The sequence below is a fragment of the Streptomyces sp. DSM 41931 genome, assembly GCF_050271085.1.
Taxonomy (GTDB): domain Bacteria; phylum Actinomycetota; class Actinomycetes; order Streptomycetales; family Streptomycetaceae; genus Streptomyces; species Streptomyces albogriseolus.
The window spans coordinates 6,642,508-6,700,178 of record NZ_CP189902.1; the positions used below are offsets into that span (position 1 = coordinate 6,642,508).

Consider the following 57,671-nt stretch of genomic DNA (forward strand, 5'->3'; position numbering starts at 1 on the left):
CTACAACCTGCTCTACCGCGAGGAGGAGCGGGAGATGCTGCCGCTCTGCGCCGACCAGGGTGTCGGCGTGCTGCCGTGGAGCCCGCTCGCCCGCGGCCGGCTCACCCGCGACTGGAACGTCACGACGGAGCGCAGCGCCGCCGACCGGTTCGGCAGCACCCTCTACCAGGAGGGGGACCGCGCGATCGTCGAGGCGGTCGCCCGTGTCGCCGGGGCACGCGGCGTCCCCCGCGCCCAGGTCGCCCTCGCCTGGCTTCTCCACCAGGACACGGTCACCGCGCCCGTCGTCGGCGCGGCGAAACCGTCCCACATCGAGGACGCGGTGGCCGCCGTCGACCTCACCCTGACGGACAAGGAACTCGACGAACTCGGCGAGCCGTACGCCCCGCACCCGATCGCGGGTCACTGACGCGCCGTACCGCGGCCGGGGCCGCCCACCTCCGTGGAGCGGCCCCCGCCGGGGTCACTCCATGTCCGCCAGCGCCAGTTCCGCCCAGATCGTCTTGCCCTCCGTCGTGTGGCGGGTGCCCCAGCGCTGGGTGAGCTGCGCGACCAGCAGCAGGCCGCGGCCGCCCTCGTCCCAGGTCTTGGCGCGGCGCAGGTGCGGAGCCGTGTGGCTGGTGTCGGAGACCTCGCAGATCAGGGTCGCCGCGTCGTGGATCAGCCGCAGCCGGATCGGCGGGGCGCCGTAGCGGATGGCGTTGGTGACCAGCTCGCTCACCACCAGTTCCGCCGTGAACGACGCGCCGATGAGCTCCCACGCGGCGAGCTGGTCGAGAACCTGCTTGCGGATGGGGGCCACCAGCGCCGGATCGGCCGGGATGTCCCAGGTGGCGACCTGGGAGGACGGCAGACCGCGCAGGCGTGCCATCAGCAGCGCCACGTCGTCGGTCGCGCCGCCCGGCGCCAGCACGCTGTTCAGCACCCGGTCGCATGTCTCGTCCAGCGGACCCGACGCACCGGACAGCGCCTCGAGCAGCAGGGCCTCGCCCCGGTCGGCGTCCTGCCCCCGCGAGGTGACCAGCCCGTCGGTGTAGAACGCCAGCACGCTGTCGTCGGACAGCTCGAACTCCGCCGACTCGAACGGCAGCCCGCCGAGCCCCAGCGGCGGCCCCGACGGCAGCTCGAGGTGGAGCGCGGGCCCGCCCGGCGGGATCACCACGGGCGGCGGATGCCCCGCCCGGGACAGCGTGCAGCGCCGCGACACCGGGTCGTACACCGCGTACAGACAGGTCGCGCCGACCTCCCCGGGCCCGGAGTCGCCGCCCGCCTCCTCGGACAGGTGCAGCACCAGGTCGTCGAGGTGGGTGAGCAGCTCGTCGGGGGCGAGGTCGATGTCGGCGAGGGTGCGCACGGCCGTGCGCAGCCGGCCCATCGTCGCCGACGCCTGGATGCCGTGCCCCACGACGTCCCCGACGACCATGGCGACCCGCATCCCGGACAGCGGGATCACGTCGAACCAGTCGCCGCCCACCCCGGAGCGCGCGGCCGGCAGATAGCGGGTGGCGGCCTCCAGGGCGGCCGTCCGCGGCAGGGTCCGGGGCAGCAGACTCCGCTGGAGGGTGAGCGTGGTCTCCCGCTCCCGCGAGTAGCGGCGGGCGTTGTCGATGCAGACGGCGGCGCGCGCGGTGACCTCCTCGGCCAGCAGCACGTCGTCGTGGGTGAACGCCTCCGGCTGGCTGAAGCGGGTGAAGGCGGCCACCCCGAGGGTCGTGCCGCGCGCCTGGAGCGGCACGGACAGCATCGAGTGCACGCCGAACCTCTCGATCCGCCGGGCCTGCGTCTCGTCCGCGGACAGCCAGGAGTCGAGGTCGCCGGCCGGCACGGAGGCGACGATGCTGTGCCCGGCGACCAGCGAGTCCGCCTGCGGCGAGTCCGCCGGATACTCGACGACCTCGCCCACCTGGGTGACGGCCTCCGGCGTGTCGTCGGTCAGCGCCCGCTGGGCGACCCGGCGCAGCGACACCGGCGGGGACAGCCGGCCGGGCGTCTCGTCCTCGCCCTCCTCCGGCTCGAGCAGCTCCACACAGACGAAGTCGGCGAGCGCGGGCACGCAGACGTCCGCCAGCTCCTGCGCCGTCCGGGTGACGTCCAGGGTGGTGCCGATGCGCGAGCTGGCCTCGTTGACCAGCTGGAGCCGCTCCCGGGCCCGGAACTGCTCGGTGAAGTCGTGGGCGGTCACGCACACGCCCCGCACCCGCCCCGACCGGTCGGTGAGCGGCGCCAGCCGGGCCAGCCAGGCGTGCGCGTGGTTCTCGGCCCTGGCCTTCATATGGGTCTGCATGTCGTGCGGCCGCCCGGTGCGCAGCACGTGCCGCAGCTGCCGCTCCAGCTCGCTGTGCTGCGGGCGGCCCCCGATGTCGGTGGGGCGCAGCCCGCGCAGATGGTCGGCCGGCAGGCCGAGGAGCCGGGCCATCGCGTCGTTGACCCCGCGCAGCCGCAGCCCCTGGTCGAAGACCATCGTGGCGCACGGCGACTGGAAGACGGCCTTCCTGACCAGCGGATCGTCGGGAAGGTCGTGGTCGGTGGCCTCCAGCGGGGTGACCGCGAGCCACTCGCCGGGGCCGTCGCCGCCGGGCTGCCGGTGGTGGGCGAGCACCCAGACGCTCACCGTGCCGCCGTCGCGGTGGCGCAGCACCAGCGTGCCGCTCCAGCGGTCGGCGGGCAGCGGGAACGGCCCCGTGCTGTCGGCCAGCAGCTCGGAGGCGGGGCGGCCGACGACCTCCTCGGCCCGGTGTCCCAGCAGCAGGCGCGCTCCCTCGCTCCACCGCGCGAGCGTGCCGTCGGCGGCGATGACGGCCCGGGCCGTCACCGCATCGTCGAACGGGTCGTCCGGCCTCATCGTCGCCACTCCATCGCGCACACTCACCGTGAACCGGTGTATCGCCAGAGTCCCAGCCTAGTGGGTCCGCGCGCGACATGAACGGGAACCGGTGCCGCCGCCTCCGCGGCATCCCGGAGGGCTCTCGTCGTGTCACGACCGTTGACGGGGTGTCACTTCTGCCACAACCATGGGCGGCGCACGGAGTTGGGAGCGCTCCCATTCGCGCCCCCGTCCCCCGTACCTCCGCAGAGGAGCCCAGACGTGAAACGACGCAGAACCGCGCTGCTGACCCTCACCGGTCTGCTGGCGACCGCGCTCACCGCGATGCCCGCCGCCCCGGCCGGGGCGGACGAGGTCGAGCAGGTGCGCAACGGCACCTTCGACAACGGCACCGACCCCTGGTGGGCCTCCGAGGGCGTCACCGCGGGCGCCTCCGACGGCCGCCTGTGCGCCGACGTGCCCGGCGGCACCGCCAACCGCTGGGACGCGGCCGTGGGCCACAACGACATCACCCTGGTGGAGGGGGAGACGTACCGCTTCTCCTTCAGCGCGACCGGCTCGCCCGCCGGTCATGTGGTCCGGGCGATCGTCGGCCTCCAGGTGGCGCCGTACGACACCTACTACGAGGTGTCGCCGCAGCTCAGCGTCTCCGGCGACACGTACTCGTACACCTTCACGGCGCCGGCGGACACGGAACAGGCCCAGGTCGGCTTCCAGCTCGGCGGCAGCCCCGACCCCTGGCGGTTCTGCGTGGACGACGTGTCGCTGCTCGGCGGCGTCGCCCCCGAGCCGTACGAGCCGGACACCGGGCCGCGCGTCCGGGTGAACCAGGTCGGCTATCTGCCGGCCGGGCCGAAGAACGCCACACTCGTCACCGACGCCACCCGGAAGCTGGCCTGGCAGCTCAAGGACGGCACCGGCCGGGTGGTCCGCACCGGCTGGACCGTGCCGCGCGGCGTCGACGCCTCCTCCGGGCAGAACGTGCACTCCGTCGACTTCGGCTCCTACCGGGGCCACGGCGCCGGCTTCACCCTGACGGCGGACGGCGAGACCAGCCACCCCTTCGACATCGACGCGAAGATCTACGAGCGGCTGCGGCTGGACGCGGCGAAGTACTACTACACCCAGCGCAGCGGCGTGGCGATCCGCGAGGACCTGCGCCCCGGCTACGGCCGCCCGGCCGGTCACGTGGACGTCGCCCCGAACAAGGGCGACGGGGCGGTGCCCTGCCGGCCCGGGGAGTGCGACTACACCCTGGACGTCACCGGCGGCTGGTACGACGCCGGCGACCACGGCAAGTACGTCGTCAACGGCGGCATCAGCACCTGGGAGGTGCTCAGCACCTACGAGCGCGCCAGGCACGCCCGCACGGGCCGGGCGCACAAGCTCGGCGACGGGACGCTGAACATCCCCGAGAGCGGCAACAAGGTCCCCGACCTCCTCGACGAGGCACGCTGGGAGCTGGAGTTCCTGCTGAAGATGCAGGTGCCCGACGGCGAGCCGCTGGCCGGCATGGCCCACCACAAGATCCACGACGAGCAGTGGACCGGGCTGCCCCTGCTGCCCGACGACGACCCGCAGCAGCGCGAGCTGCACCCGCCGACGACCGCCGCCACCCTGAACCTCGCGGCCACGGCGGCCCAGGCGGCCCGGCTGTACCGCGCCTACGACAAGCAGTTCGCCGACCGCGCCCTGGCCGCGGCGCGCAAGGCCTGGGCCGCCGCACTGGCCCACCCGGACCGGCTCGCCGACCCGGACGACGGCGTCGGCGGCGGCGCCTACCCGGACGACACCGTGTCCGACGAGTTCTACTGGGCGGCCGCCGAGCTCTACCTCACCACCGGCGAGCGGGAGTTCAGGGACCATGTGCTGAACTCCCCGGTGCACACCGCGGACATCTTCGGCCCGAACGGCTTCGACTGGGCGCGCACCGCCGCGGCCGGCCGGCTCGACCTCGCCACCGTGCCGAACAGGCTGCCCGGACTCGACAAGGTCCGCCGCTCCGTCGTCGAGGGCGCCGACCGCTACCTGGCCACCCTCAAGGCGCACCCGTACGGGATGCCGTACGCGCCGGAGGGCAACCTCTACGACTGGGGCTCCAGCCACCAGGTGCTCAACAACGCCGTCGTCCTCGCCACCGCCTACGACCTCACCGGCGCGGCGAAGTACCGGGACGGCGCGCTGCAGAGCATGGACTACATCCTCGGCCGCAACGCGCTCAACATCTCCTACGTCACCGGCTACGGCGAGGTCCACGCCAAGAACCAGCACAGCCGGTGGTACGCCCGCCAGCTCGACCCGAACCTGCCCAACCCGCCCGCCGGCACCCTGTCCGGCGGACCCAACTCCAGCATCCAGGACCCGTTCGCCCAGTCGAAACTGCAGGGCTGCACCGGACAGTTCTGCTTCATCGACGACATCCAGTCCTGGTCGACCAACGAGCACACCATCAACTGGAACGCCGCCCTGACCCGCATGGCCTCCTTCGTGGCCGACCAGGGCTGACCTGTCCCTCCTCGCGCGGGCCGGTGACCACCGCGGTCACCGGCCCGCCCCCGTATCGTCCGGTACCCCATAACATACGCTCTGACCTGCGGCTATTTACTGTTCAGTACCCGAGCGGTACCGTAATCCCATGCCAGCTCTCAACGTGGAGTTCAGCGACCGCGAGCTCGAGGACCTGCGGCAGATCGCCAAGGAACGCGGTACGTCCATGAAGGCGCTCGTCCGGGAGGCGGCAGCGGCCGACATCGCCCGTCACCGCGCCCTCCAGGAGGGCGCCGAGGCCTTCCGCCGCTTCTTCGCCACGCACGCCGACGAGTTCGCCGCCGCGTTCCCCGACGACGAACCGCCCGTCAAGGGCGCGGGACGGGCCGCCTGACCGATGCCGCCCGCGCTGCACATCGACGTGCCCTGGCTGCTCCAGCGGCACGAAGAGGTCCTCCCCGACCAGCCCACCGTCAACGACTTCTCCGCCCTGGTGGCGGCCGTGGCCCGGCACCGCGTCGACCCGCCCCGGCTCGGTGTCGACTCCGACGCCGCCTGGCGGGCCGCCGCCCTGCTGCACACCCTCGCCGTGCTCCGCCCGCTGCCCTCGGCCAACGCCCGCTTCGCCTGCGCCACGGCCGTCGCCTACATGTACGTCAGCGGGGCCGGCATCGACCCGCCCTACGGCGCCCTGGTCGATCTCGCGCGCGACCTGATCTCCGGTGCGACCGACGTGTACGGCGCCGCCGACCGGCTGCGGTCCTGGCAGATCTGACACACCCGCGCGTCCTCGGAAAGGCACAGCCGGGGGAGTGGTGTGCGCGCCTTCGCATCACACCTTGGTCACGCCTTCCCGTCGCCTCTTTTCACGGAAGCGCGCACCATCCCGAAAAGGCGCCGTGAATGCCGGAACGCGGTTCGCGGAGCGCCTTCTCCTTTTGACTTTCTGTCAACGGGGGGATGTTGCCCGACCGCCTTGTTGGCCGCGCACGGGTTGTGCGAGAGTGAGCCACCCGTGAGGGGGGAAAGGCCGGGGACGCTCGCGCGTTGATGAACCGGGTCGGAAGCGCCGCCGGACAATTCCCGCCCCCCGCGCCACACCCGGAAGGCACGCACGATCTCGCGTCCCTTTTCGGTGTCGGAAACGCTCGAATGTCACATGCGCTGTGGGAAGGAACCAATCTCAGTGCACACCCCCCACCCCCCTCGTCCTCCCTATCCCCCGCCGGGCGGTGATCCCGGGGAATCCGACGAGGCGCTCGCCGCGCGGCTGCGGGGACGGCCGGAGGCCGAGGCCGCCCGCTCCGTCGCCCTGCTGACGGCGCGTCACTGGCATGCGATGCACGACTACGCGACCGTGTGCCTCGCCTCCGGCGGGCGGACCGCCGCCATGGTCACCGGGGCCGCCCTGCACCGTGTGCTCGACCGGGTCGCCCTCGGCGAGTCCGCCGTCGCCCTCCGTCCCGTCCTGCTCGTGGGGGTGCGGGACACGGTCCGCGAGTGGGCCGCCGACGACCATGTGGCCGAGGTGCTGCCCGGGCTGCTGAAACCGGCGGGCGGACGGGGCATGCGCGCGGCGACGACCATGACGCCGGAGAACCGCGCCCTCGCCCAGCGGGCGTTCCGGTCCCTGCCCGCTCTCGCGCGCTGTCTGCTCTGGCATGTCGAGGTCGAGGCCGAGCCGGTGTCCGTGCCCGCCGGACTGCTCGGCACGGACGCCGACCTCGCGTCGGGCGCGCTCGACCAGGCGCGCGACAAGTTCCGTCAGGGTCTCGTCCGCGCCCATCAGGAACTGGCGCCCACACAGGAGTGCCGCTTCTACAACCGGCTGCTGGACGTGCCCATCCGCCGGGGCGGCGAGCTGCTGCCCGACGTGCGGCAGCACATGGCCGAGTGCCGCTACTGCCGCAACGCGGCCGAGCAGCTCGGCCACTTCGAGTCCGGACTGGGCACGCTCCTCGCGGAGGCCGTGCTGGGGTGGGGAGCCCGGCGTTACCTCGACTCGCGACCGGGCCGCGCCGTGTCAGGACCGCGCTCCGGCCGCACCGGACGCCGCCGTCGCCGCGGCGACGGGGACGGGCACGCGGGCGGCCGGCACCGGCTGCTGTCCCGGTTCCCGGTGCCCGACCGGCTCGCCATGGCGCTGCCCGACCCGGTGCGCTCCACCCGCACCCTGCTCACCGGCCTGGGCGCGGTGTCCGCGGGCGTGCTGGTCAGCGTGCTCATCGCCGGCTCCTCCACCCCGGACGGCGGCGCCGCCGACCCGACGGGCGCCACCGGCGCGGGCGGCCGGGCCGCCGTGCCGTCCGCCTCCCCGCCCGGCGCGGCGGGCCTGCCCTCGGCGCCGAGCCGCACCCGGCTGCGCAACATCGCCTCCGGCCTCTGCCTGGACACCCGCGACGAGCCCCGGGACGGCTCCGGCGCCCGGCTGGCGAAGTGCTCCACGGCGTGGACCCAGCAGTGGACGTACGAGGACGACGGGCTGCTGCGCAGCGTGGCAGACCCGGGGCTGTGCCTGGACTCCCACAAGGACGCCGGCGTGGTCGTCCTCGGCGCCTGCGCCGACTCCGGCGACCGGACCGCCGACGACGTGCGGTACGACCTCACGGTGCAGGGCGAGCTGGTGCCGCGCTGGGACGTGCGGATGGCGCTCGCCCCGTCGACCCCTGACGCGAACGCCGACATCGTCGTCAAGGTGCGCGACCGTACCGTGGAGCAGCGCTGGGCCGCCGAACCGGTCCGCTCCGCCGACGCGTCCAGCGAGTCCCTCTCCGTCACCGGCCCGACGGCCCCCTCCGCCCGCTACGCCGGCCTGGCGGAACCGGTGAGCTGAGCCGCGCGCCTCCGGGGCGGCCCCGCGGCCGCCCCGGACGGGGAGTCAGACCGCTGCCTCCGTGAGGTCGCCGGGACCCACCGTGCCCGGCCCCGAGTGGCCCGACAGGGCGAGGGTGAGGTCGAGTTCGGCGAGCAGACAGCGGATCACGTGCTCCACGCCCGCCTGTCCGTCCAGGCCCAGCCCGTACACGTACGGACGGCCCACCAGCACCGCGCGGGCGCCCAGCGCGAGCGCCTTGAAGACGTCGTCGCCGGTGCGCACCCCGCTGTCGAACAGCACAGTGAGCCGGTCGCCGACGGCCCGCACCACACCGGGCAGCGCGTCCGCCGCGGCGACCGCGCCCGCCACCTGCCGGCCGCCGTGGTTGGACACCACCACGCCGTCCATGCCCGCGTCGGCCGCCAGCCGGGCGTCGTCGGGGTGCAGCACGCCCTTGAGGACGATCGGGCCGTCCCAGTTCTCCCGCAGGAACGCCAGATCCGGCCAGGTCTTCGCGGGGTCGGCGAACATGCCCACGAAGTGCATCACCGCCGCGTTCGGGTCCTCGTGCACGGGCTTCGCGAGCCCCGCCCGGAACGCCGGGTCGGAGAAGTAGTTGGCGGTGCCCACGCCGCGCAGGAACGGCAGGTACGCCTGGTCGAGGTCGCGCGGGCGCCAGGACAGCAGCGGCGTGTCCAGGGTGACGACCAGCGCCGTGTACCCGGCCGCCTTCGCCCGGTCCAGGAAGGACCGCGCCACCTCCACGTCCTTGGGCCAGTACAGCTGGAACCAGCGCTCCGCGTCCCCCATCGCCTCGGCGACCTGCTCCATCGGCGTGCTGGACGCGGACGACAGCACGAACGGCACGCCCTGCGCGGCCGCGGCGCGCGCGGCCGCCGGCTCGGCGCCCGGATGCATGATCGACAGCACCCCGACCGGCGCCAGGGCGAGCGGCGCGGGCAGCGGGCGGCCCAGCACCTCCACCGACAGGTCGCGCTCGTGGACGTCCCGCAGCATGCGCGGCACGATCCTGCGGCGGTCCAGGGCGGCCCGGTTGGCGCGGGCGGTGCTGCCGTCGCCCGCGCTGCCCGCCACGTACCCGACCGGACCGGGGCCGAGGCGCTGCTCGGTCAGCTCCTCCAGCCGGGTCAGGTCGGTCGGCAGCCGCGGCACGGCGCCCGTCATCCCGTTCAGGTAGATCTCGTACTGGAAGTCGGCCCAGTGCTTCGCCATCCGTCCCGCCCTGTCTCGTGGTGCCTCGGGGTGCCTCGTGGTCCCGACGCATACTGGCCGGTATGCGCCGGTCGCGTCCAGCGTCCGGTGACAGGACGTGCCCACCGTCCCGGGAGACGCGCGGGGTGTTCGGAGATGACCGCGGAGCGTCCCTTTCATGACCGCAAGGGGTTTCTCTTCACCCTGCGCACGACGGAATCGGAATGTTTCAGGCCGATTAAGAGGCGGCGGATATTCGGCCATCTGGCCACTTCGCTCCTGCGGAAGCCGTGCGATTACCGGGTCCACGCGCGTTCGCTTGGTCACTTCACGCCACTGCTTCAATACGCAATGTTACTGAAATGCATGGGGTCGAGGTGAGTTTCCGCCGGGGACTCGGCAGACTCCGGCACGCCGGTTCGGCACCACCGAGCACGGGCCGGCAACCCGAAGAAACGAAGCGGAAGGATGCACACAATGCGGAACACCGCGCGCTGGGCCATCACCCTCGGTCTCACGGCCACCGCCGTCTGCGCCCCCCTCTCCGGGGCCGCGCTCGCCGCCCCGGGAGATGCCCCGTCCGCGCTCTACGCCCCCTCCGCCCTGGTGCTGACCGTCGGCAAGGGCGTCAGCGCGACGACCGCCGCACCGGAACGCGCGGTCACCCTGACCTGTGCTCCGGGCCCGTCGGGCACCCACCCGGCGGCCGGCTCGGCCTGCGCGGACCTGGCCGCCGTCGGCGGCGACCTGAACGCGCTGACACGGGGCGAGGACGTCATGTGCCCGATGGTGTACGACCCGGTGCTGCTCACCGTGGACGGCGTCTGGCAGGGCAAGCGGGTCTCCTACGAGCGCGTCTTCTCCAACGAGTGCGAGATGAACGCGCACGGCTCGAGCGTCTTCGCCTTCTAGAGACCGGGATCGCACGGTTCCCGTGACCGCGTGGCGGCCCGCGGACTGGGGAGTACGGGGCACCACGCGGGCAGTGCGATCCCATGGGAGGCCGGCGGGCGGAGTGGGGCCGCCCGCCGGCCTCCGGGCTTTTCCCGGAGTCCCGCGGCGAGAAGGTCAGGCGCGGTCGCGGTGGCTGGTGTCGCACCAGGGGTAGCGACGGCTGCGCCGGCAGGTGCACAGGGCCACCTGGAAGCGGTCGGAGGACACCACCGAACCGTCCTCCAGCTCCACCTCCACCGGGCCCTCCACCAGCATCGGCCCCTTGCGTTGCACGACGACCCGGCGGGCCTCGCCGGACGCGGCTTCCGGAGCGCAGGACGGGGCGCCGGACGGGCGCCGCGCGGGTTCAGACGGGCTGTTCGGCACGGACCACCACCAGCTCCTCGTCGTTCTCGTCCGGGGACAGCAGCCCGCGCTCCCGCAGCCACTCCACCCGGGTCCGCAGCACCGGGCCGAAGTCGATCCGCTGTCGCTGCGTGACCGCCGACTTCAGACCCGCGGACCGCAGACAGTCCACGGTCAGCTCCGGATCGCTGAGCGCCGACTGCACCAGCAGCAGCACCCCGCCCGGCCGCAGCAGCCCCGGCGCCTCGTGGCAGATGCGGTCGAGCACGAGCCGCCCGTCACCGCCCGCGTCCCAGGCCCGGGCCGCGCCCCGCGGCGGCAGGTGCGCCCCGGGGGCGGGCACGTACGGGGGATTGGCGAGGACCAGGTCGAAGGACCGTGCCCGCACCGGGTCGAACAGATTGCCGCGCAGGATCTCGACCGGCAGACCCGCCCGCAGCGCGTTCAGCCGGGCCGCGTACACGGCCCGCCGCGACACGTCGACCGCGGTCACCCGGGCGCCGCGCCGGGCGGCCGTCAGGGCCAGGGCACCGGAACCGGTGCCGACGTCGAGGACCTCGGCGCCCGGCGCCACCGGCTCGTCGGCCAGGGCTGCGGCCAGCAGCGCGGTGTCCTCTTGAGGGGCGTACACGCCCGGAGGTACCAGACTTTTCACAGGCGGCCGAGTACCCCGTCGCTCAAGAGACATGGGTGGCCGCCTGTGACAGGGGAGCACGCAGCGCGGAGCGGCCCTCGCCCCAGTCGGCGAGCAGCCGGTCGCCGAGCCGGTCCTCCGTGAACACCGTGGCCGCCACGCCGAACGCGACGTCCGGCGCGAGTTCCGGCTCGTCCTCCAGCAGACCGCCGATGACATCCTTGCGGACCACCTGCTCGTGCACCGCGTCCGCCTCCACGTGCTCGTCGTAGAAGTGCTCGGCGGCGGGACCCGCGCCCGTACGGCGCATGGCCTCGGCGAGCCGGCGGGACCCCGGGGAGGACGTGATCTCCACCGTCGCGAAATGGCCCACCAGGGCGCCCCGCAGCGTGCGGTGCAGCCCGAACAGCGACATCAGGTTCACCGTGACCAGCAGCTCCGCGCAGGCCGCGTCGACATAACGGCCGTACGTCGTGTCCAGCCCCAGGTCCGTCATCAGGTCGGCCCACAGCCGGGCGTGCACCCGGTCGGCGCGCCCGCCGCCGTACTCGTCGAACTCCACGGCCGCCATCGCCGCCTTGGCCCGGCCGCGCAGCCGCGGCAGCACCCAGGCGTGCGGGTCGGCCTCCTTCAGGTGGTACAGGGAGCGCAGCGCCGCGTACTCGCGCAGCTGCCACAGCTCGCCCTTGTCGCGCAGGAAGTGGCTGACGCCCGTGCCCTCCACCGGCTCGACCAGGATCCCGGCGAGCGCGTCGTCCACGCTGTCGCGGCGCGGGGCGTCCTCGCGCAGCGCGGCGAGGAAGCGCCCTTCCATGGCGGCCCGGGTCCGCAGCAGGTCCGGGTCCCACTCCAGGGCGGGCGCCACGTCCGCGAAGCCGCGGTAGTGCAGTTCGTAGCAGAGGTAGAGGGCGAGCTGGAGGTCCTCGCCGTACACGGGGGCGGCGGCGACCTCCGCCTCGGAGGGCAGCGGGCCGGCGCCCCGCAGATACGTCGTCACGGCACGGCTGAGCGGTCCGCGCGGCGCGGGCAGCACAGGTTCGTCTCGGGGGTCGTCCATGGACCCCGGGTACCCGGACGGAGCACGGAAACGCCCGGCCGGCGTGGCGGGGCGGACGCGCGGGGTACCCCATGACCCCATGAAGGCATTGGTGATCAACTGCACGCTCAAGAAGTCCCCGGAACCCTCCAACACCGAGGCGCTCTTCCGGACCGTCACCGAGCAGCTGGAGCGGGAGGGCGTCGAGACCGACGTCGTCCGCGCCGTGGACCTGGACATCGCCCCCGGCGTCGTCAGCGAGGCCGTGCACGAGGGCGACGACTGGCCCTCGGTGCACGAGAAGCTCCTCGCGGCCGAGATCCTCGTCATCGCCTCGCCGACCTGGCTGGGCCAGCCGTCGTCGGTGGCCAAGCGGGTCCTGGAACGGATGGACGCGATGCTGTCCGAGACGGACGACGAGGGCCGCCCGGTCTCCTACAACCGGGTCGCCGGCGTCGTCGTCACCGGCAACGAGGACGGGGCGCACCACGTGATCAGCGAGATCACCGGCGGGCTCCAGGACATCGGCTACACCATCCCCGGCCAGGCGTGGACCTACTGGAACCAGGGCCCGGGACCCGGGCCCAGCTTCCTGGAGGGCGGCAGGGGCCACGACTGGTCGCGCAGCACGGGCCGCGCGATGGCCGCGAACCTGTTGGGCGTCGCCCGCGCCCTCGCCGCGCACCCGCTCGGGCCGCCGCCGCAGTAGGGGAGGAGGGGCGCGGGTCTACTCGCCCGAGGACTCCTCCTGCGCCTCCGTGTTGGGCGTGATCGCCTCCCCCGCCTCGCCGCGGTGGCGGCGGTCCTCGTCCGTGTCCCGCGTGCGGCGCTCGGCGTCCTCCACCTCGCGCAGCACCTCCTCGAGGGCCGACTCGGACTGCTTCGGGGTGTCGTCGTGCTCGGACAACGGGCTCTCCTCACGTCGTGCTGGTCGTGCTCGTCGGTCCCGCCCGCGGGCGGGAGGTTCAGTGCCGGGCGGCGGCGAGGCGCAGCGGCACCGGGCCGGGGCCGTCCGACTCCTTCTCGCTGCGCCGGGTGATCTCCCCCCACCAGGCCGGGCCGTCCTCCACATGGCGCAGCAGCACCCCCTCGCGCAGTGCCCAGGGGCAGATCGTCACCGTCGCCAGGCCGGTCAGTTTCATCGCGGTGTGCGCCACCACGGCGCCCGCCAGGCTCTGCGTCGCGCGGGGCGCGGAGATGCCGGGCAGCCGGGCGCGTTCGGCGGCGGGTAGGGCCGCCAGCCGGTCGACCGCCCCGCGCAGGTCGGCGGCGGACAGCACCCGCTCCACGAACGGGCCGTGCCGCCCGGGCGCGGCCCCGCACAGCCGGCCGAGCTGCTGGAAGGTGCGGGAGGTGGCGACCGCCGTGCGCGGGCCCTCCCAGCGGATCCGCGCCGCCGCGTCGCGCAGCTGGTGACGCACCCGCCGGCGCAGGGCGCGCACCCGGTCCGGCGAGGGCGGGTCCTCGTCCTCGAAGTACTCGTGGGTCAGCCGCGCCGCGCCCAGCGGCAGCGAGGCGGCGAAGTCGGGCAGCCGGCCGCGCCCGAAGGCGACCTCCAGGGAACCGCCGCCGATGTCCAGCATCGCCAGCGGACCGCAGCGCCAGCCCATCCAGCGGCGCGCGGCGAGGAAGGTCAGCTCCGCCTCGACCTCGCCGGGCAGGGTGCACAGCTCGACGCCGGTCCGCTCCCGGACCGTGCGCAGCACCTCGTGCCGGTTCGGGGCCCCGCGCACCACGGCCGTGGCGAAGGCCAGGGGACCGGCGGCGCCCCACCGTGCGGCGGCCCGGTCCGCCGCCGCGACGGCGTCCACCAGGTCCTCCACGGCACGCTCGGGCACCGGTCCGCCGGGCGTGACCAGCTCGGACAGCCGCAGCCGCCACTTGGCGGTGTGCACCGGCAGGGGCGCACCGCCCTCCGTGTCCGACACGACGAGCCTGACGGTCTTCGACCCGACATCCACCACGCTGGTCCGCATGGCCCGTGGGTACCCACTTCCCGCGCCGTCCAACGGACCGGCCGCGCGGAGGGTCGCATACACGCCACGGCTGCCCCGGAACAGCGGCCGGCCGCTCAGGCCAGCTGCCGGCGCACCAGCTCGTGCAGCCGGCCCCGGGTGTCGGCGAGCAGCTCGGCGGGCGTGCCCTGCTGGACCACCTTGCCGGCCTCCATCACCACCACCCGGTCGGCGTCCAGCACCGTCGACAGGCGGTGCGCGATGACGATGCGGGTCGCCCGCAGCGCCTTGGTGCTCTCGATGACCGTGCGCTGCGTCTCGTTGTCCAGGGCGCTGGTCGCCTCGTCGAAGAAGAGGATCCGCGGCCGGCGGATCAGCGCCTGGGCGATCATCAGCCGCTGCCGCTGACCGCCCGAGACCGCGCCGCCGCCGGACACGATGGTGTGCAGCCCCATCGGCATCCGGCGGATGTCCTCCGCCAGACCCGCCATCTCCGCCGCCGCCATCGCCTCCTCCGGCGTGTACGGCTCGCTCCCGCAGATCACGTCCATGATCGACCCGGTGAACGGCTGCGCGTGCTGGAGCACCACACCGCACTGACGGCGCACCGCCGACCGGTCCAGCGCCGCCAGGTCCTGACCGTCGTACAGCACGCTGCCGGACTGCGGGCGGTCGAAGCCGATGAGCAGCCGCAGCAGGGTCGACTTGCCGCAGCCGCTCGGGCCGACCACCGCCACGAACTCGCCCGGCCGCGCCTCGAACGACACGTCGTCCAGCACCAGCGGCCCGTCGTCGGAGTAGCGGAACGACACGCGCCGCGCCTCGATCGCGCCGGTCAGCGGCCCCGGACGGGTGCTCGCCGTACGCACCTCGGGCGTCGCGTCCAGCACCGGCCGGATCTGCTCGAACAGCGGCAGCGCGGCGACCGCCGAGACGAACGAGCCGGTCAGCTGGGTCACCGACGTCAGCACCATCGTCACCGACGTGTTGAAGGTGAGGAACTCCGCCGCCGTCATCGACCCGCGCGCCGGGCCCGCCAGCAGCATGAACATCCCCAGCGTGCACAGCGGCAGATAGACCGCGCCCAGCACCGCCGTCAGGTTCTTGATCCGCCCGGCCTTCTGCTGCAGCTCACGGCTGCGCGCGAATTGCGACGCCCACGCCGCGTACGCGTAGTTCTCCGCCGCCGCCACCCGCAGCTTCGGCAGTCCGCGCAGCGTCTGGAACGCCTGGTTGTTCAGCTTGTTGGTGAGCACCACCAGCGGCCGCTGCCAGCGCACCTGCCACAGTCCGAGACCCAGGAAGACGCCCGCGACCAGCACCAGCATGCCGACGGCGGCCAGCGCCATCGGCACGCTGAACCACAGCAGCAGCGCCAGGTTCACCGCGCCCACCGTGACCGACTGGGTCACCGTGGGCCCGACTCCGGCCAGCATCCGGCGGATCGCGCTGATGCCCATGGCCGCGCTCGCCAGCTCACCCGTGGACCGCTCCGTGAAGAACCGGGTCGGCAGCCGGAGCAGCCTGTCCCACACCGCCGGCTGGAGGGTGGCCTCCACCCGGCCCTCCAGCCGCAGCAGCGTGAGGTTCTGCAGCAGCATGAACGCCGCCGCGACCACACTGCTGAGGATCACCGCGAGACACACCTGCACGATCAGGTCGGTCTGCGCCTTCGGCACGTACTCGCCCAGCACCCGGCCCGTGGCCAGCGGCACCAGCGCCCCCAGCACCGCCGTCACCAGACCGCTCAGCATCAGCCCCGTCAGGTCGCCCCGGGTGCTGCCCATGCAGAACCGCACCAGCCGCAGCGGACTCAGCCGCCGCTCGGGCAGCGGACGGTAGAACATCACCGCGCGCGGCTCGAACTCCTCGGCGTTCGCCTTCTCCACCGGGGTCTCGCGGCCCGTCGAAGGATGCACGGCCACATAACCGCCGCGCCGCCACAGCAACGCCACCGGCGCCCCCGACAGGGCGCGACGGCCCACCAGCGGCCCCACGTCGTCACGCCACCACCGCCCCTCCAGCCGCACCACCCGGGTGCGCAGCCGCGAGGCCAGCGCCACCTGCTCCACCGGGTCCAGCCGGTCGGCGCCGGTGCCGGACTGCGCGGGCGGGGCCAGGGTGATCCCGGCCGCCCGCGCCACCAGCTCGCAGGCCGCGTACGTGGCGTCCGCGTCCGCCGCCGTCGTCCGCTGCCCCGCCCGCTTGCCGATCGACGCGAGCAGCGTCCGGTCGGCCTGCGCGCGTACCGCCTCACCGGCCGCGATGCCCTGCGCGGTGCGCGTCTCGTGCGTCTCCTCCAGCTGCTCGATCCACCGGTCCAGCGTGGTCATCAGCCGGTACTGCTGGTCGACCATCGTCTGCCACAGCGCCGGGTCCATCAGCAGGTCCGCCGCGGCCTCCGCGCCGTACAGGGAGCCGTACTGCACGCTGCCCGGCGGCACCTGCATCCAGAACACGTCGTCGTCGGCGGGCGCCGCCGCCCGCTCCGTCGCCATCGGCGCCTGGAACAGCACGGCGAGGCTCCGGCCCACGCCCAGCGCGAGCGCGTACTCCAGCGGACTGGTCGTGGGCGGCACGTACTGCGGGTTGCCGTACTCGTCGTACGACCAGGTCTGGGTGTTCGCCTGCTGGTACAGCTCGCGCAGCGCGACGCGGTGCACCACGCAGTCCCGCAGCGGCCGCGCCACCAGCGTGTGCGCGGGACCCGCCACCGGGCCCAGCACCAGCGAACCCGCCTCCAGGCGGCCCAGGTGGTGCCAGTGCCCCTGCTGCTCGGCGTCCACCGCGAACAGGTCCACGGCGCCGGACGCGATCAGCCACAGCACCTGCGGCCCCTCCAGGTCCAGCTTCCCGAACCCGGAGCAGTCGATCGGGGTGCCCAGCGCGCCGAGCGCGCCCAGCACGACGTCGCCGCCCCGCCCCTCCTGCACGGCAGTCATCTCATCGCTCCCTGACCAGCGCCGCGTACGCGCCGCCGCGCGCCACCAGCTCCTCGTGCCGTCCGCGCTCCACGACCGTGCCCTGGTCCAGCACGACGATCTCGTCGCTGTCGCGGACCGTGGACAGCCGGTGCGCGATCACCACGCACGCGCAACCGCGGCGGCGCAGGTTGTCCATCACCACCAGTTCCGTCTCCGCGTCCAGCGCGCTGGTCACCTCGTCGAGCACCAGGATGCTCGGCCGGCGCACCAGCGCCCGGGCGATCTCCAGACGCTGGCGCTGACCGCCGGAGAAGTTCCGGCCGTCCTGCTCGACCGGGCTGTGGATGCCGCCCGGACGGCGCACGATCACGTCGTACAGCGCCGCGTCCTTCAGCGCCTCCACCACGGCGTCGTCCGGGATCGACGGGTCCCACAGGGCCACGTTGTCCCGCACCGTCCCCTCGAACAGGAACACGTCCTGGTCGACGAACGACACGGACGCCGCCAGCGCCCCGCGCGGAATGTCCTCGATGCGCTGCCCGTCGATCCGGATCACGCCCTCCCACGGGGTGTAGAGCCCCGAGATCAGCCGTGACACGGTCGACTTGCCGCTGCCCGAGCCGCCCACCAGCGCCACCTGCTGACCCGGACCCACCGTCAGGTCGAACCCGGTCAGCAGCGGCTTGTCCAGCGGGTTGTAGCCGAAGGTGAGGTTCTGCAGCTCCACATGGCCGTGCAGCCGCCGGGTCGACTCACCGGCCCCCGGACGCCCGTACAGCGGGTCCGTCCGGAAGTTCTCCACGTCCTTCAGCCGGGCCACGTCGGCGGCGAAGTCCTGGATGCGCCCCGCCACCCCGTTCAGCCGGGTCAGCGGCGCGGTGAACCGGGCGACCAGCGCCTGGAAGGCGACCAGCAGACCGACCGAGATGTGCCCCTCGACCGCCCGCATGCCGCCGATCCACAGGATCAGCGCGCTGTTGAGCGTGGCGAGCGTCGGCGCGACGACGCCGAGCCACGCGCTCGGCACCCCGAGCCGCTGCTGTTCCTCCAGCGTGGTGGCGTGCTGCCCGGCCCACTTGCGGAAGTAGCCGTCCTCGCCGCCGGTCGCCTTCAGCGTCTCGATCAGCTGGAGCCCCGTGTACGCGGTGTTGGTGAGCCGCGCCGTGTCCGCGCGCAGCTTCGCCGTGCGGGTGGCGCGCAGCCGTATCACGATCCGCATCGCCAGGATGTTCAGCAGCGCCACCCCGATGCCCACGAACGTGAGCTGCGGGTCGTAGGTGTACAGCAGCACCGCGTACAGCACGACCACCACCGCGTCGACGCCCGCCGCCGACAGGTCACGGGCCAGCGTCTCGGCCACCGCGTCGTTGGACTGGAGGCGTTGCACCAGGTCGGCAGGGCTGCGCTGGGAGAAGAACGTCACCGGCAGCCGCAGCAGATGGCGCAGAAAGCGCGCGCTGGAGAGGGTGGACGAGATCAGCCGGCCGCGCAGCAGGTTCGCCTGCTGGAGCCAGGTCAGCAGCAGCGTCAGCAGCACGCACGCGCCCATCGACGCGAACAGCACGTCAAGCATCGACGTCTGCTGCCCGATCAGGAACTCGTCGATGAAGGTACGGCTGAGGCCGGGCACCGCCGCGCCCACCGCCACCAGCAGCAGACTGGTCAGCACCACGGCGGGCATGGTGCCCGCGGTGCCGCGCAGCCGGGCCGGCATCGCGCCGAGCACGCCCGGCCTGCGGCCGCCCCGGGTGAAGTCCTCGCCGGGCTCCATCACCAGCACCACGCCGGTGAAGCTGCCGTCGAACTCCTCCAGCGGCACGAACCGGCGGCCCTTGGCGGGGTCGTTGACGTACACCCCGCGGCGGCCGAAGCGGCGGCCCATGCCGTCGTAGACGACGTAGTGGTTGAACTCCCAGAACAGGATGGCCGGCGCCGTCACCTCGGCGAGCGCGGCCAGGTCCATCTGCATGCCCTTCGCGGTCAGCCCGTAACCGCGGGCCGCCTTCAGCAGGTTGCTGGCGCGCGAGCCGTCCCGCGAGACGCCGCACGCGATGCGCAGCTCCTCCAGCGGAACATGGCGGCCGTAGTGGCCCAGCACCATCGCGAGCGAGGCGGCGCCGCACTCCACGGCTTCCATCTGGAGCACGGTGGGCGTACGGACCGTCCTGGCGCGGGACTTCGGCACCTTGCGGCGCGGCGGCGCGGCACGGCGCCTGCCGCGGGTCTCCTGTGCGGTGCTCACGGCAGCAGCCAATCCACGGGACGCCGGTCGGCCAGCCGGATGGACCCGGTGGCCAGGGTCATCGACGTCAGCTCGAACGGCGGGCCCTCGGCCGAGGACCACGCGTAGCCGCTCTCCGTACGGGACGAGCGCTTCAGCTTCACGGTGACCGCCACCGGCCTGCCGTCCCGGCTGAACTCCTCGCCGAGCTGGGCGTCGCCGAGGAACGCGGCGATCTGCCGCGGGGACTGGGCGGAGCGGTCCACCCGCGTCACCTCGCCGCGCAGCACGCCGTACTCCTGGCTCGGCACCGACTGCACCGTCAGGTCGACGGAGGCGTGCGCGGGGATGCCGGCGGCCTTCTGCGCGGGGACGTACACCGTGGCGTACAGGGGGGACCCGGCGCCGTGGACCTTCTCCACCGCGGCGACGTCCGCACCGGTCGCGATGATCTGCCCCGCGCTCGCGGCGAGCGCGGTGATCCGTCCTGCCTGAAGGGTGCGCACGACCTGGTCGCCGTCCGGTGTACGGACCTTCAGCACGGGGGAGTCGGTCGGCAGCCGCTCGCCCTCGCGCACGAGCACGGCGGTGACCTGACCGGCGACGGGGCTCTGCAGGATGTAACTGCCCTGCCCGTAGGTGAGGATGGCGGGCGCCTGGACCGAGGAGGTGACCGAGCCGGTCAGCGCCCACACGGACGCGGCGGCCATCGCGATCACGGTGACGGACAGCACCAGCCAGCCCTGCGGACGGGCGAACCGCACCGGAAGGTCGAGTTCCTCCGGCGACTGGAGCCTGGCGAGGGCCTGTTGGCGGAATTGCACGGGTCTTCCCTCACCTGGGTGAACTGTGCGACGTGACGGAAGGACTGCGGAGGCACCACAGAGTCCCGGAGCCGGGACACGGCTCCGGGACTCGGCGGAACAAGGGCGCGATCAGAGACCGGCGACCAGGTTGGTGACCGGGGCCGTGTTCAGGCCGGTGACACCCTCGACGGTGCCGACGGCCGTGTCGACCAGGCCGGAGACCGGGGCGATGCCGTCCAGGGCGCCGGTGAGGGTGTTCACGGCGTTCACGGACAGACCGCCGGAGACGGCGTCGAGCTCGGTGTCGGAGATCTCGACGGTCTCGACCTGGGGGGTGGAGTTCATGATGGAACTTCCCTTCGTATGGACTTTCACAAGGGGGGAGCGGCCCCCTCTGGGGACAGATGAAGGCCGCGGACCGCGGGCGCCGAACGCCCGTCGCCGGGAGCCCGGAACGGCCTTGCGGTGCGATGGATCAAAGCACGCGGCGACCGGCGGCTTCCAATCCCTCACCCGTCCCACCAGGCAACTTGCGCGCAGGAGGCACCCAACCGTGCAGACGTGGGCACGGCTCGGCGGCGAGTTCTTCACATGGGTCACGGCATCGACGCGTCCGGCCGCTTGCGCCCCCTGGACCGGAATGCGACACACCGGCCGCAAAGGCATGTCCCGGATCGGCGCCCTGTGAACGGACGGCGGGTCAGGTGACCGGGTTGGGCATTCGCTGTGCAGATTCGCCGAAGCCAGGATTGGGGCCGGAGCCGGACACCGAGCGTACGCGGCCGGTGGCGGACGGTGAGGGTGCGGGACGGCGTTGAACACCCCTCAACTCCCGTGCGTACCAAGGACCGTCCAGGCGCCCCGAACAGCCGCCGGACGGCGGCACGACTCCGGTCCCCCCCAGGAGGTCGAGAAGTTTGAGTCACAAGCGAATCCCGAAGCGCAAGGCCGCGGCAGCGGTGGGCGCCGTGGTGGCCCTCGGCGCCGCCGCGATCCTGCTCCCCAGCGCCAACGCGTCCCAGGACGGCGCGTCGGACGGCGCCGCGGCCGCGCCGAGGACACTGAAGGCGGGCGACGCCTCGGACCTCGCCACCCGGCTCTCCGGCATGCTCGGCGACGCGTACGCGGGAGCCTGGTACGACGGCGAGGACAAGCGGCTCGTCGTCAATGTGGTGCGCGGCGAGGACGGCATGGCCCTCAAGGCCCGCAGCGCGGGCGCCGAGGTCCGCGAGGTCGACAACAGCATGGCCGAACTGGAGGCCGGGGCCGGCACGTTGACGTCGGAGGCGACCATCCCGGGCACCTCCTGGGCGGTCGACCCGCGCACCAACAAGATCCTCGTCACCGCGGACAGCACGGTCACCGGCGCCAAGTGGGACCAGCTGGAGTCCGCCGTCGAGAGCCTCGGCCCCGGCATGGCCACCCTCGAGAAGTCCGCGGGCACCTTCCGCACCTTCGCGTCCGGCGGTGACGCCATCTTCGCGGGCGGCGCCCGCTGTTCGCTCGGCTTCAACGTCACCGCGGGCGACGGCAGCCCGGCGTTCCTCACCGCCGGCCACTGCGCCGCCGCCGGCGACCAGTGGTCCGACCAGCAGGGCGGCGAGCCGATCGCCACGGTCGACCAGGCCCTGTTCCCCGGCGCGGGCGACTTCGCGCTCCTCACCTACGACGACCCGGCCACCGAGGCCCCGAGCGAGGTGAACGTCGGCGGCCAGACGGTCCCGATCGTCCAGGCCGCGGAGGCCACGGTCGGCCAGCAGGTGTTCCGCATGGGCAGCACGACGGGTCTCGCCGACGGCCAGGTGCTCGGCCTGAACGCCACCGTGAACTACCCCGAGGGCACGGTCACCGGGCTCATCCAGACCGACGTCTGCGCGGAGCCCGGCGACAGCGGCGGCTCCCTGTTCACCCAGGACGGTCTGGCCATCGGCCTGACCTCCGGCGGCAGCGGTGACTGCACGGTCGGCGGCGAGACCTTCTTCCAGCCCGTCACCACCGCCCTGGAGGCGGTCGGCGCGACCCTCGGCGACGGCGGTGCGGGCGCCGGCGACGGAGCGGCGGGTGCGGAGGACCAGGCGGGAGCCGGTGACCAGGCCGGCGCCGAGGACCAGGCGGGCGGCCAGGACGCCGGCGCCGGGCAGGACGGCGCGGGCGCGCAGGACGGGACAGGCACGGACCCCGGCCGCCACTCCGGTCAGGACTCCGGTCAGGACTCCGGTCAGGACTCCGGGCTGACCCGGACGCACTGACCCCGTGCGCATGAGGCGCCCCCGGCCGTGTGCGGGCCGGGGGCGCCTCCGTACGCCGGGCCCGGTCAGCGGGGCGTGGACCGGAGCAGCAGCACCGCCGTGTCGTCCAGCCGGTCCGCCGAGTGCGGGCCGTGCCGCACCAGCGCGTCCGCGAGGTCGTCCAGCGGCAGGTCGCCGAGCTCGGTGAGGCGCCGGCACAGCTCGGCGAGGGCATCCTCGAAGTCGACACCCGGCGACTCCACCAATCCGTCCGTGTACAGCACCAGCAGCGAACCGGGCGGCAGCGCCAGCTCCGTCGACGGATAGGCCGCCGTGCCGTCGATGCCCAGCAGCGGCCCGCCGGCCAGGTCCAGCACCCGCACCCGTCCGTCGGGGCGGCACAGCAGCGGCGGCGGATGCCCCGCCCGGGACATCACGGCCCGCCCCCGCACCGGGTCGAGCCGCAGATACAGACAGCTCGCGAACAGCTCCGCGCCCAGGTCCACCAGCAGCCGGTTGGTGCTGCGCATCACCTCGTCCGGCGCCTGCCCCACCGCCGTGTACGCGCGCACCGCCGTACGGACCTGGCCCATCAGCCCGGCCGCCGTCACGTTGTGCCCCTGCACGTCCCCGATCACCGCCGCCGCCACGCCGTCGGCCGGCACCAGGTCGTAGAAGTCGCCGCCGATCTCCATGCCCTGGGTGGCGGGCAGATACCGGGCGGCAGCCTGGAGCCCCGGCAGGGACGGCAGGGTGTGCGGCAGCAGCGCCTCCTGCAGCCCGTGCGCCATCCGGTGCTTGACGTCGTAGAGCATCGCCCGTTCCAGGGCCTGGGCGATCAGCCCCGCCAGACTGGTCAGCACCGCCCGCTCCTCCGTCGTGAACCGGTGCGGCGCCTTGTACGACAGCACACACGTCCCCACCGGCCGGCCCGAGGCGATCAGCGGCAGGTACGCCCACGCCGAGAACTCCGACGGATGCGTCTGCAGCGCCGGATACAGCCGCTCCAGGTCGTCCCGCGACTCGAAGAAGGCGGGCACCCCGGTGCGCAGCACCTGGCCGCCCGGCGTCGGTTCGGACAGCGGCAGCCCGTCGAACCGCTCCACCACCAGCGGGTCCGCGTACCCGCGGTGACCGAGGACCCGCAGCCGGCCCGCGCGGGAGCCGAGGACCACCAGTCCCTGGCTGCCCACCGCCGGCACGATCTCGTCCGCGACCAGCTGCACCACGTCCTGCACCCCCACCGCCTCGGTCAGCGCGCCGGCCAGTCCGAGCACCTGGGTGATGGTCACCAGCCGGTCCCGGGCCACACCCGGCCTCGGCGTCTCACGGTTCATCTCCGTCACCGCGCGGGCCCTGCTGATCCGCACGCTGAGACCGGTGGTGCTCGGATACAGCCGGAAGGACAGCCACACGTCGGGCGGGCGCAGCGCCACGAACGACGTGACGTGCTGGCTGAACAGCGCCGCCCGGTACCGGTCCTCGTACACCGGGTCGTTCAGCCACGGCACCACCGCCCATATCTGCGCGCCCAGCAGCCGGTTCGACGGGACGTCGAGCAGTTCGCACGCGGCGGCGTTGGTGAACGCCACCCGCCCGTGCAGATCGAGCGAGCACAGCCCGTACGGCAGCCGGGAGACCATGCGGGCCGCCTCCACCGTGCCGAGCGTGCCGGCCGCCCCGCCCAGCACCGGCGCGGCCAGCAGGTCCGGCTCCGGCTCGAGCGGCAGGCTGTGCTCGGCGGCCCGCTCCAGCCGCACCGCGAGCCGGTCGCAGGCCGCCGTCAGATGCTCGCGTTCCCGGTCCGACAGCTCCGGCGGGTGCGAGCCCGGCCAGGTCACGAAGACCGCGCCGTACGTCTTCGCCTCCGTCGCCACCGGGAGCGCGGCCAGCGAGAAGGGATAGGGGAGCACCACCGCGAGCCGGGGGTAGTGGCGGGCCATCTCCTCCTCGCCGCCCACCCACACCAGCCGCCGTTCCCGCGCCGCGTCGGAGACCGGGATCGGCGCGCTCAGCCCGACCCGCTCCCACGGTGCGGCGAAGGCGCGGGGCAGCCCCGCCATCACGGCCATCTCCAGCACGGGCTGGTCGGGGGAGAGGAGGTACACGGCGCCGGAGTGGGCGTGCACCTCGTCCATCAGCGCGGCCAGCGTCAGTGACAGCAGCGGACGGCCCACGGGCGCGCGCGTCCGCGCGGACGACTGGCCCTCGGACACACCGACCACCTCCTCGCACGGCCCGCACCCAATCTCCCCTGCGACGGAGCGTCCCGCACGGCGAGCGGGCCGGCCTGCGCGCACCTGTGCGGATACCCCGTTCCGCGGCCGTGAGGCGTGGAGGACCTGGCGGGTGTCGTCCTCCGACCTGGAGAGCGGCGCGGCCCGGCCGCGCGCCGTTCGCGCACAGGGGCTGCGCGCGTGTCGCTTTGGCGCTGTAATGGCCAACGTGGTCGGTGAGGGCGCTGCGGGACGCAGCACGAGAACGCTGCGCGCCGAAGGTGCCCTGAGCGCGCTCGCGGCCGACCCGCGCTCACCCGACCGGCTGCGCCGCATCCTGGAACAGGCCCTCGTCTTCGCCGGGGCCTCCTTCGCCGGCTTCTACACCCTCGGCGAGGACGGCGAGCTGCTGTGTCTGGCGGAGGCCGCAGGACTGCCGCGCACCCTGTGCGGGGTGCGCGACTGCTACTCGGCCGCCGGTCACGGCCCGGTCGCCGAGGCGCACCGCGGACGCGAGGTGTGGCTCGGCCCTAAGGACCTGGCCGCCCAGTCGCAGTCACGCCGGACCCCCCGCCGCGCGTTCCACCTCGCCGCCCTGCCCGTGCGCCACGACGGCGGCGGCTGTCTGCTCGCGGTGAGCGAGCGGCCCGGCGGATTCGACGCCGACGACCGGGCGTGCCTCGCCCTCGTCGCCGACGCCGTCGCCTTCCCCGCGCCGCCCGTCACCGCCGAGGGCGCGGACCTGCCGCCCGGCGGCTTCAGCCTCGCCATGGACACCGGCCGGCTCCGGGTGCACGACGACGTCCTGGACCTGTTCGCACTCGACCCGGACGACTTCGACGGGCGGGTGGAGACCCTGCTCGGCCTGGCCGTCCCCGAGGACCTGCCCTCGCTGATGTCCGTGGTGGAGGCCGACCACATGACCATCGGCGACCGCGAGCTGGAGTTCCGGGTGCTCCAGCCCGCCGGACCTCCCCGGTGGCTGCGCCTGCGCGGCCGGCTGGAGCACGGCGGCGAGGGGCGCCCGGCCCACCTCGTCGGCACCGTCGCCGACGCCTCCTCGCTGCGCGCCGACGTCACCGACGTGGCCCGGGTGCAGCGCCTGGCCGCCGCCCTGTCCACCGCCGTCACCGTGCGGGACGTCGGCAAGGCCGTGGTCGCGGCGCTGCGCCGCCCGCTGCGGGCCGACCGGATCGCGCTCGCCGAGCTGGAGAGCGACCGGCTCGTCGTCACCGTCCTCGACCCGCCCGAGCCGGAGGCCTGGCCGGACGTGTGGCGGTCGGAGTGGCGCACCGAGTGGCCCGACGCGCCCGTGCGCACCATGCCGACCCTGGCCGCGGCCCTGCGCGAGGGCCGCCCCGCGGTATGGCCGGCCGGCTCCCCGCTGGAACCGGCCCTCGCCGAGGTCGGCCCGGGCGGACTCGCCGTGCTGCCGCTGCCCGCCGGCAACCGCATGGCCGGCGCCTGCCTCGTCGGCTGGGACGCCCCGCACGACATCGGCGCGGACGAGCGGACGCTGCTCACCGCCGCCGCCAACCTGGCCGGGCAGGCCCTGACGCGGGCCCGCGCCCTCGACGCCGAACACGAACTGGTCGGCATGCTCCAGCGCCAGCTGCTGCCGCGCCGCCTGCCCCGGCTGCCGGGCGCGGTCGCCGTCGCCCGCTACCTGCCGAGCACCGCGGGACTGAAACTAGGCGGCGACTGGTACGACGTCATCCCGCTGCCCGACAACCACGTCGCCCTCGTCATCGGGGACGTGCAGGGCCACAGCGCCGGCGCCGCCACCCTCATGGGGCAGATGCGCACCGCCCTGCGCGCCTACGCCGTCGAGGGCCACCCCCCGGACGTGGTGGTCTCCCATGCCAACCGGCTCCTCGTCGACATGGAGACCGACCTCTTCGCCACCTGCTGCTACGTCGACGTCGACATGGAGGAGGGCAGCGCCTGGTGCGTGCGCGCCGGGCATCTGCCGCCGGTGCTGCGCCACCCGGACGGGCGCACCGAGATCGCGGAGGCGGAGGGCGGCCCGCCGCTCGGGGTGGTGCGGCAGTGCGACTTCCCCATGAGCCCGCTGCGGCTCCAGCCCGGCACGCTGGTCGCCCTCACCACGGACGGCCTGGTCGAGTCGCCCGACTCCGACATCGACACGGGCATGGAGCGGTTCGCCCGGCAGGTGGCGGCCGCCGACCCCGCCGAGCTCGGGCCGGTCGCGGACGAGCTGCTCGGCAGGGCGCTCCGCAGCGACGACGTCGCGCTGCTGCTGATGCGCTACGACGGCATGGAAACCCGCCCGCTGCGGGAGAGCTGGACGGTGTGGCGAGTTCCCCAGGCGGTCGGCCACGCCCGCCGCTTCACCCGGCGCACCCTGCGCTCCTGGGGCGTCACCGAGGAGATCGACGCGCCGCTCCTCGCCGTCTCCGAGCTGGTCACCAACGCCCTGGTGCACACCGACGGCAAGGTCCGCCTCGACCTCACCCTGATCGGGGACCGGCTGCGCCTCGCCGTCGCGGACGCCTCGCCGCGCTCGCCGGTGAGGCCCACGAGCATCGGCTGGGAGGCGACCGGGGGCCGCGGCATCCTCCTCGTCGAGGCGGTGTCCGCCGCCTGGGGCACCCTGCCGGTCAGCGGAGGCAAGCAGGTGTGGGCGGAGTTCACCGTGCGGCGCTGACGGTGCCGCCCGCCGTCCGGGGAGTACCCGGTCCCCTCACCGCGCCGGCCGGGCGAGCCGGGAACCCGGACGCCCCGAAGTGCGGGGTTTGAACGGCGCGGCACCGGGGACCCGGCCCGCCGGTGACCACAGAAGGAAGATGATGTGACGTGATCACGGAGAGCACGGACATACCCCGGACCCGACGTCCGGAGACCGGCTGGGCACGCGCACGGCGACTGCGCGACCAGGACCCGCTGCGGACCTGCCTGCCGGCCGTCGACCGGGACACCACGCCGGCCGCCCCGGTCACCTGGGCCGAGGAGAACATCGTGCGGGGCGAGGACTGACCCCCGCCGGGGTGTAAGCCCCGTCGCCGTCACCGGGCCCGCGTCCCCAGGGGCGCGCGGCCCGGCGGCGTGTACGCGTCCCGCACCGCTCCCGGCGTCCATGCTGCCCGTCGTGCGTCTGCTCCTGACGTCCGACGCCCGTCGTGGTGCGTCAGCACCGCACACCGCACGGCGAAGCGCCCCCTCGACGGCCGGAGGGTGGGCACCGTACGGTCGACGACGGTCATACGGGAGACCGGTGGGCGGGCCCGGCCGCATGACGAGGGGCGAGGAGTGGCGAAGGTGGGCAAGGATCCCTGGATCAGGCCACTGCGCGGTACCGCGGATGTCCGGGCGCGCGTGGTGTTCTTTCCGCACGCCGGAGGCGCCGCCTCGTTCTACGCTCCGTTCGCGCGGCGGTTCCCCGACGGGTACGACGTCGCAGCCGTTCAGTACCCGGGGCGGCAGGAGCGTTGGGAGGAACCCTTCGTGACGACCGTCGAAGGCCTCGCCGACCGGCTGCTGCCGTCCCTGCGGCGATGGGCGTCGGAGCCCGTGCCGCTCGTCCTCGTCGGCCACAGCATGGGAGCGTCCGTCGCCTTCGAGTCGACGCTCCGGCTCCGGCACGACCGGTTGACGGCCCACTGCCGCCTGGTCGTCTCCGGCCGCGCCGCCCCGTCGGTGACGCGAGAGGCCCAGGCGTTCGACTCCGACCAGGAGCTGCTCGACCACCTCGCACGCCTCGGCGGAACCGACCCGGCGATCATGAGCAGCCCGGACCTGATGGACCTGGCACTGCCCGCCGTACGCAACGACTACCGGGCAGTCGCCCGGTATCGGCCTGCCCCCGACGCGGTGGTCGAGACGCCCGTCCTCTGTCTGACCGGGGACCGGGACCCGCAGGTGACGCCGGAGGAAGCCGCGGCCTGGAAGAGTCACACCACGGCCGGCTTCCGGCTGGAAACGCTCCCCGGCGGACACTTCTTCCTGTCGGACCACCAGGACACCGTCGTGCGCCTCGTCGCCGCGTGCGCCGAGGCCGGTGACCGATGACGGGCGGTGGGGCCGGAGTGCGCCGGGGCCGCGCCGAACTGCCGCTCTGCCGTTGATCGTGGCGCCCGCGCACGTGGGCGACCGCGAGCGTCCTCGGTTCCCCGCGTGCGCCGGGTCCGCCTCGACACCGTGGCTGTGCCGATGACCGGACGACCCGGCGGAGCCCGGGCCGACCCCTCCCGCTCTGGCCGAAAACAGAGGGGGACGGCCGTGTGACCGAGGCGGTGGTCGCGGGCGTGAGCAGGGGCGTGTCCGCGCCGTCGAGGACGTGTGAATTCTCTTCGACAGCACCGGGTTTGAGAGTGAAACGCCGGGATACACGCCCTTCTCAGTGGGGCACCGGACGGCTCTCCCCTTCGAATTCGGGGGGTTGCCATCTCGTCACACGACGTGAAAACTGTGAGCGCGCTCAGCCCGGACAGATCGGGTCGAACGTGCGTTCTTGGCATGTGAAGTGCGCCGGCGTGGGGCAGGGGAGTCCCCGCGCGGGAGAAGTCACGGGGGGATGTGTTGATGTCTGTTCGGTCCCCGGGGTGTGTACTGCCAGGCTGCGCGGACGCGGGCCTGTCCACTGCTCGGCGCGCTTCCGGACCGCTCGGAGCCGCAGCCCCGCCGTCCGGAAGCTGTCCTGCAGTGCGCTGAAGCCTGGGCCGGCATGCCGTGAGACGGCGGACCGGCCGGTCGCTCCCGGCCCGGCCCCTCGGCGGGCCGCGCGGCGGCCATGTGGCGCGGAGCGAGAGCCGCCCTGCGGCGCCACGCCCGGTGGCCGCGAGCACGACGGCCACCCCGCCCACGGCGGCCCACGGCGCCGTCGCACCACGGCATCGTCGGTGACCCACCGCCGGGCCTGCGTGTTCTCACCCAAGGAGAAACGGTGACAAGCACAGAACTGACCGGGGCTGAATCGCCACTCGAGGCGTTACCCGAGCGGTGGCGCTCCTTACGCGACGCGGGCCCCGTGGCGTACGACGAAGAGCGGCAGCAGTGGCACGTCGTGGACCACCAGGGCGTCGCTGCCGTCCTGTCCGACCCGGCGACGTACTCCTCCGACATGACGCCGATCGCCCCCACCCAGGAGGACTTCGAGACCTTCACCCGGGGCAACTTCGTCGGCATGGACCCGCCGGAGCACCGCAAGCTCCGCACCCTGGTCAGCCAGGCCTTCACCCCCCGCGTGGTCCACGGACTCGCACCCCGTATCGAGGCCGTCTGCGCGCGGCTGTTCGACGGTGTCGCCGACCGCGACCGCTTCGACCTGGTCGACACCCTCGCCTACCCCCTGCCGATCATCGTGATCGCCGAACTCCTCGGCGTCCCCGCCGAGGACCACCGGCTGTTCCAGGAGTGGGCCGCGACCCTCTTCGGCGGCGACCAACTCGGCGACAGCCTCGACATGGCCGACCTGGAACGGGCGCTGGAGGCCATCGCCCCGACCGTGCGCGAGATGAACGGCTACGTGCTGGACCACATACGCCGCCGCCGCGCCGAGCCCGGTGACGACCTGACCTCAAGACTCCTCTCCGCCGAGGTCGACGGGACGCGGCTGGAGGACCAGGAGATCGTGGGGTTCGTCGCCCTGCTGCTGGTCGCCGGGCACATCACCACCACCGCGCTGCTCGGCAACGCCGTGGTCACCTTCGACCGGCACCCCGGCACGTTCGACGCGCTGCGCAAGGACCCGGACCGGGTGCCCGCCGCAGTGGAGGAAGTCCTGCGGTGGCTCCCGCCCTTCCCCGAGCTGGGCCGGCGCACCACCCGGACCGTGGAGCTCGGCGGTCACGAGATGCCGGCCGACACCCTGCTGATGGTCCACCTGGGGGCCGCCAACCGCGACCCCTCCCGCTTCACCTCGCCGGACGTCTTCGACCCGGCCCGCGATCCCAACCCCCATCTGACCTTCGGGCACGGTATCCACTTCTGCTTCGGCGCCCCCCTGGCCCGACTGGAAGCCCGTATCGCCCTGCGGATGATGATGGATCGCTTCTCCACCCTCGAGGTGCCCTCGTACGACGACGTCACGTACCAGAACCCGGCCGTCATCGTCGGCGTACGCCACCTGCCGATCGCGGTCACCAGGCCGTAAGCACGACGACGCGCACCCCCGCACCGCTCACTGCGGGCCGGCGCGTCCGCTCCTCCCGCACCCGCTCTCACCAGGAGTCACGTCCCCATGACCTACTCGACCGCCGCGCCGACCACCGAGCGGCCATCGGCCGCCTCACACCACGAGTTGCGCAGTCACCTCGAATCCCTCGCGCGCATACACCGCGTGCCCGGCGCCCAACTCGCCGTCCACACGGGAACCCACCTCGTCAGCCTGCACACCGGCACGGCCGACGCCTTGAGGAACACCGCGTTCACCGCGCGGACGGCCGTCCCCTTGGGTTCCGTCACCAAGGTCGCCACCGCCACCGCCGTCCTGCTCCTCGCCGATGACGGCGACCTCGACCTGGACGAACCCGTCAGCGACCTCCTGCCCGACTTACCCGGCGGGTTGACCGATGTGACGACCCGTCACCTTCTGAGTCACACCGCCGGCCTCCCCACCGGGCCCGACTCCGACAGCGCCGTCGGCACCACCGCCTCCCGCTACCTCTCGACCGTCTGGACCGCCCGGAACACCCTCTTCACACCGGGCACCGGATTCTCGTACTCCAACGCCGGCTACGTCGTCGCCGGCCGCATCCTGTCCGAAGTGACGGGCATGACCTGGCAGGAAGCGGTGACGGCGCTCGTCCTGGAACCCCTGGGCATCGTCCCCGCGTTCCTCGGTGACACCGCCCCCTCGCGCCCCCTCGCCGGCGGCCACGCCCTCAACACCGCCACGGGCCTGGTGCGCCCGGCCCACCAGAACCTCGCCCCGGTGGAGGCTCCGGCCGGAGCCCTGCTGGCCAGCGCCGAGGACCTGGTCACCCTGGGCAGGGCCCTGATCGGCCGGTCGACCGTGCTGCCGGCAGCCGTCGCCGACCGGATGCGCCACCCCGAACCGGCCGCCGACGCCGGTGCGCTGGCGGACTCCTGGGGCCTGGGCCTCGCCCTCTTCCAGCAGGACGGCCGGGCGTGGTGGGGCCACGACGGCAACGCCCAGGGCACCTCCTGCCACCTGCGGGCCGACGCCGACACGGGCGTCGTGGTCGCCTTCACCGGCAACGCCGGTGCCGCCACCGCCCTGTGGCGCGACATCACCGCGGAACTCGCCCGGTTCACCGGCATCCGTGTGCCCACCGGCCCGTCCGCCGACACCCGCCGCGGACCCGCCCTGACCCTCACGGACTGCGCCGGGACGTACCGCAACGGGGGCGTCGAGTACACGGTCAAGCTGGACGGGGGCGGCAGGCCGACCCTGTCCGTCGACGGTGACTACCCCATCCCGCTGGTGTGCTACGCGGACCTGTCCTGCGACCTGGTGGACCCGTCCACCGGCCGGCTCGAACCGGGTGGCCGCTTCCACCGCGACCCGGTCACGGGGACCATCGACCGGCTGCAGATATCCGGGCGCACCGCGCGCCGGACAGGCACCGGCTGACCGCACCGCGCGCCGGACCGTCGTCGGCCGACCGCCCCGCGTCGCACCGTCGCCGTCCGACCGCGTCCCGCGCCACCCGTCACGCACCCGCCCCCTGGGCGAAGACCCCCGCACCGCTCCGGTGTGCCCGCGCGCCGCCCGCGAGCGGCGCGCCGGGTCCGCGCCCGCCACCGCCCGAAGGACTGCTCCCCGATGACGGACCCGCACGCCCCACGCCCTGCCACGCCCGCTTCCCCAGCGGCCGGTCCCGTCCCGCCGGCCCGTGCCGGCCGGACCACACGACACGTCCCGCTCGGTGAGGTGTTCACCGGCTGGGTGACGCGCGACCCGCACGCCCCCGCGGTGACCGACGGCCGCCGCACCTGGTCGTACGGCGAACTCGCCCGGCGAGCCGGCCGGCTCGCCGCCCACCTCGCCGCGAACGGTGCCGGACCGGAGCGGACGGTGGCTCTGGCCCTGCCGCGCTCGATGGAACTGATCGCCGCCGAGCTGGCCGTGACCCTGACCGGTGCCGCCTTCCTGCCCGTCGATCCCGACTACCCCGCCGAACGGCGGGAACTGATGCTCGCCGACGCCGCACCGGCCGTCGTCCTGGACGACCGCGACCGGGTCCGCGCACTGCTGGACGACGAGGACCGCGAGGCGACCGCACCCGCGCACCGGGTGCTCCCCGACCAGGCCGCGTACGTCATCTTCACCTCCGGCTCCACCGGCACCCCCAAGGGCGTCACCGTCACGCACCGGGGCATCGCCGGTTTCGCCGCGGCGGCCGCGGAACGCTACGCCGTCGGTCCCGGCGACCGCGTGCTGCAGTTCTCCTCGCCCAGCTTCGACGCCTCCGTGCTGGAGCTGGTCATCTCGGTGCTGTCCGGCGCCACGCTGGTCGTCCCGCCGCACGGGCCCTGGCTGGGCGACGAACTGGCCGCCGTCCTGGCCGAACACCGCATCACTCACACCCTCATACCGCCGGCGGCCCTCGCCACCCTGCCCGACCCGGCGCACCTCGGCGGCCTGCCGTCGCTGCGCACCCTGATCGTCGGCGCCGAGGCGTGCCCGGCCGACCTCGTCGACCGGTGGGCCCCCGGCCGCCGCATGATCAACTCCTACGGGCCGACCGAGGCCACCATCGTCGCCACCTGGACCGGACCCCTGACCGCCGGCACCGGGACGCCCACCATCGGCGGCCCGCTGCCCGGCACCGAGGCACACGTCCTGGACGCGGCACTGCGCCCGGTGCCGCCCGGCGGCGAGGGCGAGCTGTACGTGGGCGGCGACGGTCTGGCCCGCGGCTACCTCAACCGCCCCGGACCGACCGCGACACGGTTCGTCGCCCACCCCTTCGGACCGGCCGGCGCCCGTCTCTACCGCACCGGCGACCGGGTACGCCGGCGCGACGACGGCGAGCTGGAGTTCCTCGGCCGCGCCGACCGGCAGGTCAAGGTGCGCGGCTTCCGCATCGAACCCGGCGAGATCGAGGCCGCCCTGACCCGGGACCCGCAGGTCCGCGAGGCCGTCGTCGTGGTCCGTGACCAGGACCCGGGCCGCGGCCGGCTCATCGGCTACGTCACCCCCGCCGCCCCCGCCCGCAGACCCGGGCCGGCCCGGCTGCGTGCCGCCCTCGCCGCCGCGCTGCCCGCGCACATGGTGCCCTCCGCGATCGTCGTGCTGGACGCGCTCCCGCTCACCCCGCAGAACAAGATCGACCTCAGGGCACTGCCCGCCCCCGGCGCGGCGCCGGCCGAGCGGCACGTCGCGCCGCGCACCGACGGCGAACGGACCCTGGCCGCGATCTGGGCCGACGTCCTCGGCGTGGACACCGTCGGCGTCGACGACGACTTCTTCGACCTCGGCGGCGACTCGATCCTCGCGGCCCGCGTGCTGACCCGTATCCGGGAGGCGTCCGGCGCCCGGCTCACCCTGCGCGACGTGTTCACCGCGCGGACCGTCTCCGCGCTCGCCCCGCTGACCGCCGAACCGTCCGCCGCCCCGCCGGAGCCGATCCCCGCCGCCCCGCGCTCGCAACCCGTCCCGCTCTCCAGCGCCCAGCGGCGCCTGTGGTTCCTCGACGACCTCACCGACGGCGGCACCGAGTACAACACCGGCGTCGCGCTGCGCCTGCGCGGCCCCCTCGACACGCCGGCCCTGGAACGCGCCCTGCACCGGCTCGCCGCCCGCCACGACTCCCTGCGCACCACCTTCGCCACGGTCGACGGGCAGGGCGTCCAACTCGTCGCCTCCGAACCGGACCTGCCGCTGCGCACCGCCGACGTCGGGCACGTGCCCGCCGACCGGCGGGACAGCGCCGTCGAGCGCCTGCTGACCGAGGAACTGCGCCGCCCCCACGACCTGACGACCGGGCCCCTGACGCGGGCGCTGCTCGTCCGCCGGGCACCCGAGGACCACGTGATGCTGCTGGCCCAGCACCACATCGTCACCGACGGCTGGTCGGTCGGCGTGCTGACCCGGGACCTGGCCGCCCTCTACCGCGCGGAGGCCGCAGGCGAACCCGACGGGCTGCCCGAACAGACGGTGCAGTACCCGGACTTCGCGCTGTGGGAGCGCGGCCGGCACACGGCCGACGCCCACGCCGACGACCTCGCCTACTGGAGACGCCACCTCGCCGGCCTGCAGCAGCTCGAGCTGCCCACCGACCGGCCGCGCCCCGCGGTGCGCACCACCGCGGGCGCCGCCCACCGCCAGGACGTGCCGCGCCACCTGGTGGACCGGCTGCGGGAGCTGGCCGCGGGGCGCGACACCACCGTCTTCACGGTGTTCGCCGCGGCGGCGGCCGTGCTGTTCGCCCGCTGCTCGGGACAGCGGGACGTCGCCTTCGGCACCGTCACCAACGGCCGGGACCGCCGCGAACTCGAGGACGTGACCGGCTTCTTCGCCAACACCGTCGTGCTGCGCGGCGAGGTCGACGACGCCGCCACGGTCGACCGGTTCGTGCAGAGCATGCGCGCGACCCTGCTGGACGCCTTCGCCCACGACGGCGTGCCCTTCGACCGGGTGGTCGAGGAGCTGGCCCCGCCCCGCGACCCCAGCCGCACCCCGCTGGTGCAGGCACTGGTGGTCCAGCAGGCCGCCCCCGCCCGGCCGCCGGTCGCCGCCGGACTGCGCATCGACGACCATCCGCTGCCCCGCCCGGCCGCCCGCTTCGACCTGGTGCTGGAGTTCGCGCCGCGCGCCGACGACGGGCACGAGCTGACGATCGAGTACAACACGGACCTGTTCGACGCGGCGACCGTGGCCCGGATGGCCCGGCAACTGCACCACCTGCTCGAAGGGATGGCGGACGGCCCGCAGCGGACGCTGGCCGAACTCCCGCTGCTGTCCGACGACGAGCGGCGCCTGCTCCTCGGCTCCTGGAACCCGCCCGCGTCGGCCGCGGACCCGGCCGCCGACACCACGCTCCCCGCGCTGTTCGAGGAGCAGGTCACCAGGACGCCCGACCGGACCGCCGTGACCTGCGGCGACGCCCGGCTGGACTACGCCGGTCTGAACCGGCGCGCCAACCGCCTCGCCCGCCTGCTCGCGGCGCGCGGCGCGGGACCGGAGTCCCTGGTCGCACTGTGCCTGCCGCGCACCGCCGGCCTGCTGCCGGTGCTGTGGGCCGTCCTGAAGTCGGGCGCAGGCTACCTGCCCGTCGACCCCGCCTACCCGGCCGAGCGCATCCGCTTCATGCTCGCCGACGCGGCCCCCGCCCTCGTCCTCGCCACCCGGGAGACCGCGCACGCGCTGCCCGAGGACTGCGAGCCGCTGCTGCTGGAGGACGTGGCGCCCTTCGTCACCGACACCACGGCCGACGCCCTGGCCGGTATCGCAGCCGGCCTCGCGGACGCCGACCTCACCGACGCCGACCGGACGGCGCCCCTTCACGCGTCCCACCCCGCCTACGTCATCTACACCTCCGGCTCCACCGGCCGGCCCAAGGGCGTGGTCGTCACCCACCGCGGCGTGGCCGCGCTGGCGGCCTGGGCCCGCGACACGTTCGGGGCGCGCGGCTTCTCCCATGTCGTCGCCTCCACCTCCCTCAACTTCGACGTGTCCGTCTTCGAGCTGCTGTGCCCCCTGATGGCCGGTGGCAGCGTCGAGGTCGTCGCCGACCTGACCGCCCTCGCCGACCTCCCCGCTCCCGCCGACGGCTCCGGCCCGCGCCGGGCCGGGCTGCTCAGCGGTGTGCCGTCGGCGCTGTCCCGGGTGTTCGGCGGCGACGGCGCCCTGGAGGCGGACACCGTCGTCCTGGCCGGTGAGGCGCTTCCCGCCCGGACCGTCCGGGACATCAAGGACGCGATGCCCGCGGCGGAGGTGGCGAACATCTACGGCCCCACCGAGGCCACCGTCTACGCCACGGCCTGGTTCGCCGGCGGCGCCGTCCCCGAGCAGGCTCCGCCCATCGGCCGTCCCATCGCCCGCACCCGCGCCTATGTGCTGGACCGTCTGCTGCGCCCCCAGCCGCCGGGCGTCACCGGTGAGCTCTACCTGGGCGGCGGCGGACTCGCGCGCGGGTACCTGCACCGCCCCGGCCTGACCGCCGCCCGCTTCGTCGCCGACCCGTTCGGCGCTCCCGGGGAGCGCATGTACCGTACGGGCGACCTGGTGCGCTGGAGCGCCGACGGCCAACTGGTGTACCTGGGCCGCGTCGACCAGCAGGTCAAGGTGCGCGGCTTCCGCATCGAACTCGGCGAGGTCGAGGAGGCCCTGCGCGGCTGCGCGGGCGTCGCCGAGGCCGCCGCCACCGTCAGCGAGGCCGACGGCCACCGCCGCCTCGCCGGGTACGTCGTCCCCGCCCCCGGCGCCACCGTGGAGCCCGAGGCCGTACGCCGCGCCCTCGGGCGCACCCTGCCCGACTACATGGTCCCCTCGGCCGTCGTGGTGCTGCCCGCCCTGCCGCTCAACCCCAACGGCAAACTGGACCGCGGCCGGCTCCCCGACCCCGCGCCCGCCGAACGCGCCGCCCGTCACGTCGCGCCCCGCACCGCCACCGAACGGGCCCTCGCCGCCATCTGGGCCGGTGTCCTGCACGTGGAGCGTGTCGGCGCGGACGACAACTTCTTCGCGCTGGGCGGGGACTCCATCCTCAGCATCCAGGTCGTGGCCCAGGCCCGGCAGGCGGGCCTGACGATCAGCTCGCGGGACCTCTACCAGCACCAGACGCTCGCCGCCCTGGCCCGCCGCGCCGACGAGGCCGGCAGCCGGCGCGGGGCCGTCCCGGCCGCCCCCGTCGAGGCCACCGGCACCGCGCCGCTGACCCCCATCCAGCACTGGCTGTTCGACAGCGCCGCCGAGCGGGCCGGGCACTTCGCCCAGACGCTGTCGCTGGATCTGCCCGCCGACGTCGACGAGAGCGCACTCCAGGCCGCACTGGACGACGTGGTCGCCCACCACGACGCGCTGCGGTCCCGCTTCCTCGCCGACGGAGGGGGCGTACGGTGGCTGATCGACGGCCCGGCCGCGCGCTGCCGCCTCACCCGCCACACCGGTCCGGACACCGACGCCCCGCACCTCGGCCCGTACGACCTGGACCACGGTCCGTTGCTGCGCGCCGTCCTGCACGACCGGGGCGACGGACGGCCGCCCGTCCTGCACCTGTCCGTGCACCACCTCGTCGTGGACGGCGTCTCCTGGCGCCTGCTCGTCGAAGACCTCGAACACGCCTACCACGCACGCCGTGACGGCCGCGACGGCGCGGCCGCGCTGCCCCGCAAGTCCTCCCCGCTGCGCCAGTGGGCCGAGCGCCTGGCCGCACACACCGCCGCCGGCGGCTTCGCCGCGGAGAAGGCCTACTGGACCCGGGAGACCGAGGGCGCCCGGGCGGCCCTGCCCGCGGACCTGGAGGGCACCAACACCTACGCCTCTCAGCGCTCGGTGACGGTGCGGATCAGCCCCGAGGACACCGACCTGCTGCTGCGGACCCTCCCGGAGACGTACCGCACCCGGGCCAACGACGTCCTGCTCGCCGCGCTCGGCCGGGTGCTGTGCGACTGGAGCGGGCACGAGCGGGTCCTGGTCGACGTCGAAGGGCACGGCCGCGAGGACCTGTTCGCCGACGTCGACACCAGCCGCACCGTCGGCTGGTTCACCACCCGCCACCCCGTCGCCCTGGCCGTCCCGCCCGGGGCCGGCTGGGACGGCGTGCTCAAGCGGGTCAAGGAACACCTGCGCGCCGTGCCCCGGCACGGCATCGGCCACGGCGCCCTGACCCTGCCGGGCCCCGACGGCGCACCGCTTCCGGCGACCAGCGCGCAGATCAGCTTCAACTACCTCGGCCGGTTCGGCCTGTCCGAGACCTCGCAGGAAGGCCTGTTCCGCGGGCAGGCCCGCCCGCTGGAACTGGACGCCGACCCCGCCTCGACGCGCCCGCATCCCCTGGAGGTGGTGGGGCGGCTCGACGGCGACAGCCTGGAGTTCACCTGGTTCTACTCCGACCGGCTGCACCGGCCGGAGACCGTCGCCGGCCTCGCGGAACGCTACGCCGAGGCACTGGCCGGCCTCGCCCGGCACGCGGCCCGTCCCGGCGCCGCCGGACGCACCCCCTCGGACTTCCCGCTGGCCCGGCTCGACCAGACCCAGGTCGACCGGATCGCGGGGGAGGACCCGGCGGGCCTGGAGGACGTCCACCCGCTCACGCCCACCCAGGCCGGCATGCTCTTCCACCGGCTCTCCCAGGCCGACCGAGGCGTGTACTTCCAGCAGTTGACGTTCGTCCTGGACGGCGTGCCCGACCCGGCGGTGCTGGCCGAGGCCTGGCAGCTGGTCACCGACCACACCCCGGTGCTGCGCGCGCGGGTGGTGTGGGAGGACGTGCCCGAGCCGCTGCTCGCGGTGCAGCGCCGGGCGGCCGTACCGGTGGAGACCGCCGACTGGCGCGGCCTGACCGCGGCCGAGCGGGACGAGCGGCTGCGCGACCTGCTCGACCGTGACCGCGCCCGGGGCGTCGACCTGACCCGCGCCCCGCTCCAGCGCCTGGTGCTGGCCCGGGTCTCCGACACCGCGGTGCGCGTCGTGTGGTCCTTCGACCACCTGATCCTGGACGGCTGGAGCCTGTTCCAGGTGTTGTCCGACGTGTTCGCCTGCCACGCGGGCCTGTCCGGCAGCGCACCGATGACGCTGCCCGAGCGCCGGCCGTTCCGCGACTACGTCGCCTGGCTGCGGGAGCACACCGACGGCGCCGAGGGCGAACGGCACTGGCGGGCCCGCCTGAACGGGCTGGCCGAGACCACCGCGCTGCCCTTCGACCGCGAGCCCCGCGAGAGCCACCGCGCGGAGTCCACGGCGGCGGTGCGCGTCACCCTGCCCGAGGCCGTCACCAAGGCCCTGCTGGACATGGCCAGGACGGCGGGCCTGACGGTCAACACCCTCGTCCAGGGCGCCTGGGCGGTGCTGATGAGCCGTCAAGCAGGCTGCGAGGAGGTGGTGTTCGGCACCACCGTCTCCGGGCGGCCGCCCGAGCTCCCCGGCGCCGACGCCATCACCGGCCTGTTCATCGCCACCCTGCCCACCCGCGTGCGGGTGCCGCGCGACGAGCCGCTGCTCACCTGGCTGGCCCGGCTCCAGCAGGAGCAGAGCGAGGACCGGCGCCACGACCATGTGCCGCTGCACCGGATGACGGCGTACACCGACCTGCCCGAGCGGGCCGCCCTGTTCGACAGCATCGTGGTGTTCGAGAACTACCCGGTGGACGACGACCTCGCCGCCGCGCACGGCCTGCGGCTGACCGGCCTGGAGGGCATCGAGACCACCAACTACCCGCTCAGCCTGGTCGCCTACCCCGGCGCGGAGCTCGCCCTGCGCCTCGGCTACGACCCGGACCTGTTCGACGCCGCCACGATCGAGCGGATGGCCGAGTACCTGACCGTCTTGCTGGAGGGCTTCGCCGCCACCCCGCGGTCCGCCCCCGCCCGGCTGTCCCTGCTGACGGCCGCCCGCCGCGAGCAGGTGCTGCACGCCTGGAACGACACGGCCGCCGACGCGCCCGTCACGACCACCGCGGACCTCTTCGCCGCCCAGGTGGAACGCACCCCGGACGCCGTCGCCCTGCTGGCCGGCGACGAGCGGCTGACCTACCGCGACCTCGACGCCCGGGCGAGTGTCCTGGCCGGCCGGCTGGCCGCGCTCGGGGTGCGCCCGGAGGTCGCCGTCGGCGTGCTGATGGACCGCTCGACCGCCCTCGTCGTCGCCCAGCTCGCCCTCGCCCGCCTCGGCGGCGTGTACGTCCCGCTCGACGGCCGGGCCCCCGCGGACCGGCTGCGCACCATGCTGGCGGAGGCCGGCGCCGGCCTGCTCCTCACGGACGCCGAGTGGCACGCGACGGCCGCGGAACTCCTCTCCGAAGGACACGTCCTGCGCCCGGACCTGGACACCGACGGGCCCGCAGCCGGCCTCGCCACCGTGCCGCGCGTGCTCCCGGACCACGTCCAGTACCTCATGTTCACCTCCGGCTCCACCGGCAACCCCAAGGGCGTGGCCGCGCGGCAGCGGGACGTCGCCGCGCTCGCCCTCGACCGGGCCTTCGCGCGCCACGACCGCGTCCTCGTGCACTCCCCGCACGCCTTCGACGCGTCCACCTACGAGCTGTGGGTGCCCCTGCTGCGCGGCGGCACGGCCGTCCTCGCCCCGCCCGGGGAACTGGACGCCGCCGCCGTACGCCACGCGATCACCGAACAGGGCGTGAGCTGCCTGTTCCTCACGATCGGCCTGTTCCGCCTGTTCGCCCAGGAGGACCCCGCCTGCCTGCGCGGAGCCCGCGAGGTGTGGACCGGCGGCGAGGCCGTGCCCGGCGCCGCCGTACGGCGCGTGCTGGACGCCTGCCCCGACCTCACCGTCGTCGACGTCTACGGCCCCACCGAGACCACCACCTTCGCCACCCGCCGGCCCTTCCGCGCCGGTGACGCCCTGCCCGCGGCGCTCCCCATAGGCCGCCCCCTGGACGACACCCGCGCCTACGTCCTGGACGAAGACCTCCAGCCGCAACCGCCCGATGTACCGGGGGAGTTGTACCTCGCGGGCGCCGGACTGGCCCGCGGCTACACCGGCCGCCCCGGCGCCACCGCGGCCCGCTACCTGGCCGATCCCTACGGACCGCCCGGCGGACGGATGTACCGCACCGGCGACATCGTGCGCTGGAGCGCCGACGGAGACCTGCACTTCGTGGGCCGCGCCGACGACCAGATCAAGATCCGCGGCTTCCGGGTCGAGCCCGCCGAGATCGAGGCCCGGCTCACCGCCCACCCCGCGGTCGCCGAGGCGGTGGTGTCGGTCTCGCGGCACGAGGGACGCAAACGCCTGGTCGCGCACCTGGTGCCGGCCCCCGGCGCCACCGTGCCGCAGACGGCCGAGCTGCGCGCCCACGTGGCCGCGGAACTGCCCGACTACATGGTCCCGGCCGCGTTCGTCCCCCTCTCCGAGCTGCCCCTGACCACCAACGGCAAGGTCGACCGGCGCCGGCTGCCCGCCCCCGAGTGGTCGGCGGCCGCCGACAGCGCCTACCGCGCGCCGCGCACCGAGGCCGAGCAGGTGCTCGCCGGCATCTGGGCCGAGCTGCTGGGCGTGGAACGCGTCGGACTCGACGACCACTTCTTCCTGCTGGGCGGCGACTCGATCGTCAGCATCCAGATCGTCTCCCGGGCCCGCGCCGCAGGGCTCGCGCTGACCCCGAGGGACCTGTTCCGCCACCCCACGCTCGCCGCCCTGGCCGCCGCCTCGACCAGCGCCGCCGCGACCGTCGCGGGCACCGGGCCGGTTGCGGGTGAGGTACCCCTCACCCCGATCCAGCACTGGTTTCTCGACGCCGAGCCGCCGCGCCCGGAGTACTTCAACCAGTCGGTGGTCGTCGAGACCGGCGAGGACGTCGACCCCGCCGCCCTGCGCGCCGCCCTGGCCGCACTGTGGACCCACCACGACGCCCTGCGCGCCCGCTTCACCCGCGCCGCCGACGGCACCTGGCGCCAGGAGTACACCGCCGCGGACGCCGACGTGCCGGAGCTGCTGCGCACCCACGACCTGAACGGCCAGGACGCCGACGCCGCCGCACGGGCCGAGGCCCGCCTCACCCACGAGGCGCACACCGGCTTCCGGCTCGACACCGGGCCGCTGATCGCCGCGCGCCTCCTCACCGGCGGCGGCCGGCCCCCGCGCCTGCTGCTGACGGCCCATCATCTGATCGTCGACGGCGTCTCGTGGCGCGTCCTCCTCGAGGACCTGGAGACGGCCTACCGTCAGGCGCGGACCGGCGACCCCGTCCGGCTGCCACAGCGCACCACGTCCGTACGGGAGTGGGTGCGGCGGCTCACCGCCCGCACCGGCGGGACGGACCTCGCCGCGCAGCGCGCCCACTGGGCCGACGTCTCCCGGCACTGCGCCGCACCCCTGCCGGTGGACCTCGACGGCGGCAACACCGTCGCCGACCTGCGCGCCGTCACCGTACGCCTGGACCGGCGGCGCACCGGGGACCTCCTGCGCAAGGTCCCCGGCGTGTACCGCACCCGCGTCGACGACGTCCTGCTGACCGCCCTCGGCCGCGTCCTGGCCGACTGGACCGGCCGGAGCACCGTCGCCGTGGGGCTGGAGGGCCACGGGCGCGAGGACCAGCACGTCGACGACCTCGACCTGTCCCGCACGGTCGGCTGGTTCACCAGCCTCTTCCCGGTCGTCCTCGGCCTTCCCGACGGCGACTGGGGCACCGCGCTGAAGGCCGTGAAGGAACAGCTGCGGGCCGTGCCCGACCGGGGGATCGGCTACGGCGCGCTGCGCCACCTCGCGGGCGACGAGCACCTCGCCCGGGCACCGCTGCCCGGCATCAGCTTCAACTACCTCGGCCGGTTCGACTGGTCCGCCGCCGACGCCGAGCTGGTCCGGGCCGTGCCCGGCGGCCTGGACGGCGCGGAGGACCCCGCGGCGCCCCGGCCGCACCTGCTGGACGTGGTGGCCCGCGTCGAGGACGACCAGCTGGAGATCACCTGGCACTACAGCCGCGGCCGACACCGCGAGGAGACCGTCGCCTCCCTCGCCGGGGGCATGCTGCGCTGCCTGGAGGAGATCGTCGCGCACTGCGCCGCCCCGCGGGCCGGCGGCCGCACGCCGTCGGACTTCCCGCTGGCCCGGCTTGACCAGGCCGCCGTGGACCGGGTCGTGGGCGACGGCCGCGCCGTCGAGGACGTGTACCCGCTGACCCCGATGCAGGCGGGCATGCTGTTCCACAGCCTGCTGGACCCGCGGGGCCGCACCTACGTCAACCAGGTGCAGGTCGTCCTCCACGGCGTCACCGATCCGCACGCCCTCGCCGAGGCGTGGCAGGACACGGCGGACGCCAACGCGATCCTGCGCACCCGTCTGGTGTGGCAGGAGACCGCCGAACCCCTCCAGGTGGTGGACAAGCGGGCCGCCGTGCCCGTCACCCACCACGACTGGACCGGCTGGAGCGTCGAGCGCCGCGCGCAGGAGACGGACGCGCTGCTCGCCGCCGACCGCGAGGCCGGCATCGACCTCGGCGCGGCCCCTCTGATGCGGCTCGCGTTGATCAGGCTGGCCCCCGACCGGGTGCGCATGGTGTGGACGTTCCACCATGTGCTGCTCGACGGCTGGAGCGCGGCCCAGGTGTTCGACGAGGTGTGCGAGCGGTACGCGGCCCGGACCGCCGGCCGCCGCCCGCAGGTGCCCGACCGGGCCCCCTTCGTCCGCTACCTGGAGTGGCTGGCCGGCCAGGACACCGCCCGGGCGGAACAGCACTGGCGCGACACCCTCGCCGGCTTCGCCGTGCCCACCGAGCTGCCCCGCGACCGGCGCCCCGCCGACACCCACGGCGCGTCCTCGTCGGGCACCGTGCGGGTGACCCTCGGCAAGGAGGCCTCGGCCCGGCTCAGGGACACCGCCCAGCGGGCCGGGCTGACCGTCAACACGGTGCTCCAGGGCGCCTGGGGCCTGCTGCTGCACCACTACGGCGGCGGCGACGACGTCGTCTTCGGCACGACCGTGTCCGGCCGCCCGGCCGAACTGCCCGGCGTGACCTCGATGGTGGGCCTGTTCATCAACACCCTGCCCACCCGGCTGCGCGTCGACCTGCGCCGACCCCTGCTGGAGTGGCTGCGCGAACTGCAGGCCGCCCAGTCCGAGTCGCGCCGCCACGACTTCGTGTCCCTCGCCCAGCTCCAGTCGTGGAGCGACGTCCCCGGCGGGACCGGTCTGTTCGACAGCATCGTCGTCTTCGAGAACTACCCGTTCGACGCCGGCGCCCTGGCCCGGCACGGACTCGCCGTGGAGCAGGAACGCGACGTCGAGCCGACCAGCTACGCGCTCAGCGTGGTCGTCGCCCCCGGCGACGACGTCACCGTGAGCCTCGACTACGACCCGGCCGCCTTCGACGCGGCCACCGTCGAGGGGATCGGCGCGAGTCTGGGCACGCTCCTGACGCAGTTCGCCGCCGACGCCGACCGCAGCCTGGCCGACCTGGCTCCGCTCGGACCGGCCGACGGACGCCGCCTGCTGGACCGCCTCGCCGGACCCGGGGCGCGGCTCCCACGGCGCACCCTCCCGGACGCCTTCGCGGCCCAGGTCGCCCGCACCCCCGACGCTCCCGCCGTCCTCCACGGCGACGAGGAGTTGACGTACCGTCAGCTCGACGAGCGCGCCAACCGGGTCGCCCGTCTCCTGATCGAGGCCGGAGCCGGACCGGAACGGTTCGTCGCCCTGGCCCTGCCCCGCACCGCCGACCTGATCGTGGCGCTCCTCGCGGTCCTCAAGAGCGGCGCCGCCTACCTGCCCGTCGACCCCGGATACCCGGCGGAGCGCATCGCGTTCCTCTTCGAGGACGTACGCCCCGACGCGGTCATCACCAGCACGGAGACCTCCGCACGGCTGCCGGAGGGCCCGTACACGCGGATCACCCTGGACGACCCCGACTGGGCCGCCCGGCTGGCCGCCGCGTCCGCCGCGCCCGTCGGCGACGGCGAGCGGCGCGGCAGGCTGCTGCCGGACCACCCGGCCTACGTCATCCACACCTCCGGCTCCACCGGCCGGCCCAAGGGAGTCGTCGTCCCGCACGCCTCGGTGGTGGCGCTGACCGACTGGGCCGCCGCCGAGTTCACCGGCCGCGGGCTCGCCCACATGGTGGCGTCCACCTCGCTCAACTTCGACGTGTCGGTGTTCGAGATCTTCTCGCCGCTGCTGGCGGGCGGCCGCGTCGAGGTCGTCCGCGACCTGCTGGCCCTCGCCGAGCGGTCCGAACCCTGGCGGGCGGGGCTGCTCAGCGCCGTGCCGTCCGCCCTCGGCCGGCTCCTGGCCGAGGACACCGTGCGCGTCGGCGCCGACACCGTCGTCCTGGCCGGCGAGGCGCTGCCCGCCCGCGCCGTCCAGCAGGTGCGCGCGGCGGTCCCCGGCTGCCGGGTGATGAACATCTACGGCCCCACCGAGGCCACCGTCTACGCCACCGCCTTCACCTGTGACCCGGCCGACCCCGACCGCGTCCCGCCCATCGGCCGCCCCGTCGGCGGCGCCCGCGCCTACGTCCTCGACACCCGCATGCGGCCCGTGCCCGTCGGAGCGCCCGGAGAGCTGTACCTCGCCGGGACCGGAGTGGCCCGCGGCTACCTGAACCGGCCCGGCCTCACCGCCGGCCGCTTCCTCGCCGACCCCTTCGGCCCGCCCGGCAGCCGCATGTACCGCACCGGCGACCTGGTCCGCTGGACCGCCGACGGCGACCTGCTGTACCTGGGCCGCACCGACGACCAGGTCAAGGTGCGCGGGTTCCGCATCGAACTGGGCGAGCTGGAGGCCGTGTTGGCCCGGCACCCGCGGGTCGCCGCGGCCGCCGCCCGCGTCGTGGAGCACGACGGCCACAAGCGCCTCGTCGGCTACGCCGTGCCCCGCGCCGGCGACCTCCCGGCGCCGGCCGAACTGCGCGCGTTCCTCGCCCGCACCCTGCCCGACCACCTGGTCCCGGCGGCCGTGGTGCCTCTGGAGCGGCTGCCGCTGGGCGCCACCGGCAAGCTGGACCGCCGCGCCCTGCCCGAACCGGTGTGGTCCGCCGCCGCGACCCCGCAGGACACCCGCCCGCCGAGCACCGCGACCGAGCAGACCCTCGCCGCGATCTGGGCGCAGGTGCTCGGCGTGCCCGACGTGGGCGCCACCGACAACTACTTCGCGCTCGGCGGGGACTCCATCCTCGGCATCCAGATCGTCTCCGCGGCCCGCCGCGCCGGACTGACCCTGACGCCCCGTCACCTCTTCGCCCACCAGACGATCGCCGAACTCGCCGCCGCGGCCGACGCCTCAGCGGCCGGCCCCGCCACCGCCACGGCCGACCAGGGCCCCGTCGTCGGCGACGTCCCCCTCACGCCCGTACAGCACTGGCTGTTCGACACCCTCACCGGCGACCCGGCCCGCTTCACCCAGGCGGTCTCCTTCGAGGTGGCGCCCGACACCGACGAGGCGCTGCTGCGCGCCGCCCTCGCCGCCGTCCTGGAGCAGCACGACGCCCTGCGCATGCGCTACGAGCCCTCGGGCGACGGACGGTGGCGGCAGGTGGGCACCCAGCCCGGCGCCGCACCGCACCTGGAGGTGCACCGCGCCCCCGAGGAACCGTCCGACGTGGCCGCCGGGTTGTGCTCCGGGTTCGACCTGGCGGACGGGCCCCTGCTGAAAGCCGCCCTGTGCCACCGGGACGGCGACCGGCCGCCCGTGCTGCTGCTGGCCGCCCACCACCTGGTCGTCGACGCGGTCTCCTGGCGGGTGATCCTCGAAGACCTGGAGACAGCCCACCGGACACTGCGCGCCGGCGACACCCCCGGCCTGGGCGCGAAGACCACGTCCTTCCGCGACTGGGCCCGGCGCCTGGCCGCGCACACCGCCGACGGCGGATTCGACGACGAGGTCTCCCACTGGAGCGCCCTGCACCCCACCCGCCTGCCGGCCGACCTCCCCGGCGGCAACACCGCCGCCGACGAGGGCACCGTGACCGTCGGCCTCGGCGCCGAGGAGACCCGGCGCCTGCTGACGGAGGTCCCCGACGCCTACCGCACCCGCGTCAACGACGTCCTGCTGTGCGCGCTGGGCCGGGTCCTCGCCCGCTGGACGGAACAGGACCGGGTGGTGATCGCCCTGGAGGGACATGGCCGCGAGGACCTCTTCGACGGCGTCGACCTCTCCCGCACCGTCGGCTGGTTCACCACCATGTTCCCCGTCGGCCTCGACGTGCCCCGCGACGCCGGCCTCGGCACCGCGCTCAAGACCGTCAAGGAGAACCTGCGGGCCGTACCGCGCGGGGGAGTGGGCTACGGCGCGCTGCGCCATCTGCACCCGACGGCGGGAGCCGGCCTTCCCGCCCTGCCGCAGATCGCCTTCAACTACCTCGGCCGGCAGGACCGGAACGCCGGCGAGGACGGCCTGCTGCGCGCGCCCCACGAGGGACTGACCGGCGGCATGGACCGTTCGGCGGAGCGGCCCCACCTCATCGACGTGCTCGGCCGGGTCACCGACCGGCGCCTCGAGTTCACCTGGTCGTACTCCCGCGCGGCGCACCGGCCGGAGACCGTCGCCCGCCTCGCCGAGGAGACGGCGGAGGAACTGCGCCGGATCGTCGCGCACTGCGCCGGGCCCGGCGCGGGCGGCCGCACCCCGTCCGACTTCCCGCTGGCCGCCCTGGACCAGGCCGCCGTGGACCGGCTCGTCGGCGACGGCCAGGACGTGACGGACGTCTACCCGCTCACCCCCACCCAGACCGGCATGGTCGTGCACGGCATGGACGAGCCCGGCGAGGGCCTGTACGTCGAGCAGATCACCTTCGTCGCCGACGGCGTGCGCGACCCCGCGCTGCTCGCGGAGGCCTGGCAGCACGTCGTGGACGCCACGCCCGTGCTGCGCACCGCCGTCGCCCTGACCGGGGTTCCGGTGCCGCTGCAGACCGTGCACCGCCACGTGCCGCTGCCCGTCACCCGGCTCGACTGGAGCGGCCTCGGCCCGGCGGAGCGGGAGGGCGCACTGCGCCGGCTGCTCGACGAGGACCGCGCCCGCGGCATCGACCTGGGCCGCCCCCCGCTGCTGCGCGTCACCCTGATCCGGCTCGGTCCGGACGAGGTGCGCGTGGTGTGGACCTTCCACCACGTCCTGCTGGACGGCTGGAGCGTCTTCCACGTCCTGTCGGACGTCCTCCAGGCGCACGCCGCGCTCGCCGCCGGGACCGAGCCCCGCCTGCCGGCCCGGCGTCCGTTCGCGGACTACGCCGCCTGGCTGGCCGGACGGGACGGCGCCGCCGCCGAGGAGCACTGGAAGGCCGCCCTCGCCGGGTACGCCGCGCCCACCCCGCTGCCGTACGACCGCAGGCCCGCCCCGGGCGCCGCCGCCCGGTCGGGCACCTGGCTGTCGCAGCGGCTCGACGCGGCCGGCACCGCCCGCCTGACCGACTTCGCCCGCCGCCACCGGCTCACCCTCAACACCCTGATCCAGGGCGCCTGGGCGCTGCTGCTGGCGCGCTCCGGCGGAGAGCGGGACGTGTGCTTCGGTACCACGGTCTCAGGCCGTCCCGCCGACCTGCCGGGCGCGGACACCATCACCGGCCTGTTCATCACCACTCTGCCCGCGCGGGTCACCGTGGACGAGTCGACGCCGTGCCCCGCCTGGCTGCGGGAGGTGCAGGCCGCCCGCGCCGAGGACCGGCGCTTCGACCACGTACCGCTGACCGAACTGCACCAGTGGAGTGAACTGCCGCCCGGCACCCCCCTGTTCGACAGCCTGCTGGTGTTCGAGAACTACCCGGTCGGCGACGCCACCGCCGGCGCGCACGGCGTGCGCGTGCACGGCCTCGACGCCCGTGAGGCGACCAACTACCCGCTCACCGTGGTGATCTCGCCCGGCGACGAGCTGACCGTGGAACTCGGTTACGACCCGCGGTACTTCGACGAGGCCACCGCCGACGCCCTGGCCGCGCGGCTGATGCACACCCTGACCGCTCTGGCCGCCTCCGGCGACGACGCGCCGCTGCGGGCGGTGGACGTGCTGCCGCCGGCCGAACGCCACCGGCTGCTGCACGGACCCGCCCGCCCGCACCAGGCGCCGCCGCCCCCGGCGACGCTGCCCGCGCTGATCGAGGCCGCCGTCGACCGCCGGCCCGCCGAACCCGCCCTCGAAGGTGAAGGGCCGACGCTCACCTTCGCCGAGGCGGAGGCCCGCGCCAACCGGCTGGCGCACCGGCTCATCGCCCGCGGGGCGGGGCCCGGCGACATCGTCGCGCTGGTCCTGCCGCGCTCGGCGGACATGGTCCTCGCCCAGCTCGCCGTCGCCAAGGCGGGCGCCGCGTTCCTCCCGGTGGACCCCGGCTACCCGGCCGAGCGGGTGGCGCTGATGCTGCGCGACGCGCGGCCCGCCGTCACCCTGACCGCCGAGGAGGTCGCCGGCCTGCTCGCGGCACCGCCCGACGGCACGCCGGACCACCGGCCCGCCGACGCCGACCGCGTCCGCCCGCTGCACCTCGACGACCCGGCCTACGTCATCTACACCTCCGGCTCCACCGGCACCCCCAAGGGCGTCGTGGTCACCCACCGGGGCCTGGCCGCGTTCGCCGCCGCCGAGGCCGCGCACTACCAGGTGGGCGCCGGGGACCGCGTCCTGGCCTTCGCCACGCCCAGCTTCGACGCCTCCGTGCTGGAGCTGTGCATGTCCCTGCCGCACGGCGCGGCCCTCGTCGTACCGCCGCCCGGACCGCTGCTCGGCGACGAACTCGCCGGCGTCCTGCGCGACGCGCGCATCACGCACACCCTGCTGCCGCCCGCCGCGCTCGCCACCCTGCCGCCGGACACCCCCGGCACCCTGCCCGACCTGCACACCCTGATCGTCGGCGCGGACGCCTGCCGGGCCGAACTGGTCGCCCGCTGGGCGCCCCACCACCGCATGATCAACTCCTATGGGCCCACCGAGGCCACCGTCGTCGCCACCTGGTCCGACCCGCTCGCACCGGACGGCGAGGCACCGCCCATCGGCCGCGCCCTGCCCGCCACCGCCGTCTACGTCCTCGACGCCCGCCTGCGGCCCGTCCCCGACGGCGTGCCCGGCGAACTGTGGCTCGCCGGACCGGCCCTCGCCCGCGGTTACCTGGGCCGCCCCGGCCTGACGGCGACCCGCTTCACCGCCGACCCCTTCGGCCCGCCCGGCGCCCGCATGTACCGCACCGGCGACCTGGTCCGCCGTGACGCCCGCGGCGAACTGCACTACCTGGGCCGCACCGACCACCAGCTCAAGCTGCGCGGCCACCGCATCGAGGCCGGCGAGGTGGAGGCGACGCTGGTGCGTCACCCGGCGGTCCTGGACGCCGTGGTGAGCGTGCGGGAGGACGAACCGGGGCTGCCGCGCCTGGTGGCCCACGTGCTCGTCGCCCCCGGCGCCGAGCCGCCCGCCGGCGCCGAGCTGCGGACCCTCGCCGCCCGCACCCTGCCCGGACCCATGGTGCCCTCGGCGTTCGTGACGATGGACCGCTTCCCGCTCACGGAGAACGGCAAGACCGACCGGTCCGCGCTGCCCGCCCCCGCCCCGGAGACGCGGCAGCCCGACGCCGCGCACGTACCGCCTCGCACACCCACCGAGGAGGCCGTCGCCGCCCTGTGGGAGGAGGCCCTGGAGACCACCGTGGGCGCCGAGGACGACTTCTTCGCCCTCGGTGGCGACTCCCTGCGCGCCCTGCTCATCGCCTCCCGCGCCAACGACACCTTCGGCGTGCACCTCACGCCCCGCGACGTCCTGGTGGGCCGCACCGTCGCCGCACTGGCGGACCTGGTGGAGGAACAGGTGCTGAGCGAACTCGAAGACGCCGCACGCGGCGACAGCGACCACGAAGAACGGTGAGGACCGGACGACCATGACGTCTTCGAAGCGAAACCGTGCCGAGGCCCTGCCGCAGGACCTCCAGGAAGCACTCCGCCGCCGGCTGGCCGGACGGGCCGCCCCGGGCGCGCCCGGCGCCGCCCGGCAGGCCATCCCGCGCGCCGACCGCACCCGTCCGCTGCCGCTGTCCTTCGCCCAGCAGCGCCTGTGGTTCCTGGACCGGCTGCGCCCGGGCGACCCGCGCTACAACAGCGCCGTCGCGCTGCGCCTGACCGGCCCCGTCGACCACACCGCCCTGGCCGCCGCACTGGAGCACGTGGTGGCACGGCACGACGCGCTGCGCACCACGTTCCAGGAGCACGACGGCACCCCCACGCAGACCGTGCATCCCGCCGGACCGCTCCCGCTGCCCGTCCACGACCTCACGGCAGCGGCCGGCGCCGGCCTGGAGGCGGCGCTGCTGGCCGAGTACGAGCGGCCCTTCGACCTGGAGGCCGGGCCCCTGCTGCGCGCCCTCCTCCTGCGGGAGGCACCCGACACGCACGTGCTTCTGCTGACGGCCCACCACATCGTCACCGACGGCTGGTCCATGGGCGTCCTGCTGGACGAGCTGTGCACCGCCTACGACGCTCTTGCCCAGGGCGCGAGCCCCGCCCTGGCGCCGGTGCCCACGCAGTACCCGGACTTCGCCGTCTGGCAGCGCGAGCAGCTGTCCGGCGCCCGGCTGGAACGCCACCTGGCGTACTGGAAGGAGCACCTGTCCGGGGCGGTCGCCCCCGAACTGCCGCTGGACCGGCCCCGCCGCGGCGAGGAGTCCGGCGCGGGCGCGGTCCACACCTTCACCGTCCCCGCCGCCACCACCGCCCGGCTGAAGCAGCTCGCGGCCGACCGGCACACCACCCTGTTCACCGCCCTGGTCGCCGCCTGCCAGACCCTGCTGGCCCGCTGGTCCGGGCAGGACGACATCACCGTCGGCTCGCTCACCCCCGGTCGCGGCCGCACCGACCTGGAGCGGGCCGTCGGGTTCTTCGTCAACACCGTCGCGCTGCGCACCCGCGTCGAGACCGGCGCCTCCTTCCGGGACCTGCTCACCGCCGCCGCGGACACCGTCAACGACGCCTTCGCGCACGGCGACACGCCGTTCGAGCGGCTGGTCGAGGCCGTCGGCGCGCCCCGCGAAGCCGGCCGCAACCCCCTGTTCGACGTGATGGTCCTGCTGCACCCGGCACCGCCCACCGCACCCGACCCGCACGGCCTGGCCGCCTCCCCGGTCGCCGTGCCCCGGCGCGCCGCCACCTTCGACCTGAGCGTGGAGTTCGTGCCCGACGGCGACGGGCTGACCGGCCTGCTGGAGTACCGCACCGACCTGTTCGACGCGGCCACCGCCGCACGCATGGCGGACCAGCTGCTGCGCACGCTGGACGGCGCCGCCACCGACCCCGACCGTCCGCTCGGCGCCCTGCCCCTGCTCTCGCCCGAGCAGGAGCGGCAGGTGACACACGACTGGAACTCCACCGCGCGCCCGGTCCCCGAGGAGACCCTGCCCGAGCTGTTCACCCGGCAGGCGGCCCGCACCCCGGACGCCACCGCCCTCGTCGCCGGGGACGTCCGCCTCGACTACGCGACGCTCGACGCGCGCGCCGACCGCGTCGCCCGTCACCTCGTGGCGCGGGGAGCAGGCCCGGAGCGCCTCGTCGCCCTCCGGCTCCCGCGCACCGCCGACATGATCGTGGCGATCCTCGCCGTCTGGAAGGCCGGCGCCGGCTACCTGCCCCTGGACCCGGCGCTGCCCGAGGACCGGGTGCGGTTCCTGCTGGAGGACGCGCGCCCCGCGCTCGTCCTCGACGAGGCCGCCCTGCGGGAGGCCGACGACAACCACGGCGGCACCGTCGACGGCCCGTCGGCGCCCCCGCACCCCGACACCACCGCCTACGTCATCTACACCTCCGGCTCCACCGGCCGCCCCAAGGGCGTCGCCGTGGCCCACCGGTCGCTGGCGAATCTCCTCGCGGGCCACCGCGAGGGCTTCGTCGCCGAGGCCGGCGGCGGGCCGCTGAACGTGGCCCTCACGGCGTCGTTCTCCTTCGACACCTCCCTGGAGGGCGTGCTGCTGATGGCCGACGGCCACCCGCTGCACCTGGTCGACGGGACGACACGGCTGGACGCCGCCGCCCTGGTCGAGTACGTCGTCGAGCACCGCATCGACTTCCTCGACCTCACCCCCACCTACCTGCGTCAGTTGCTGCCCGCCGGGCTGCTCACCGATCCGCGCCACCACCCGCGCGTCCTCATGCTCGGCGGCGAGGCCGTCGGACCCGCCCTGTGGCGGGAGCTGGCGGCGCGGCGGGACGTGGCCGCGTACAACTTCTACGGCCCCACCGAGTGCACCGTCGACGCGCTGGCCTGCCGGATAGCCGGCGACGGCCGGCCCACTGTGGGCCGGCCGCTGCCCAACGTGCGCGCCTACGTCCTCGACGACCGCCTGCGGCCCGTCCCGCCCGGCGTCGGCGGCGAGCTGTACCTGGCCGGAGTGCAACTGGCCCGCGGCTACAGCGGGCGGCCCGGACTGACGGCCGCCCGGTTCCTGCCCGACCCGTTCGGCCCGCCCGGCACCCGCATGTACCGCACCGGCGACCTGGCCCGCTGGAGCGCCGACGGACGCCTGGACTACCTGGGGCGCGCCGACGACCAGGTCAAGGTGCGCGGCCACCGCATCGAGCCCGGCGAGGTCGAGGCGGCGCTGACCGACCTCCCCGACGTCGCCGCCGCCGCGGTCGTCGCCGTCACCGACCCGCACGGCCACGTCCGGCTCGCCGCCTACCTCGTCCCCGCCGGCCCGGGCGCCCGGCCCGTCGCGGCCGAGGTGCGGGCCGCCGTACGGCACGTGCTGCCCGACCACATGGTGCCGTCCTCCTTCACCGTGCTCGACGCCCTGCCGATGACCGTCAGCGGCAAGGTCGACCGGCGTGCCCTGCCCGCGCCCGACTTCGAAGGCGCCGAGCAGCAGCGGGAGTTCGTCGCCCCGCGCACCCCCGAGGAGGAGACCCTCGCCCGCATCTGGGCCGAGGTTCTGGGCGCGCGCCGGGTCGGCGTGACGGACAACTTCTTCGAGCTGGGCGGCGACTCCATCCTCAGCATCCAGGCCGTCTCCCGCGCCCGCGCGGCCGGGCTGCACCTGACCTCGCGGGACGTCTTCCGCCACCAGACGGTCGCCGACCTCGCCGCCGCTGCGTCCGTGCGCACCGCGCAGGTTCCCGCGCCCCGGCGCCCCGCCGAGGAGGGGCCGGCGCCGCTGACCCCCGTACAGGAGTGGTTCTTCGCCACCCACGGCCCGCTGCGGCACTTCACCATGTCGGTGCTGCTGGACCTGCCGCACGACCTCGACGCCCCGGCGCTCGAGCGCGCCCTGGAGGCGCTGGCCGCCCACCACCCGGCGCTCCGCACCCGCTTCGCCCGCTCCGGGGACACCTGGCTCCAGCACCCCGGCGAGGGCCCGGCCACCGCACTGCTCACCCGCCACGACCTCTCCGGCGCCGCCGACCCGGCGGCGGAGCGCGAACGGGCCGCCACGGCCGCCCGCGCCGCACTCGACCCCGAGACCGGCGCCCTGCTGCGCGCCGCCCTGTTCACCTGTTCCGGTGGGCGCCCCCAACTCTTCCTCACCGCACACCACTTGGCAGTGGACAGCGTCTCCTGGCGCATCCTGCTCGCCGACCTCGCCGAGGCCTACCGGCAGGCCTTGGGGGGAGAGGCGGTTCGGCTGGAGCCCGTCGCCACGCCGTTCACCGACTGGGCCGCGCACCTCGCGCGCCGGGTGCGTGACGGCGACCTCGACGCCGACCTGCCGCACTGGACGGCCGAGGCCGCCGAGCCCCGCACCCCGCTGCCCGTGGACCGCCCCGGCACCCCGCTCGCCGGCTCGGTCCGCACCCTCGACGCCCGCGTGGACCGCGCCACCACCGAGGCGCTGCTGCGCCGGGTGCCCGCCGTCTACCGCACCCAGGTCAACGACGTGCTGCTCGGCGCGCTCAGCCGGGTCCTCGCCGACTGGACCGGCGCCGAGCGGGTGACCGTCCTCCTCGAGGGCCACGGCCGGGAGGACGACACGCTGGACCTGTCGCGCACCGTGGGCTGGTTCACCGCCCAGTACCCCGTCACCCTCGCGCCCGCCGGACCGTCCGGGGCGCCCGACTGGGGCGCCACCCTCAAGGCGGTCAAGGAGCACCTGCGGTCCGTGCCCCGGCACGGCCTGAGCTACGAGGCCCTCGCCCGCCTCGGCTCGCCCGACCCGGCCGCCCGCGCCCTGAAGGACGTGCCGCTGCCGCAGATCAGCTTCAACTACCACGGCCAGTGGGAGACCACCGACGGCGGCGACTTCGCCCCCGCGGGCGAGACGCCCGGCCGCGACATCGCCCCGGACACACCCCTGGACCACCTGCTGGACGTCTCCGCCGTGGTCACCGACGGCGAACTCCACCTCACCTGGCACTACAGCGACCAGGTGCACGACGAGGCCACCGTCCGCGCCCTCGCCGACGGCATGACCGCCGCGCTCGCCGCGATCACCGAGCACTGCGCCCGGCCCGGCGCGGGCGGCCGCACCCCGTCCGACTTCCCGCTGGCCCGCCTCGACCAGGAGCGCCTGGACCGCCTCGTCGGCGACGGCCGCGACGTGGAGGACGTGCTGCCGCTCACCCCGCTCCAGGAGGGCATGCTCTTCCACCGGCTGGTCGGCGGCCCCGACGACGTCTACGTCGACCAGGCCGGCCTGCTCCTCGACGGCGTCGCCGACCCGCACGCCTTCGCCGTCGCCTGGCAGCGCGTCACCGACCGCACGCCGGCCCTGCGCACCTGCGTCGTCTGGGAGGACGTACCCGTACCGCTCCAGGTCGTGCGCCGCGAGGTGCGGGTGCCGGTCACCCACCTCGACTGGCGCGAGCTGGACGAGGGGATACGCGCCGAACGCCTGGTCCGGCTGCGCGCCGACGACCTGGCCCGGGGCATCGACCTCGCCGCGGCGCCGCTGATGCGGCTCACCCTGGTCCGGCTGCCCGACGCCCGGCTGCACCTGCTGTGGACCTCCCACCACCTCATCCTGGACGGCTGGAGCCTCGCCCAGGTGCTGACCGAGGTGTGCGAGGAGTACGCGGCGCTCACCGCGGGCACCGAGTCCCGGCCGCCGCTGCGCCGCCCCTTCGGCGACTACGTGCGCTGGCTCGCCGACCAGGACCCCGACGCCGCCCGCGCCCACTGGCGGGGCGTCCTCGCCGGGTTCGCCGAACCCACCCCGCTCCCCGCCGACCGCCCCCTGCGCGAGGCCCACCAGACCCGCTCCGCCGCCCTGCACACGGCCGGCCTGGACGCGGAGGCGTCGGCCCGCCTCGCCCGCACCGCCCGCGAGGCGGGACTCACCCTCAACACGGTCGTCCAGGGCGCCTGGGCGCTGCTGCTGTCCCGCTACGCCGCCCAGGACGACGTGCTGTTCGGCACCACCGTCTCCGGACGGCCCGACGACCTGCCCGGCGTCGAGTCGATGGTCGGCATGTTCATCAACACCGTGCCCACCCGCGTCCGCGTCGACCCCGCCCGCCCCGCCGGGGAGTGGCTGCGCGAACTCCAGGACGCCCAGGCCGAGTCGAGGCGGTTCGCCGCCGCCTCGCTCGCCGAGCTGACCCAGCTGAGCGACGTGCCGTCCGGCAGCCCGCTCTTCCACAGCATGGTCGCCTTCGAGAACTACCCCTTCGACGAGGCCCGCACGGCCGGGTCCGGAATCCGCCTGGCCGACGTCTCCTCCCGCGACGCCACCAACTACCCGCTCGTCCTGCGCGCCCACCACGGCGAACGCCTCGGCTTCGACCTCGCCTACGACCCGGACCTCTTCGACGCGGCGACCGTCCGCGCCCTCGCAGGACGGCTCTGCCTGCTCCTGACCGGGCTCGCCGACGGCACCGACCGGCCGCTGCGCGCCCTGGCGTGGACGACGGCCGAGGAACGGCACCGGATCCTCACCGACTGGAACGGCACCGCGTCCGGCCGCCCCGCCGAGACGCTGGTGGACCTGTTCGAGGCGCAGGCCGCCCGCACCCCCGGCGCCGTCGCCGTCACCTGCGGGACCGAGCACCTGGACTACGCGACCCTGGACGCCCGCGCCGGCCGCCTCGCCCACCGGCTCGCCGAACTCGGCGCCGGACCCGAGCGGTTCGTCGCCCTCGCCCTGCCCCGCTCCACCGACCAGGTGGTCGCCGTTCTCGCCGTGCTGAAGTCCGGCGCCGCCTACCTGCCGATCGACCCGAACTCGCCCGCCGAACGCATCGCCCACCTCCTCGCCGACGCCACCCCCGTCACCCTGGTGACCACCACCGGCACCGCGGCCCGCGTCGACGGCACCGGTGTGCCCGTCGTCCTCCTCGACGACCCGGAGGAGGAGGCCGGCCTCGCCCGGCGCCCGGCCACCGGACCCGAGCCGGCCCGCCGCCCCCTGCCCGAGAGCCCCGCCTACGCCATCTACACCTCCGGCTCCACCGGCCGCCCCAAGGGCGTGGTGATCCCGCACGCCAACGTGGTGCGGCTGTTCACCCGCACCCGCCCGTGGTTCGGATTCGGCCCGGACGACGTGTGGACGCTGTTCCACTCCTACGCGTTCGACTTCTCCGTG

At 74.8% G+C, this 57,671-nt stretch carries 27 protein-coding genes (2 of these 27 only partly in view); 15 read left to right on the forward strand and 12 right to left on the reverse strand.

The window, feature by feature from the left end; genetic code table 11:
- Positions 1–409, forward strand: the final stretch of a protein-coding gene (locus ACP7TJ_RS30430; RefSeq protein ID WP_093769127.1) for an aldo/keto reductase. The gene continues 560 nt to the left of window position 1, outside the view; 409 of the gene's 969 nt are visible here — the last part of the coding sequence; its start codon lies off the left edge, out of view; it ends in the stop codon at positions 407–409.
- 54 nt (positions 410–463) lie between these two features.
- Here ACP7TJ_RS30430 and ACP7TJ_RS30435 read toward each other — a convergent pair whose 3' ends face one another.
- Positions 464–2,842: a SpoIIE family protein phosphatase gene (locus ACP7TJ_RS30435; protein WP_427766810.1), complete on the reverse strand. Its 2,379-nt coding sequence runs from the start codon at positions 2,840–2,842 to the stop codon at positions 464–466.
- Positions 2,843–3,085: 243 nt separating this feature from the next.
- Here ACP7TJ_RS30435 and ACP7TJ_RS30440 point away from each other — a divergent pair, with 243 nt between their 5' ends.
- The 4 genes from ACP7TJ_RS30440 (at position 3,086) to ACP7TJ_RS30455 (ending at position 8,144) form a co-directional block, all read left to right on the forward strand.
- Complete coding sequence (locus ACP7TJ_RS30440; protein WP_189911268.1) at positions 3,086–5,329, forward strand: glycoside hydrolase family 9 protein; 2,244 nt, start codon at positions 3,086–3,088, stop codon at positions 5,327–5,329.
- Positions 5,330–5,459: 130 nt separating this feature from the next.
- The gene (locus tag ACP7TJ_RS30445; protein WP_033275293.1) at positions 5,460–5,705 is read left to right on the forward strand and encodes a hypothetical protein; all 246 of its coding nucleotides are present in this window, start codon (positions 5,460–5,462) and stop codon (positions 5,703–5,705) included.
- A 3-nt stretch (positions 5,706–5,708) separates the two neighbouring features.
- On the forward strand, positions 5,709–6,086 hold the full coding sequence (locus ACP7TJ_RS30450) for a toxin Doc (RefSeq protein WP_093769124.1): 378 nt from the start codon (positions 5,709–5,711) through the stop codon (positions 6,084–6,086).
- Between the two features lie 411 nt (positions 6,087–6,497).
- Positions 6,498–8,144: an RICIN domain-containing protein gene (locus ACP7TJ_RS30455; protein ID WP_367473687.1), complete on the forward strand. Its 1,647-nt coding sequence runs from the start codon at positions 6,498–6,500 to the stop codon at positions 8,142–8,144.
- A gap of 45 nt (positions 8,145–8,189) precedes the next feature.
- On the opposite strand, the gene ACP7TJ_RS30460 is transcribed toward ACP7TJ_RS30455, so the two are convergent.
- The gene (locus ACP7TJ_RS30460; RefSeq protein ID WP_167741517.1) at positions 8,190–9,359 is read right to left on the reverse strand and encodes a lactate 2-monooxygenase; all 1,170 of its coding nucleotides are present in this window, start codon (positions 9,357–9,359) and stop codon (positions 8,190–8,192) included.
- A gap of 456 nt (positions 9,360–9,815) precedes the next feature.
- On the opposite strand from ACP7TJ_RS30460, the gene ACP7TJ_RS30465 reads away from it, so the two are divergent.
- A complete protein-coding gene (locus ACP7TJ_RS30465; RefSeq protein ID WP_193457235.1) occupies positions 9,816–10,250 on the forward strand; it encodes a subtilase-type protease inhibitor in 435 nt (144 codons plus the stop codon).
- A 156-nt stretch (positions 10,251–10,406) separates the two neighbouring features.
- Here the strand turns inward: ACP7TJ_RS30465 and ACP7TJ_RS30470 are convergent, their stop codons facing one another.
- The 3 genes from ACP7TJ_RS30470 to ACP7TJ_RS30480 are packed head-to-tail and all read right to left on the reverse strand — an operon-like array spanning position 10,407 to position 12,328.
- Positions 10,407–10,658: a CDGSH iron-sulfur domain-containing protein gene (locus ACP7TJ_RS30470; protein ID WP_427766816.1), complete on the reverse strand. Its 252-nt coding sequence runs from the start codon at positions 10,656–10,658 to the stop codon at positions 10,407–10,409.
- Positions 10,639–11,268, reverse strand: coding sequence for a HemK2/MTQ2 family protein methyltransferase (locus tag ACP7TJ_RS30475; RefSeq protein ID WP_370166453.1), 630 nt, complete (start codon positions 11,266–11,268; stop codon positions 10,639–10,641). Before ACP7TJ_RS30475 ends, ACP7TJ_RS30470 begins: the two co-directional genes overlap by 20 nt.
- 46 nt (positions 11,269–11,314) lie before the next feature.
- The gene (locus tag ACP7TJ_RS30480; RefSeq protein ID WP_427766820.1) at positions 11,315–12,328 is read right to left on the reverse strand and encodes an iron-containing redox enzyme family protein; all 1,014 of its coding nucleotides are present in this window, start codon (positions 12,326–12,328) and stop codon (positions 11,315–11,317) included.
- Between the two features lie 79 nt (positions 12,329–12,407).
- On the opposite strand from ACP7TJ_RS30480, the gene ACP7TJ_RS30485 reads away from it, so the two are divergent.
- The gene (locus ACP7TJ_RS30485) at positions 12,408–13,016 is read left to right on the forward strand and encodes a flavodoxin family protein (RefSeq protein ID WP_370166459.1); all 609 of its coding nucleotides are present in this window, start codon (positions 12,408–12,410) and stop codon (positions 13,014–13,016) included.
- 18 nt (positions 13,017–13,034) lie between these two features.
- Here the strand turns inward: ACP7TJ_RS30485 and ACP7TJ_RS30490 are convergent, their stop codons facing one another.
- From ACP7TJ_RS30490 to ACP7TJ_RS30515, 6 genes are all read right to left on the reverse strand, one after another.
- On the reverse strand, positions 13,035–13,214 hold the full coding sequence (locus tag ACP7TJ_RS30490) for a hypothetical protein (RefSeq protein ID WP_093769117.1): 180 nt from the start codon (positions 13,212–13,214) through the stop codon (positions 13,035–13,037).
- Positions 13,215–13,272: 58 nt separating this feature from the next.
- Entirely contained in the window at positions 13,273–14,283 is a 1,011-nt protein-coding gene (locus tag ACP7TJ_RS30495; RefSeq protein ID WP_370166461.1) for a Ppx/GppA family phosphatase, read from the reverse strand.
- A 95-nt stretch (positions 14,284–14,378) separates the two neighbouring features.
- Positions 14,379–17,204: an NHLP bacteriocin export ABC transporter permease/ATPase subunit gene (locus tag ACP7TJ_RS30500; RefSeq protein ID WP_427766825.1), complete on the reverse strand. Its 2,826-nt coding sequence runs from the start codon at positions 17,202–17,204 to the stop codon at positions 14,379–14,381.
- Between the two features lies 1 nt (position 17,205).
- Positions 17,206–19,428 carry an NHLP family bacteriocin export ABC transporter peptidase/permease/ATPase subunit gene (locus tag ACP7TJ_RS30505; RefSeq protein ID WP_093769114.1) on the reverse strand — a complete coding sequence of 741 codons (2,223 nt, stop codon included), beginning with the start codon at positions 19,426–19,428 and terminating at the stop codon, positions 17,206–17,208.
- Positions 19,425–20,231, reverse strand: coding sequence for an HlyD family efflux transporter periplasmic adaptor subunit (locus tag ACP7TJ_RS30510; RefSeq protein WP_427766828.1), 807 nt, complete (start codon positions 20,229–20,231; stop codon positions 19,425–19,427). The genes ACP7TJ_RS30505 and ACP7TJ_RS30510 overlap by 4 nt, the downstream gene beginning before the upstream one ends.
- Positions 20,232–20,342: 111 nt before the next feature.
- A complete protein-coding gene (locus ACP7TJ_RS30515) occupies positions 20,343–20,558 on the reverse strand; it encodes a type A2 lantipeptide (RefSeq protein WP_093769112.1) in 216 nt (71 codons plus the stop codon).
- A 572-nt stretch (positions 20,559–21,130) separates the two neighbouring features.
- Here ACP7TJ_RS30515 and ACP7TJ_RS30520 point away from each other — a divergent pair.
- Complete coding sequence (locus ACP7TJ_RS30520) at positions 21,131–22,462, forward strand: S1 family peptidase (protein WP_427766831.1); 1,332 nt, start codon at positions 21,131–21,133, stop codon at positions 22,460–22,462.
- Between the two features lie 65 nt (positions 22,463–22,527).
- Here the strand turns inward: ACP7TJ_RS30520 and ACP7TJ_RS30525 are convergent, their stop codons facing one another.
- Entirely contained in the window at positions 22,528–24,657 is a 2,130-nt protein-coding gene (locus tag ACP7TJ_RS30525; protein ID WP_189911278.1) for a SpoIIE family protein phosphatase, read from the reverse strand.
- Positions 24,658–24,877: 220 nt separating this feature from the next.
- On the opposite strand from ACP7TJ_RS30525, the gene ACP7TJ_RS30530 reads away from it, so the two are divergent.
- From ACP7TJ_RS30530 to ACP7TJ_RS30560, 7 genes are all read left to right on the forward strand, one after another.
- Entirely contained in the window at positions 24,878–27,325 is a 2,448-nt protein-coding gene (locus ACP7TJ_RS30530; protein ID WP_167741526.1) for a SpoIIE family protein phosphatase, read from the forward strand.
- Between the two features lie 149 nt (positions 27,326–27,474).
- A complete protein-coding gene (locus tag ACP7TJ_RS30535) occupies positions 27,475–27,654 on the forward strand; it encodes a hypothetical protein (protein WP_167741527.1) in 180 nt (59 codons plus the stop codon).
- A 342-nt stretch (positions 27,655–27,996) separates the two neighbouring features.
- Positions 27,997–28,686 carry a thioesterase II family protein gene (locus ACP7TJ_RS30540; RefSeq protein WP_427767526.1) on the forward strand — a complete coding sequence of 230 codons (690 nt, stop codon included), beginning with the start codon at positions 27,997–27,999 and terminating at the stop codon, positions 28,684–28,686.
- Between the two features lie 874 nt (positions 28,687–29,560).
- A complete protein-coding gene (locus tag ACP7TJ_RS30545; RefSeq protein WP_394854478.1) occupies positions 29,561–30,769 on the forward strand; it encodes a cytochrome P450 in 1,209 nt (402 codons plus the stop codon).
- An 87-nt stretch (positions 30,770–30,856) separates the two neighbouring features.
- Positions 30,857–32,212, forward strand: a complete 1,356-nt coding sequence (locus tag ACP7TJ_RS30550; protein WP_427766837.1) for a serine hydrolase domain-containing protein — start codon at positions 30,857–30,859, stop codon at positions 32,210–32,212.
- 192 nt (positions 32,213–32,404) lie between these two features.
- Positions 32,405–51,037 carry a non-ribosomal peptide synthase/polyketide synthase gene (locus tag ACP7TJ_RS30555; RefSeq protein WP_427766840.1) on the forward strand — a complete coding sequence of 6,211 codons (18,633 nt, stop codon included), beginning with the start codon at positions 32,405–32,407 and terminating at the stop codon, positions 51,035–51,037.
- 13 nt (positions 51,038–51,050) lie between these two features.
- Positions 51,051–57,671, forward strand: the 5' portion of a protein-coding gene (locus tag ACP7TJ_RS30560) for a non-ribosomal peptide synthase/polyketide synthase (protein WP_427766843.1). The gene runs 13,302 nt beyond the window's last position; the window shows 6,621 of its 19,923 coding nt (coding positions 1–6,621); its start codon is at positions 51,051–51,053; the stop codon falls past the right edge of the window.

Coding starts and splice junctions, on each gene's coding strand:
- ACP7TJ_RS30435 (WP_427766810.1), bottom strand. CDS start 2,842: ATGAGGCCGGACGACCCGTTCGACGATGCGGTGACGGCCCGGGCCGTC.
- ACP7TJ_RS30445 (WP_033275293.1), top strand. CDS start 5,460: ATGCCAGCTCTCAACGTGGAGTTCAGCGACCGCGAGCTCGAGGACCTG.
- ACP7TJ_RS30450 (WP_093769124.1), top strand. CDS start 5,709: ATGCCGCCCGCGCTGCACATCGACGTGCCCTGGCTGCTCCAGCGGCAC.
- ACP7TJ_RS30460 (WP_167741517.1), bottom strand. CDS start 9,359: ATGGCGAAGCACTGGGCCGACTTCCAGTACGAGATCTACCTGAACGGG.
- ACP7TJ_RS30465 (WP_193457235.1), top strand. CDS start 9,816: ATGCGGAACACCGCGCGCTGGGCCATCACCCTCGGTCTCACGGCCACC.
- ACP7TJ_RS30480 (WP_427766820.1), bottom strand. CDS start 12,328: ATGGACGACCCCCGAGACGAACCTGTGCTGCCCGCGCCGCGCGGACCG.
- ACP7TJ_RS30485 (WP_370166459.1), top strand. CDS start 12,408: ATGAAGGCATTGGTGATCAACTGCACGCTCAAGAAGTCCCCGGAACCC.
- ACP7TJ_RS30495 (WP_370166461.1), bottom strand. CDS start 14,283: ATGCGGACCAGCGTGGTGGATGTCGGGTCGAAGACCGTCAGGCTCGTC.
- ACP7TJ_RS30500 (WP_427766825.1), bottom strand. CDS start 17,204: ATGACTGCCGTGCAGGAGGGGCGGGGCGGCGACGTCGTGCTGGGCGCG.
- ACP7TJ_RS30515 (WP_093769112.1), bottom strand. CDS start 20,558: ATGAACTCCACCCCCCAGGTCGAGACCGTCGAGATCTCCGACACCGAG.
- ACP7TJ_RS30530 (WP_167741526.1), top strand. CDS start 24,878: ATGGCCAACGTGGTCGGTGAGGGCGCTGCGGGACGCAGCACGAGAACG.
- ACP7TJ_RS30550 (WP_427766837.1), top strand. CDS start 30,857: ATGACCTACTCGACCGCCGCGCCGACCACCGAGCGGCCATCGGCCGCC.
- ACP7TJ_RS30555 (WP_427766840.1), top strand. CDS start 32,405: ATGACGGACCCGCACGCCCCACGCCCTGCCACGCCCGCTTCCCCAGCG.